This is a genomic window from Amycolatopsis mongoliensis (genome assembly GCF_030285665.1).
Lineage (GTDB): Bacteria > Actinomycetota > Actinomycetes > Mycobacteriales > Pseudonocardiaceae > Amycolatopsis > Amycolatopsis mongoliensis.
The window spans coordinates 8,665,663-8,720,826 of sequence record NZ_CP127295.1; the positions used below are offsets into that span (position 1 = coordinate 8,665,663).

55 protein-coding genes, 2 tRNA genes and 1 pseudogene (2 of these 58 cut by a window edge) are annotated in these 55,164 nt (G+C 73.3%); 36 read left to right on the top strand and 22 right to left on the bottom strand.

Annotated features, from left to right (window positions below):
* The 3 genes in view from argF to QRX60_RS41615 are tightly spaced (at most 54 nt apart) and all read left to right on the top strand, a layout consistent with a single transcriptional unit that may run on beyond the window.
* Nucleotides 1–789 carry the 3' portion of an ornithine carbamoyltransferase gene (argF, locus tag QRX60_RS41605; protein ID WP_285996956.1) on the top strand. 213 nt of this gene lie to the left of the window's left edge, so 789 of the gene's 1,002 nt are visible here — the last part of the coding sequence; its start codon lies off the left edge, out of view; the stop codon is at nucleotides 787–789.
* A gap of 3 nt (nucleotides 790–792) precedes the next feature.
* Complete coding sequence (locus QRX60_RS41610) at nucleotides 793–1,749, top strand: carbamate kinase (RefSeq protein ID WP_285996957.1); 957 nt, start codon at nucleotides 793–795, stop codon at nucleotides 1,747–1,749.
* 54 nt (nucleotides 1,750–1,803) lie between these two features.
* Nucleotides 1,804–2,523, top strand: a complete 720-nt coding sequence (locus QRX60_RS41615; protein ID WP_285996958.1) for a hypothetical protein — start codon at nucleotides 1,804–1,806, stop codon at nucleotides 2,521–2,523.
* Nucleotides 2,524–2,546: 23 nt separating this feature from the next.
* On the opposite strand, the gene QRX60_RS41620 is transcribed toward QRX60_RS41615, so the two are convergent.
* Genes QRX60_RS41620 through QRX60_RS41640 form a run of 5 tightly spaced genes read right to left on the bottom strand, consistent with a single transcriptional unit; the run spans nucleotide 2,547 to nucleotide 7,384 of the window.
* The gene (locus QRX60_RS41620) at nucleotides 2,547–3,221 is read right to left on the bottom strand and encodes a hypothetical protein (RefSeq protein ID WP_285996959.1); all 675 of its coding nucleotides are present in this window, start codon (nucleotides 3,219–3,221) and stop codon (nucleotides 2,547–2,549) included.
* A 1-nt stretch (nucleotide 3,222) separates the two neighbouring features.
* Complete coding sequence (locus tag QRX60_RS41625) at nucleotides 3,223–3,771, bottom strand: hydrogenase maturation protease (RefSeq protein ID WP_285996960.1); 549 nt, start codon at nucleotides 3,769–3,771, stop codon at nucleotides 3,223–3,225.
* On the bottom strand, nucleotides 3,768–4,451 hold the full coding sequence (gene cybH, locus QRX60_RS41630) for a Ni/Fe-hydrogenase, b-type cytochrome subunit (protein WP_285996961.1): 684 nt from the start codon (nucleotides 4,449–4,451) through the stop codon (nucleotides 3,768–3,770). The genes QRX60_RS41625 and cybH overlap by 4 nt, the downstream gene beginning before the upstream one ends.
* The gene (locus tag QRX60_RS41635) at nucleotides 4,448–6,157 is read right to left on the bottom strand and encodes a nickel-dependent hydrogenase large subunit (RefSeq protein ID WP_285996962.1); all 1,710 of its coding nucleotides are present in this window, start codon (nucleotides 6,155–6,157) and stop codon (nucleotides 4,448–4,450) included. The genes cybH and QRX60_RS41635 overlap by 4 nt, the downstream gene beginning before the upstream one ends.
* Before the next feature lie 3 nt (nucleotides 6,158–6,160).
* Nucleotides 6,161–7,384 (bottom strand): hydrogenase small subunit, encoded by a 1,224-nt coding sequence (locus tag QRX60_RS41640; protein WP_285996963.1) that lies wholly within the window; start codon nucleotides 7,382–7,384, stop codon nucleotides 6,161–6,163.
* 68 nt (nucleotides 7,385–7,452) lie between these two features.
* Between QRX60_RS41640 and hybE the strand changes: the two genes are divergently transcribed.
* From hybE to QRX60_RS41655, 3 genes are all read left to right on the top strand, one after another.
* On the top strand, nucleotides 7,453–7,845 hold the full coding sequence (hybE, locus tag QRX60_RS41645; RefSeq protein WP_285996964.1) for a [NiFe]-hydrogenase assembly chaperone HybE: 393 nt from the start codon (nucleotides 7,453–7,455) through the stop codon (nucleotides 7,843–7,845).
* 100 nt (nucleotides 7,846–7,945) lie between these two features.
* Entirely contained in the window at nucleotides 7,946–8,377 is a 432-nt protein-coding gene (locus QRX60_RS41650) for a nitroreductase family deazaflavin-dependent oxidoreductase (protein ID WP_285996965.1), read from the top strand.
* Between the two features lies 1 nt (nucleotide 8,378).
* Nucleotides 8,379–9,803, top strand: a complete 1,425-nt coding sequence (locus tag QRX60_RS41655) for a Gmad2 immunoglobulin-like domain-containing protein (protein ID WP_285996966.1) — start codon at nucleotides 8,379–8,381, stop codon at nucleotides 9,801–9,803.
* 75 nt (nucleotides 9,804–9,878) lie between these two features.
* Here the strand turns inward: QRX60_RS41655 and QRX60_RS41660 are convergent, their stop codons facing one another.
* The gene (locus tag QRX60_RS41660) at nucleotides 9,879–10,697 is read right to left on the bottom strand and encodes an alpha/beta fold hydrolase (RefSeq protein ID WP_285996967.1); all 819 of its coding nucleotides are present in this window, start codon (nucleotides 10,695–10,697) and stop codon (nucleotides 9,879–9,881) included.
* Nucleotides 10,698–10,976: 279 nt separating this feature from the next.
* Between QRX60_RS41660 and QRX60_RS41665 the strand changes: the two genes are divergently transcribed.
* The 6 genes from QRX60_RS41665 to QRX60_RS41690 are packed head-to-tail and all read left to right on the top strand — an operon-like array spanning nucleotide 10,977 to nucleotide 16,925.
* A complete protein-coding gene (locus tag QRX60_RS41665) occupies nucleotides 10,977–11,633 on the top strand; it encodes a phosphoribosyltransferase (RefSeq protein ID WP_285996968.1) in 657 nt (218 codons plus the stop codon).
* Nucleotides 11,630–13,396 carry an acetate--CoA ligase gene (gene acsA, locus QRX60_RS41670; RefSeq protein WP_285996969.1) on the top strand — a complete coding sequence of 589 codons (1,767 nt, stop codon included), beginning with the start codon at nucleotides 11,630–11,632 and terminating at the stop codon, nucleotides 13,394–13,396. The genes QRX60_RS41665 and acsA overlap by 4 nt, the downstream gene beginning before the upstream one ends.
* Complete coding sequence (gene pdhA / locus QRX60_RS41675; protein ID WP_285996970.1) at nucleotides 13,393–14,382, top strand: pyruvate dehydrogenase (acetyl-transferring) E1 component subunit alpha; 990 nt, start codon at nucleotides 13,393–13,395, stop codon at nucleotides 14,380–14,382. The genes acsA and pdhA overlap by 4 nt, the downstream gene beginning before the upstream one ends.
* On the top strand, nucleotides 14,379–15,350 hold the full coding sequence (locus QRX60_RS41680) for an alpha-ketoacid dehydrogenase subunit beta (protein WP_285996971.1): 972 nt from the start codon (nucleotides 14,379–14,381) through the stop codon (nucleotides 15,348–15,350). The genes pdhA and QRX60_RS41680 overlap by 4 nt, the downstream gene beginning before the upstream one ends.
* Nucleotide 15,351: 1 nt before the next feature.
* Nucleotides 15,352–16,674: a dihydrolipoamide acetyltransferase family protein gene (locus QRX60_RS41685; RefSeq protein ID WP_285996972.1), complete on the top strand. Its 1,323-nt coding sequence runs from the start codon at nucleotides 15,352–15,354 to the stop codon at nucleotides 16,672–16,674.
* Nucleotides 16,671–16,925 (top strand): acyl carrier protein, encoded by a 255-nt coding sequence (locus tag QRX60_RS41690; RefSeq protein WP_285996973.1) that lies wholly within the window; start codon nucleotides 16,671–16,673, stop codon nucleotides 16,923–16,925. Before QRX60_RS41685 ends, QRX60_RS41690 begins: the two co-directional genes overlap by 4 nt.
* 13 nt (nucleotides 16,926–16,938) lie before the next feature.
* On the opposite strand, the gene QRX60_RS41695 is transcribed toward QRX60_RS41690, so the two are convergent.
* The 3 genes from QRX60_RS41695 to QRX60_RS41705 are packed head-to-tail and all read right to left on the bottom strand — an operon-like array spanning nucleotide 16,939 to nucleotide 19,948.
* On the bottom strand, nucleotides 16,939–18,351 hold the full coding sequence (locus tag QRX60_RS41695) for an MFS transporter (protein ID WP_285996974.1): 1,413 nt from the start codon (nucleotides 18,349–18,351) through the stop codon (nucleotides 16,939–16,941).
* Nucleotides 18,351–19,694, bottom strand: a complete 1,344-nt coding sequence (locus QRX60_RS41700) for a nicotinate phosphoribosyltransferase (protein WP_285996975.1) — start codon at nucleotides 19,692–19,694, stop codon at nucleotides 18,351–18,353. The genes QRX60_RS41695 and QRX60_RS41700 overlap by 1 nt, the downstream gene beginning before the upstream one ends.
* On the bottom strand, nucleotides 19,691–19,948 hold the full coding sequence (locus tag QRX60_RS41705; protein WP_285996976.1) for a hypothetical protein: 258 nt from the start codon (nucleotides 19,946–19,948) through the stop codon (nucleotides 19,691–19,693). Before QRX60_RS41705 ends, QRX60_RS41700 begins: the two co-directional genes overlap by 4 nt.
* Before the next feature lie 146 nt (nucleotides 19,949–20,094).
* On the opposite strand from QRX60_RS41705, the gene QRX60_RS41710 reads away from it, so the two are divergent.
* Nucleotides 20,095–20,427 carry a hypothetical protein gene (locus QRX60_RS41710; protein ID WP_285996977.1) on the top strand — a complete coding sequence of 111 codons (333 nt, stop codon included), beginning with the start codon at nucleotides 20,095–20,097 and terminating at the stop codon, nucleotides 20,425–20,427.
* Between the two features lie 251 nt (nucleotides 20,428–20,678).
* Here the strand turns inward: QRX60_RS41710 and QRX60_RS41715 are convergent, their stop codons facing one another.
* On the bottom strand, nucleotides 20,679–23,249 hold the full coding sequence (locus QRX60_RS41715; RefSeq protein WP_285996978.1) for a cation-translocating P-type ATPase: 2,571 nt from the start codon (nucleotides 23,247–23,249) through the stop codon (nucleotides 20,679–20,681).
* 264 nt (nucleotides 23,250–23,513) lie between these two features.
* Between QRX60_RS41715 and QRX60_RS41720 the strand changes: the two genes are divergently transcribed.
* The 18 genes from QRX60_RS41720 to QRX60_RS41805 all read left to right on the top strand — a co-directional run bounded on the left by QRX60_RS41720 (nucleotide 23,514) and on the right by QRX60_RS41805 (nucleotide 40,283).
* Nucleotides 23,514–23,987 carry a hypothetical protein gene (locus QRX60_RS41720; RefSeq protein ID WP_285996979.1) on the top strand — a complete coding sequence of 158 codons (474 nt, stop codon included), beginning with the start codon at nucleotides 23,514–23,516 and terminating at the stop codon, nucleotides 23,985–23,987.
* Nucleotides 23,988–24,085: 98 nt separating this feature from the next.
* Nucleotides 24,086–24,538 (top strand): hypothetical protein, encoded by a 453-nt coding sequence (locus QRX60_RS41725; RefSeq protein WP_285996980.1) that lies wholly within the window; start codon nucleotides 24,086–24,088, stop codon nucleotides 24,536–24,538.
* Nucleotides 24,535–25,458, top strand: a complete 924-nt coding sequence (locus tag QRX60_RS41730) for a hypothetical protein (protein WP_285996981.1) — start codon at nucleotides 24,535–24,537, stop codon at nucleotides 25,456–25,458. Before QRX60_RS41725 ends, QRX60_RS41730 begins: the two co-directional genes overlap by 4 nt.
* On the top strand, nucleotides 25,445–26,833 hold the full coding sequence (locus QRX60_RS41735; RefSeq protein WP_285996982.1) for a V-type ATPase 116kDa subunit family protein: 1,389 nt from the start codon (nucleotides 25,445–25,447) through the stop codon (nucleotides 26,831–26,833). The genes QRX60_RS41730 and QRX60_RS41735 overlap by 14 nt, the downstream gene beginning before the upstream one ends.
* Nucleotides 26,830–27,255, top strand: a complete 426-nt coding sequence (locus QRX60_RS41740; RefSeq protein WP_285996983.1) for an ATP synthase subunit C — start codon at nucleotides 26,830–26,832, stop codon at nucleotides 27,253–27,255. Before QRX60_RS41735 ends, QRX60_RS41740 begins: the two co-directional genes overlap by 4 nt.
* 4 nt (nucleotides 27,256–27,259) lie before the next feature.
* A complete protein-coding gene (locus tag QRX60_RS41745; RefSeq protein ID WP_285996984.1) occupies nucleotides 27,260–27,481 on the top strand; it encodes a hypothetical protein in 222 nt (73 codons plus the stop codon).
* The gene (locus QRX60_RS41750) at nucleotides 27,478–27,996 is read left to right on the top strand and encodes a hypothetical protein (RefSeq protein ID WP_285996985.1); all 519 of its coding nucleotides are present in this window, start codon (nucleotides 27,478–27,480) and stop codon (nucleotides 27,994–27,996) included. Before QRX60_RS41745 ends, QRX60_RS41750 begins: the two co-directional genes overlap by 4 nt.
* A complete protein-coding gene (locus tag QRX60_RS41755; protein ID WP_285996986.1) occupies nucleotides 27,984–29,708 on the top strand; it encodes a V-type ATP synthase subunit A in 1,725 nt (574 codons plus the stop codon). The genes QRX60_RS41750 and QRX60_RS41755 overlap by 13 nt, the downstream gene beginning before the upstream one ends.
* Nucleotides 29,705–31,072 (top strand): V-type ATP synthase subunit B, encoded by a 1,368-nt coding sequence (locus QRX60_RS41760; RefSeq protein ID WP_285996987.1) that lies wholly within the window; start codon nucleotides 29,705–29,707, stop codon nucleotides 31,070–31,072. The genes QRX60_RS41755 and QRX60_RS41760 overlap by 4 nt, the downstream gene beginning before the upstream one ends.
* Nucleotides 31,069–31,698 (top strand): V-type ATP synthase subunit D, encoded by a 630-nt coding sequence (locus QRX60_RS41765; protein WP_285996988.1) that lies wholly within the window; start codon nucleotides 31,069–31,071, stop codon nucleotides 31,696–31,698. Before QRX60_RS41760 ends, QRX60_RS41765 begins: the two co-directional genes overlap by 4 nt.
* A gap of 159 nt (nucleotides 31,699–31,857) precedes the next feature.
* Nucleotides 31,858–32,502, top strand: a complete 645-nt coding sequence (locus QRX60_RS41770; protein ID WP_285996989.1) for a DUF4232 domain-containing protein — start codon at nucleotides 31,858–31,860, stop codon at nucleotides 32,500–32,502.
* A gap of 69 nt (nucleotides 32,503–32,571) precedes the next feature.
* On the top strand, nucleotides 32,572–33,054 hold the full coding sequence (locus QRX60_RS41775; RefSeq protein WP_285996990.1) for an adenosine-specific kinase: 483 nt from the start codon (nucleotides 32,572–32,574) through the stop codon (nucleotides 33,052–33,054).
* A gap of 234 nt (nucleotides 33,055–33,288) precedes the next feature.
* Complete coding sequence (locus QRX60_RS41780) at nucleotides 33,289–33,543, top strand: DUF2180 family protein (RefSeq protein WP_285996991.1); 255 nt, start codon at nucleotides 33,289–33,291, stop codon at nucleotides 33,541–33,543.
* A 70-nt stretch (nucleotides 33,544–33,613) separates the two neighbouring features.
* The gene (locus tag QRX60_RS41785) at nucleotides 33,614–34,978 is read left to right on the top strand and encodes a phosphoribosyltransferase (RefSeq protein WP_285996992.1); all 1,365 of its coding nucleotides are present in this window, start codon (nucleotides 33,614–33,616) and stop codon (nucleotides 34,976–34,978) included.
* Nucleotides 34,979–35,127: 149 nt separating this feature from the next.
* A complete protein-coding gene (locus QRX60_RS41790) occupies nucleotides 35,128–37,896 on the top strand; it encodes a cation-translocating P-type ATPase (RefSeq protein ID WP_285996993.1) in 2,769 nt (922 codons plus the stop codon).
* Nucleotides 37,893–38,552 (top strand): potassium channel family protein, encoded by a 660-nt coding sequence (locus tag QRX60_RS41795; RefSeq protein ID WP_285996994.1) that lies wholly within the window; start codon nucleotides 37,893–37,895, stop codon nucleotides 38,550–38,552. The genes QRX60_RS41790 and QRX60_RS41795 overlap by 4 nt, the downstream gene beginning before the upstream one ends.
* Entirely contained in the window at nucleotides 38,549–39,199 is a 651-nt protein-coding gene (locus QRX60_RS41800; RefSeq protein ID WP_285996995.1) for a potassium channel family protein, read from the top strand. Before QRX60_RS41795 ends, QRX60_RS41800 begins: the two co-directional genes overlap by 4 nt.
* 106 nt (nucleotides 39,200–39,305) lie before the next feature.
* Nucleotides 39,306–40,283, top strand: coding sequence for an Acg family FMN-binding oxidoreductase (locus QRX60_RS41805; protein WP_285996996.1), 978 nt, complete (start codon nucleotides 39,306–39,308; stop codon nucleotides 40,281–40,283).
* A 27-nt stretch (nucleotides 40,284–40,310) separates the two neighbouring features.
* Here the strand turns inward: QRX60_RS41805 and QRX60_RS41810 are convergent, their stop codons facing one another.
* From QRX60_RS41810 to QRX60_RS41830, 5 genes are all read right to left on the bottom strand, one after another.
* A complete protein-coding gene (locus QRX60_RS41810) occupies nucleotides 40,311–41,957 on the bottom strand; it encodes a PAS domain-containing protein (protein ID WP_285996997.1) in 1,647 nt (548 codons plus the stop codon).
* Nucleotides 41,958–42,059: 102 nt separating this feature from the next.
* Nucleotides 42,060–42,293 carry a hypothetical protein gene (locus QRX60_RS41815; RefSeq protein ID WP_285996998.1) on the bottom strand — a complete coding sequence of 78 codons (234 nt, stop codon included), beginning with the start codon at nucleotides 42,291–42,293 and terminating at the stop codon, nucleotides 42,060–42,062.
* Between the two features lie 124 nt (nucleotides 42,294–42,417).
* Nucleotides 42,418–42,645 carry a hypothetical protein gene (locus QRX60_RS41820; RefSeq protein WP_285996999.1) on the bottom strand — a complete coding sequence of 76 codons (228 nt, stop codon included), beginning with the start codon at nucleotides 42,643–42,645 and terminating at the stop codon, nucleotides 42,418–42,420.
* A gap of 335 nt (nucleotides 42,646–42,980) precedes the next feature.
* On the bottom strand, nucleotides 42,981–43,442 hold the full coding sequence (locus tag QRX60_RS41825) for a DUF2267 domain-containing protein (protein ID WP_285997000.1): 462 nt from the start codon (nucleotides 43,440–43,442) through the stop codon (nucleotides 42,981–42,983).
* A 326-nt stretch (nucleotides 43,443–43,768) separates the two neighbouring features.
* Nucleotides 43,769–44,281 (bottom strand): lytic polysaccharide monooxygenase auxiliary activity family 9 protein, encoded by a 513-nt coding sequence (locus QRX60_RS41830; protein WP_285997001.1) that lies wholly within the window; start codon nucleotides 44,279–44,281, stop codon nucleotides 43,769–43,771.
* A 263-nt stretch (nucleotides 44,282–44,544) separates the two neighbouring features.
* Here QRX60_RS41830 and lexA point away from each other — a divergent pair, with 263 nt between their 5' ends.
* A complete protein-coding gene (gene lexA / locus QRX60_RS41835) occupies nucleotides 44,545–45,198 on the top strand; it encodes a transcriptional repressor LexA (protein WP_285997002.1) in 654 nt (217 codons plus the stop codon).
* Between the two features lie 6 nt (nucleotides 45,199–45,204).
* Here the strand turns inward: lexA and QRX60_RS41840 are convergent.
* Nucleotides 45,205–45,943 (bottom strand): annotated as a pseudogene (locus tag QRX60_RS41840) (cytochrome P450); the annotation flags it as partial.
* Between QRX60_RS41840 and QRX60_RS41845 the strand changes: the two are divergent.
* Nucleotides 45,825–46,547: an SDR family NAD(P)-dependent oxidoreductase gene (locus QRX60_RS41845; protein WP_285997003.1), complete on the top strand. Its 723-nt coding sequence runs from the start codon at nucleotides 45,825–45,827 to the stop codon at nucleotides 46,545–46,547. The pseudogene QRX60_RS41840 and the gene QRX60_RS41845 overlap by 119 nt on opposite strands.
* Nucleotides 46,548–46,568: 21 nt before the next feature.
* Here QRX60_RS41845 and QRX60_RS41850 read toward each other — a convergent pair whose 3' ends face one another.
* Nucleotides 46,569–46,820: a DUF4287 domain-containing protein gene (locus QRX60_RS41850; protein ID WP_285997004.1), complete on the bottom strand. Its 252-nt coding sequence runs from the start codon at nucleotides 46,818–46,820 to the stop codon at nucleotides 46,569–46,571.
* 76 nt (nucleotides 46,821–46,896) lie between these two features.
* The gene (locus QRX60_RS41855; protein WP_285997005.1) at nucleotides 46,897–47,679 is read right to left on the bottom strand and encodes a class I SAM-dependent methyltransferase; all 783 of its coding nucleotides are present in this window, start codon (nucleotides 47,677–47,679) and stop codon (nucleotides 46,897–46,899) included.
* A gap of 78 nt (nucleotides 47,680–47,757) precedes the next feature.
* On the opposite strand from QRX60_RS41855, the gene QRX60_RS41860 reads away from it, so the two are divergent.
* Nucleotides 47,758–48,357, top strand: a complete 600-nt coding sequence (locus QRX60_RS41860) for a TetR/AcrR family transcriptional regulator (protein WP_285997006.1) — start codon at nucleotides 47,758–47,760, stop codon at nucleotides 48,355–48,357.
* 160 nt (nucleotides 48,358–48,517) lie between these two features.
* Here QRX60_RS41860 and QRX60_RS41865 read toward each other — a convergent pair.
* Both QRX60_RS41865 and QRX60_RS41870 read right to left on the bottom strand, forming a co-directional pair.
* Nucleotides 48,518–48,589, bottom strand: a tRNA-Val gene (locus tag QRX60_RS41865).
* Between the two features lie 39 nt (nucleotides 48,590–48,628).
* A tRNA-Val gene (locus QRX60_RS41870) sits at nucleotides 48,629–48,703 on the bottom strand.
* Between the two features lie 179 nt (nucleotides 48,704–48,882).
* On the opposite strand from QRX60_RS41870, the gene QRX60_RS41875 reads away from it, so the two are divergent.
* Complete coding sequence (locus QRX60_RS41875; protein ID WP_285997007.1) at nucleotides 48,883–50,328, top strand: DHA2 family efflux MFS transporter permease subunit; 1,446 nt, start codon at nucleotides 48,883–48,885, stop codon at nucleotides 50,326–50,328.
* A gap of 376 nt (nucleotides 50,329–50,704) precedes the next feature.
* Here QRX60_RS41875 and QRX60_RS41880 read toward each other — a convergent pair whose 3' ends face one another.
* Nucleotides 50,705–51,112 carry a MarR family winged helix-turn-helix transcriptional regulator gene (locus tag QRX60_RS41880; protein WP_285997008.1) on the bottom strand — a complete coding sequence of 136 codons (408 nt, stop codon included), beginning with the start codon at nucleotides 51,110–51,112 and terminating at the stop codon, nucleotides 50,705–50,707.
* A 74-nt stretch (nucleotides 51,113–51,186) separates the two neighbouring features.
* On the opposite strand from QRX60_RS41880, the gene QRX60_RS41885 reads away from it, so the two are divergent.
* Nucleotides 51,187–52,101: a quinone oxidoreductase family protein gene (locus QRX60_RS41885; protein ID WP_285997009.1), complete on the top strand. Its 915-nt coding sequence runs from the start codon at nucleotides 51,187–51,189 to the stop codon at nucleotides 52,099–52,101.
* Here QRX60_RS41885 and QRX60_RS41890 read toward each other — a convergent pair.
* A protein-coding gene (locus QRX60_RS41890; RefSeq protein ID WP_285997010.1) for a serine hydrolase crosses the window boundary here: on the bottom strand, nucleotides 52,091–55,164 show its 3' portion. Its footprint extends 274 nt past the window's final position; the window shows 3,074 of its 3,348 coding nt (coding positions 275–3,348); its start codon lies beyond the right edge, outside the window — the gene reads right to left on this strand; the stop codon is at nucleotides 52,091–52,093. The two genes, QRX60_RS41885 and QRX60_RS41890, sit on opposite strands and share 11 nt — an antisense overlap.

The following is a 55,164-nucleotide window of genomic DNA, read 5'->3' on the forward strand; positions in this document are numbered from 1 at the left end:
GGCGCCACCACGACCTACCTCGGCCCCCAGGACACCCACCTGGGGCACAAGGAATCCGCCCGCGACACCGCCCGCGTGCTCGGCCGGATGTACGACGGGATCGAGTACCGCGGCCACGCCCAGCGCACCGTCGAACAGCTCGCGCAGTTCGCCGGCGTGCCCGTCTACAACGGACTCACCGACACCTGTCACCCGACCCAGTCGCTGTGCGACGTCTTCACCATGCGCGAGCACAGCACCAAACCCCTGCCGGACATCGCGTTCTGCTATCTCGGCGACACGCGCAACAATGTCGCGAGCTCCCTGCTCGCGATGGGCGCCAAGCTGGGCATGGACGTCCGGCTGGCCGGCCCGCGCGCGCTCTGGCCGGCCGAGGAGCACCTGGCGGCCTGCCTGCGCGAGGGTGCGGCCAGTGGCGCCCGGATCACCGTCACCGACAACGTCGACGAGGCCGTCGCGGGCGCGGACTTCCTCTACACCGACGTCTGGGTGTCCATGGGCGAGGCCGCCGGGACCTGGCACGAGCGGGTCGAACTGCTCGCGCCCTACCAGGTCACGGCGAAGACGATGAAGGCCACCGGCAATCCCGGCGTCCGGTTCCTGCACTGCCTGCCCGCCCTGCACGACCGCGACACCGAGGTCGGCGCCGAAGCCTTCCGCGAATTCGGTCTCGACGGCGTCGAGGTCACCGACGAGGTCTTCGAATCCCCGGCTTCGCTGGTGTTCGAGCAGGCGGAGAACCGGATGCACACCATCAAGGCGATCCTCGTCGCGACCCTGGGCAGCTGAGCCGTGCGGATCCTGGTCGCCCTGGGCGGCAACGCCCTGCTGCGCCGCGGCGAACGCCCGGACGCGGACCTGCAGCAGGTGAACGTGGTCGCCGCCGCCGAGGCGATCGCCGAGCTCACCACCGAACACGAAGTCGTGCTCACCCACGGCAACGGCCCCCAGGTCGGCATGCTCGCCCTCGAAAGCGCCGCAGACCCCGCCCTGACCCGCCCGTACCCCCTCGACGTCCTCGGCGCGCAGACCCAGGGCATGATCGGCTACCTGCTCGGCCAAGCCCTGCAGAACGTCGTGCCCGGCCGGCCGGTCGCCACCCTGATGACGCAGACGCTCGTCTCCGTCGCCGATCCCGCGTTCGCCGCCCCCACCAAGTTCGTCGGCCCCGTCTACCCGCAAGAACGAGCCGCCGCACTCGCCGCCGAACGCGGCTGGGCCGTGCGCCGGGACGGCCCCAACTGGCGCCGGGTGGTCCCGTCACCCCGCCCGCAGCGCGTCGTGGAAACCCGGGTGATCCGCACCCTCGTCGAGTCCGGGGCGATCGTGGTCTGCGCCGGCGGCGGCGGTGTCCCGGTCGTGCGCGACGAACACACCGGCCGGCTGCGCGGCGTCGAAGCCGTCGTCGACAAGGACCAGACGGCGGCCCTGCTCGCCGAAGCCCTCGACGCCGATGCCCTGCTGCTGCTCACCGACGTGCCGGCGGTCGTCGACCACTACGGCACCCCGCAAGCCGCCGCCATCCGCGAAACCACCCCCGCGCAACTACGAGCCCGGCAGTTCCCGGCCGGCTCGATGGGCCCCAAGGTCGACGCGGCGTGCCGCTTCGTCGAACTCACCGGCAACGTCGCCGCCATCGGCTCGCTCGGCTCCCCCGCCGCGATGCTGCGCGGCACCGAGGGCACGGTCATCCGGCCCGGCGCGAAGGCCGCCCATCCCCGCCCCGAAGTTACCTTGTCCCCTAGCTGACCGGCCGCGCCCCGAGGCAGCCTGAAACCCACGGACAGGGGGTGGGAGGGCGACATGGCGGGCAGCGGTTCCCCTTCGGGCGGCATCCGGAACACGCGGCCGGCACCGGCGAAGACCGGGTCGTTGCCGGCTGGCTGGTGGTACCTCCCGCTGACGATCCTCACCGCCGGGCTGGCCGCGTGGGTGCCGTTCTTCCACGCGGCCGTGGTGCTCGGCAGCGCCCGCCTGAGGTGGGCCTCCGCCGCCTACGCCGCGGCGATCGTGGCGATCTTCGGGTGCTTCGTCGTCGCACCGTCCGACGCGCAGGGCAATCCGGTCGGGACCGCCGGCACCGTCCTGCCGACCGTGGCCTTCCTGGGCTGGCTGACGCTGATCCCGGTCGCTTGCGTGCACCAGTGGCTGGTGCGGCGCCGGGTCGCCCGGACCGACGTCGTCGTGCCGGAACCGGTGATCGCGCAGGCTCTCGCCGCACGGGAACGGCGGAACACCGCGCGCAAGCTGGCCGAGTCCGATCCCCTGCTGGCCCGGGAACTGCGGATCGGCCGCCCCGACCTCGCCCGCAGCTATGACGACGGCGGCCTCGTCGACCTCAACAGCGCACCGGCCGCGACCATCGCGCAGGTGTGCGAGATCCCCCTCCCGGCGGCCGAGGACATCGACCTCGCCCGGCAGGAGGCCGGCTTCTCCAGCATCGACGAACTGCTGGTCATGGTCACCGTTCCGGTGTCGGCCTGGGACCGGATCCGGGACCGGGGGCTGACGCTGTCCGCCTGATCCCGGAGCGCGGGCCGGCCGCCTCAGCCCGCGTCATCGGCTCCCGGGTCGACGAGACCGCGACCGTCCCGGATGAACCGGCTGGGGTCGCTGCCCGCCCGCGCGCCACTGGCCAGCCAGCGGCGGAAGCCCGCCGGGTCCCGTCTTTCCAGCTCGTCCAGGCAGGCCCGCCGGACCAGCACCAGCTGTTCGCGGGTGCCGCTGTCCCGGACGACCTGCAGCTGGGAATAGCTGCGCCGCCACGCCCAGCAGAGCTCCTCGACGTCCAGGTCCGGGAGGGCCGCCGGGGACTGCACGGCCGGTCTCGGGTCGCCGCGGTCCCCGGCGGTGGCGGGCGGGTCGCCCGCACGCCGGGGCCGGCGTGCTCGCGGCGCGCAGCGGTAGCCGGCCAGGGCCAGTACTCCCAGGATCCCGGCACCGCTCACGAACCCGAACACCGACACGGTTTCGGCGACCAGCACCCCCACGAGGAACAACGCCAGGGAGGCGGCCACAGCCACCTGCGACGCCGTCCGGCCCAGCGTCCGGATCCGGGCCGTCTCGGGGGCCTCGTCGACCTGCTGCCAGACGACCAGGCCGATCATCGTGCTCATGATCGCCCAGATGACGAGCGCGTAGAACGGGAAGGACGCGAGACCGGAGAACACGAGCAGGATCGAGGTGGCATAGGTGAGAAAACCGGTCGCTCTGGTCAGCACGTCACACCTCGAACGCGTTTCCGGAAGGCGCGAGGGCCCCCGGTCGAGAGCCTTTCGCCCCGGGCCGGTGCCGGATTCCCGGCACGCCCCAGCCACGGAGCACCTCGCACGCGGTGCCGAGCACGTCCGGCAGGCGGTCGCGGGCCACCGGGCCGAGCCCGAACCGGCACACGGGCGCCTCGGTCACCAGCCCGGCGAGCGCGAGGTGCCGTGGTGCGCGGCCCATCAGCTCCACCGCGGACAACGCGTCCACGAGCCCCACGTCGTGGGCGGTGGCGCGCATTCCGTGGCCCCGGCGGATCTCGGCGTCCCGCAGGAGCACGATCGAGCCCGGCGGGCCGTGGCGCTCCGACACGGCGTCGAGCACGAGCACCGCGGCGCGGTCCGCCAGCAGCGGGGTCAGCAGGAGTCCCAGCGTGCTGCCGTCCAGCACCTCCACGCCGGGCGGGAGCAGCGGCGCCAGCCTGCGGGCGGCGACCACGCCCACGCCGTCGTCGCCGAGCAGTTCGTTGCCGATGCCCAGCACGAGCACCGGGGCGGGGGCCGTCATCTGCGGTCACCGGGCAGGAACTTGTAGCCGGAGAAGATCGACGTCATCAGGCCGGAGCCCTCGACGCGGTCGACCAGCAGCCCGCTGTAGAGGTGGTGGACCATGAAGCCCCAGGTGAGCCACATGATCAGGTGGTGGGTGAACCGGATCGTCGACAGCGCGAACAGCGGGGTGAGCCAGCCGGTGAGGAACGCGGCCCAGCCGTTGCCCTCCACGCCCCACAGCACGACCCCGGTCACGATCTCCACGCCGAACATCAGGTACAGCACCGTGTACGTCATCCCGGCGAGCGGGTTGTGCCCGACCACCGGCGGGGCGTCGCGTTCGAGGAAGGTGTAGAAGCGCACCGACGGGATGATCTGGCGGAAGCGCTCGCGGGTGGTCGGGATCCACTCCGTCCAGCGCGACCACCGGTTGGGGGACAGGAACATCCACGCCACCCGGGCGAGGATCAGGGCGATGAAGCCGTACGCCGCGAACTTGTGGACGATCTTCACCCAGGCGACCCACCCCGCACTCGCGGGCAGGGCCAGGATCGGGTTTCCGATGAGGTAGCCGGTCACGCTCAGCACGGCCAGCGCGAGCACCAGCAGCCAGTGGATGACCCGGACCGGCAGGTCCCAGACCCGGACCCGGACCAGCGCCGGTTCCGGGGCGGTTTCCCGCGCCGAGGCCGTCATTGCACGAGCACCTTCGCCACGGCTTCGCCGTCGGCGTCGTAGACGTGCGCCGCGCACGCCATGCACGGGTCGAACGAGTGCAGCGTGCGCAGGATCTCCAGCGGCCGGGCCGGATCGGCCACCGGGGTGCCGACCAGGGACGCCTCGTACGGACCCGGGTTGCCCCGGTCGTCGCGCGGGCTCGCGTTCCAGGTGCTGGGCACGACGGCCTGGTAGTTGCGGATGCGCCCGTCCTCGATGACCACCCAGTGCGAGAGCGAACCCCTTGGTGCCTCGTGGAAGCCGACACCGAAGGACTTTCCGTCGGGCCAGGAAGCCGGGTCCCACTTGGTGTTGTCGGCGATCGTCAGGTCGCCGCCGGCGATGTTGTCGCGCAGCCGGTTCACCAGCTCCAGCGAATACCGGGCCATCAGCTGGGTCTCCAGACCGCGGGCCAGCACCCGCCCGAGCGTCGACATCAGCGCCGACGCGGGCAGCTTCAGCCGGTCCAGGGCGCCTTGGACGAGCGGCTTGATGCGGGCGTCACCGGCGGTGTAGCCGACGAGCATGCGCGCGAGCGGGCCGACCTCCATCGCCCGCCCGTCGTAGCGCGGGGCCTTGAGCCACGAGTACTTGCCTGCGACGTCGAGCTGGTCGAACGGGGGCTGCGGGCCGGTGTAGTCCGGCGTGGTGCTGCCCTGCCACGGCGGGAGGGAGGCCTTCGCGTCGTCGTAGCGGTACCAGGAGTGGAACGCGGACTCGGAGACCTTGTCCCGGACGAACGGCTCGGGTTTCCCGTCCACCAGCACGCCGCCGGGGAACAGGCCGCCCTGCGGTGGCTGTCCCTTGGCCGGCGCCGACGGCGTGTAGTCGCCGAAGACGAGGTACGAACCGATCCCCCGCCCGTAGGTGGTCCACTCGGGGTAGGCCTGGGCGATCGCGTAGAGGTCGGGCAGGTAGACCTGCTCGATGAAGTCGACGCCCCGCTGCACGAGCTGGGCGAGCTGCTGCAGCGTGTTGTCGTTGATCGCGTCCTGGCTCGCCGGGTCGACCGGCGAGGCCATCCCGCCGACGAGGTAGGTCTGCGGGTGCGGGTTCTTGCCGCCGAGCAACGCGTGGATGCGGACGTAGTCGCGCTGGAACTCCAGCGCGTCGAGGTAGTGGCTGAAGGCGAGCAGGTCGACCTCCGGCGGGAGGCGGTAGGCCGGGTGCCCCCAGTAGCCGTTGGTGAAGGGCCCGATGTTCCCACTGGCGAGGAATCCCTTGAGCCGGTCGCGCACCGACGCGAACAGCGCGGTCGTCGCCCGCGGGTAGTCCGAAAGGGACTGCGCGACCGAAGCGGTCTTGGCGGGATCGGCCCGCAACGCTGCGGTGGGGTCGATCCAGTCCAGCGCGTGCAGGTGGTAGAAGTGCACGACGTGGTCGTGCAGGAACTGCGCCGCCGCGATGAGCTGGCGCAGCAGGCGCGCGTTCGGCGGGGGCACGGCCCCGACCGCGTCCTCGACCGCGCGCACCGAAGCCAGCGCGTGCACGGTGGTGCAGACCCCGCAGATGCGTTGCGCGAACAGCCACGCGTCGCGCGGGTCACGCCCGGCGAGGATGGTCTCGATGCCGCGCCACATGGTCGAAGACGAGTAGGCGTCCTTGACGACTCCGCCGTCCACCGTGACTTCGACGCGCAGATGTCCCTCGATCCGGGTGACGGGGTCGATGACCAGCCGGGCCATGGGTCACCCGTCCTCTCGGTCGGCGGGCTCGGGTTCCGGGGTCTTCCGCGCCTCCCGGATCGCGAGGAGCTTGTGCTGGACGACCTTGCCGACGCCGTGCAGCGCGAACCCGGCGGCGGTCGCACCGACGACGGTCAGGCCGATCTCGTCGACCGTGAAGTCGCCGCCGACCGCCTGGACGTCCGGGAGCCGCTCGTAGAACGGCGTCATCGCGTCCCAGAAGCCCGGCTCCGAACAGCCGACGCAGCCGTGGCCGGCGGCGATCGGCCACGACGTGCCGTCGTTGTAGCGCACGCTCGGGCAGTTGTGGAACGTGCTCGGGCCCTTGCAGCCCAGCTTGTAGAGGCACCAGCCCTTCCGGTGCCCTTCGTCGCCCCACTCCTCGGCGAACTGCCCGGCGTCGAAGTGCCCGCGGCGGGGACAGGTGTCGTGGATGCGCTCCCCGTAGGCGAACAGCGGCCGGCCCAGGTCGTCCGCGGCCGGGAACTCGCCGAACGTCAGGTAGTGCACGATCGTGGCGGTCAGGTTGTCGGCGTTCACCGGGCACCCCGACAGGTTGATCACCGGGACCCCGCTGACGACGTCTTCCACCCGCACCGCACCGGTCGGGTTCGGCCCGGCGGCCGGGATCCCGCCGAACGCCGAGCAGGTGCCCACGTTGATGACGCCCGCCGCGCCGCGCACGGCGCTGCGCAGCAGGTCCTCGGCCGAGCGGCCGCCGATCGTGCAGGCGCCGGGGATGCCGGTGGGCACCGACCCTTCGACGACGACCAGGTGCCCGCCCCGGGCGACCGCGTCGTCGCGCGCCTTCTCGGCCGCGGTGCCGGCCGCCGCCATCAGGGTCTCGTGGTAGTTCAGCGAGATCATCCCGAGGAGGAGATCCGCGGTCGAGGGGTTGCGCGAGCGCAGGAACGCCTCGGTGTCGCCCGCGCAGTCCTGGAACTCGAGCCACACCACCACCGGTCGTTCCACAGTGGACAACGCTTCGGCGACCCGGGGCGCGAACCGCTCCGGCAGCGCCAGCGTCGTCGCCATCGCCGCGCAGAACGTCAGGAACCGGCGCCGCCCGATCCCCGCTTCGGCCAGACGCGCCGGCAGCGGGCGGTGGTCGGCGGCGGCCGGCACGCCGGGCCCGGGTTGGGTGCTTTCGCTGCGGCCGGGAGTCATCGCCACCTCCGCCAAGCCGCCGGCGCCGGTGTCCTGGCGGCGCGCTCGATGGTGCTTCACGACCTCGGCGGCGGCTAGGGCCTAAAGTCACCTTGCCCCCGGCGCACCAGCGGGGTCACACTCGGGCCGTGGACCCCCTCGACGGTCTCACCGACCAGGTGCGCCGCGCGTTCGACCGGATCAGCCGGGAGAAGTTCCGCGGCGACCCCGTCGCCAACCCGCGGCTCACGGTCGACGTCCTCGGCGCCGCCGTCGTCGCGGGCGTGCCGACGATGGTCGTGCTCACCCCGTGGACGATCACCGGTCTCGCGTTCCCGCCGGACGACGTATTCCCCTCAGTGCTCGAGATCGCCGGGCGGCCGCGCCCGGTGTACCGGCTCGAGGTGGCCGGCCTGGGCACCGTCCGCTCGGTCACCCTCCCCACCGAAACGGCCGCCCTGCGCGGCATGGCCCAGGCCCGCGACCTGGCCCGGTCCTGGGTCGAGCCGTTCCGCCTGGCCGTCCGGGCGGCCCGGGCCTGATGGTCCTCCGGCCCGCTTCCCGAGACCTTGTGCCCTAGTGACCACCGCCGCGCGGGCGTGGAATCGACCCGCGGGGGAGAGTTCGCGGAGGAGGGCAGAAATGTCCACGAAGGAACCCGTGCGGCCGGCGCAGAAGCCCCGCTCGGTGAAGGATGTCGTCAGGCAGTTCAACAAGCACGTCCTCAACCCGGTGATGCTGGTCCTGGCCGGGCGCAAGCACTGGTACGCGTCGGCGATCGAGCACGTCGGGCGCCGCACGGGCCGCCGGTACACGACGCCCGTCGTCGCCGGCCGCGTCCCGGACGGCTTCATCGTGCCGCTCCCCTACGGCACCGGGGTCGACTGGCTGCGGAACGTTCTCAAGGCGGGAACGGCCACCCTGCGGTCCGCGGGGGTCACCTACGTGGTCACCGACCCCCACGTCGTCGACGCCGACGCCGCGTTCACCCAGGTTTCCCCGAGGTACGCCCAGGCCTGGTGCCGGTTCGGCATCACCGAATACCTGAAGCTGACGATCGACCGGGAGGCGTGACATGCTCCGCGACCGCCGGCGGATGTGGACCATGATCGGCGCGCTCGCCGGCGTGCTCGTGGTCGTCGGCGCGCTCGTGATCGGGGTGCTCCGGGACCGCCCGGCCACCCCGGCCGGGCCGCCGGGCGCCCCGGCCACCACCACGGCGCCCTCGGCCCCGGTGACGACCGTCGAGGTCTTCTTCCACCGCGGGCAGGCCGACGACCCGGCCCGGGTCGAACCGGTCCGGCGCACGGTGCCGAAGACGGACGCGGTCGCCACGGCGGCGGTCGCGCAGCTGCTCGGCGGCCCCACCGCCGCCGAACGCGGGCAGGGCTACTTCTCGATGTTCGGCCCGGCGACCGCGGGCAAGCTGAAGAGCGTCCGGGTGGCCAACGGCGTGGCGCACGCCGACTTCCGGGACTTCCGGCAGCTGATCCCGAACGCGACGTCGAGCTTCGGCAGCGCGGCGCTGCTGGCCGAGCTGGACGCGACGCTCGGGCAGTTCGCCACCGTCAAGTCCACTGTGTACTCGTTCGACGGGAACGTCACGGCGTTCTACGAGTGGCTGCAGCGCTTCCCGCCGATCGGCGACGAGAGCGACGTCAAGCCCGCGATGGCCGCGGCGCGGCAGTTCCTCACCGGGATCGCCGGCATGACGAACCCGGCCGACGGCCCGTTCGCCCGCACCGGTACCGGACGCGCCGAAGCCACGTTCTACGCCCGGTCGCCCGAAGGGAAGCCGGTGCCGCAGATCGCCACCGTGGTGTCCCTGCGGCGGAGCGGAACGGCCTGGTCGGTCACCGGCACGACGACCGGCACCATCCGCGTCGACGTGCCGGCCACGGCGGCCGCGATCGCGTCACCGCTGCACGTGAGCGGCCGGGCGCTCGCCTTCGAAGGCGTCGTCACCGTGCGAGTGGTCGAAGACCGCGCGAACGGACCGGCCGAGCTGGGCCGCGGCTCCGTGGTCGGCGGCGGCGACCAGCTGCGTCCCTTCGCCGGCGACGTCCCCTTCACCGCACCGGCGGGCAACCACGGCTGGGTGGTCTTCACCGAGCTGTCCGCGGCCGACGGCACGGTCATCCGCGCGACCTCGGTCCGCGTCGGCTTCGCGGGCCGGACCGCGACCCCGGCCGTCGAGCTGACCTCGTGGAACCCCGCGCTGCAGCTGGTGGACGGCTGGCTGCGGCTGCCCGACGGCGCCGGATCGATCACCTTCACGGCGAAGGCGACCGGGGCGGACCGGGTCGAGGTCACCCTGACCCCGGCCGGCACCGGGACCGCGCCGCTGAAGCGGGTCCTGGGCACGGCCACCCGGGCCGGGGACGTGTACACCTTCACCTGGGCCTACGCGGACGAGCCGCTCCTGGGCCACCTCGGTGTCCTGGCGACCGGCCCCGGCGGGGCGACCGAGGTGACGCCGTTCGGCCTCTACCACGGCTGAGCGCGACCCTCGAACGCAGTGAATGACTCATTCCTGGCGTAAGACGACAGGAATGAGTCATTCACTACACCGGGATCACGCCGCGCCGGGCGGGTCTTCGGCGAAGGTCAGGATGTTCGTGATGACCTCGCCGAACCGCGCCGGCTGGGCCAGCAGCCAGGTGTGGCCGCCGGGCACGGTCACCGTCCGCGGGTCGCCCAGGCTGGTGCGCAGCGAGCGCAGCGTGGCCTCCGGGATCACGTTGTCCTGCTTGCTCCACACGACGACCACCGGCAGCCGGCGCCGGTTCAGCTCCGCCAGCTCCGATGTCAGGTCGGCGGTCCGGGCCAGGTGCGCGACCCGCCAGATGGCGCCCGGGGCCCGCAGCACGTTCGGCACGAGGTCGCGCAGCACCACCGGCAGCACGCGGGTGGCCTGCCGGGTCGGCAGCAGATCGACCTGCAGGTGCAGGCCCCAGTCCCACAGCGGCCGCTCGGCGAGCGCCTTGAGCGCGCCGCGCCCGTCCGTCCACGCCGAACCGCCGATCGAGTTGACCAGGATCAGCCGGCGCACCAGTTCGGGCGAGTCGTGGGCGGTCCGGATGGCCACCCCGCCACCGAAGGAGTACCCGACCAGCGTCACCGGCTCGGTCAGTTCGAGGCCTGCCACGAACGCGGCGACCCAGCGCGCGTAACCGTGCAGGCTGTGTTCGGTACGGGGAAGTTCCGCGGTCCCGCCGAAGCCGGGCAACGCGGGTGCGTACACCCGCAGCCCGGCGGCCGTGAGCGCCTCGAGCGCCTTCCCGAACGCCCGGTCCGCGATGCCCCAGCCGTGCAGGAACAGCACCGGCGGTCCGTCACCGCCCACCCCGTAGTGCGCGGAGCGCCCGGCCACGAGAGTGGTGCGCCAGCGCATTCCCGAATTGCTCTTCCCCACGCTGACCAGCCCCGTTCCGCAGTCCCGGTGATCCACCCCCACCGTGCTCCCCCGCCCGGCCCGCACCGCAGGGGACAACCGCTTCCGGGGCCGGTCCGAAGGTCCTCGATCCGCCCGACGAAGGTCCCCCGCGCGAGGCCCCGCGGGGGACCGTCCGGCGCGAAGGACTTTGTGCCATCGGGGGCCGTGACCTCCAGCCCTCCCCCTGGCCCGCGCCACCCGGCAGGGTGGCGGGAGAGCCTACGGCGGGAGGCACACATGCGGTTCCGGAACCGGCGGGAAGCCGGCCGAATCCTGGCGGCGCGGCTGCGGTACCTGCGCGGGCACGAACCCGTCGTGCTGGGGCTGCCCCGCGGCGGCGTGGTCGTCGCCCGTGAGGTCGCCGACGCGCTGTACGCCCCGCTGGACGCGCTGCTGGTGCACAAGATCCGCGCCCCGGGCCGCCCCGAACTGGCCATCGGCGCGGTCGCCGAACCCGACGTCGTGGTGAGCAACCCGGCCATCATCCGGACGCTCAAGCTCACGCCCGCCGCGTTCAGCCGGGCAGCCCGGTCGGCGAAGGTCGAGCTCGCCCGGCGCGCGGCGCTCTACCACCCGGGCCACCCGCCGCTGCCCGTCGCCGGCCAGACCGTCGTGCTGGCCGACGACGGCATCGCGACCGGTGCCACCGTGCGGGCCGCGATCCGGGTGCTGCGGGCCCGGCAGGCGCGCCGGATCATCCTCGCCGTTCCGGTGGCCCCGTTCGAGGTGCTGCGTGCGCTCTCCCCGGCCGTCGACCAGATCGCCTGCGCGCTGCCCCTGAAGCGGATGAACTCCGTCGGCGCCTGGTACAGCGACTTCGACGAGGTCGAGGACTCCGAAGTGCTCCGGCTGCTGATGCCGGAGCCGGCCCCGGCCGGGACGGCCCGGCCATGAGGTGGGACCCGATCCGCAAGCCGCAGGCGGCGCGCGCCGCGGCCAACCTCACCGACTACGCCACTGCGTGCCGGGACTTCGACTGGACCGCGGCCGGTTCCGCGCTCTCCGGGCTCCCCGGCGGCCGCGGGCTCAACATCGCCCACGAAGCCGTCGACCGGCACGCCACCGGACCCCGCGCCACCGCGGTGGCACTGTCCTGTGTGGACAGGCACGAGACGGTCACCGAGATCACCTACGCCGAGCTGAAGGAGCAGACCGACCGGTTCGCCGTCCTGCTCGGGGAACTCGGCGTCCGCCCCGGCGAGCGGGTCTTCACGCTGATGGGCCGGGCACCGGAGCTGTACATCGCGGTTCTCGGCGCGCTGAAGGCCGGTTGCGTGGTCTCGCCGCTGTTCCCGGCGTTCGGGCCCGAGCCCATCCGCCAGCGCCTCACACTGGGCGAAGGCAGCGTGCTGGTCACGACACCGACGCTGTACCGGCGCCGGATCCGGGAAATCCGTGACCGGCTTCCCGCGCTGCGCCACGTCCTGGTGACCGGCGAAGCCGAAACACCGGACGTGACCGCGCTGCGCCCCGCGCTGGCCGCGGTGAACCCCGCTTTCACCATCCCCGCGACCTCGCCGGAGACGCCGGCGCTGCTGCACTTCACCAGTGGCACGACCGGGACGCCCAAGGGCGCGGTCCACGTGCACGGCGCGGTGCTCGCGCACCACGTGACCGCCGCGTTCGCCCTCGACCTGCACGCCGGCGACGTCTTCTGGTGCACCGCTGACCCCGGCTGGGTCACCGGCATGTCCTACGGCGTCATCGCCCCGCTCACCCACGGCGCCACCGTCGTCTGCGACGAGGGCGATTTCGACGCGAAACGCTGGTACCGCGTGCTTTCGGCCGAGCGGGTGAACGTCTGGTACACCGCGCCCACCGCCCTGCGCATGCTGATGCGCCACGGCCCGGGGCTCGCGAAGGAGCACGACCTCCCCGCGCTGCGGTTCATCGCCAGCGTCGGTGAGCCCCTGAACCCGGAGGTCGTCGTCTGGGGGCAGGAGGTGCTGGGCCTGCCGGTGCACGACAACTGGTGGCAGACCGAGACCGGCGCGATCATGATCGCCAACTTCGCGGCGGAGGAGGTGCGGCCGGGGTCGATGGGCCGGCCGCTGCCCGGGATCGAAGCCGGCTTGCTGGCGCGCGGCGAGGACGGGCGTGCGCAGGTCACCGGCGGTCACGTCCGCGAGATCACCGAACCGGACGTCGAGGGCGAACTCGCGCTGCGACCGGGCTGGCCGTCGATGTTCCGCGGCTACCTCGGCGAGCCGGCCCGCTACGAAAAGTGCTTCGCCGACGGCTGGTACCTGACCGGCGACATCGCCCGCCGCGACACCGACGGTTACTACTGGTTCGTCGGCCGCGCCGACGACGTGATCAAGTCGGCCGGGCACCTGGTCGGCCCGTTCGAGGTGGAGAGCGTGCTGATGGCCCACCCGGCGGTCGCCGAGGCCGGGGTGATCGGTACCCCCGACCCGGTCGCGGGCGAGCTCGTCAAGGCGTTCGTCTCCCTCGCCCCGGGCGCCGAGCCCACCGAAGACCTGCGGCGCGAGCTGATCGCGTTCGGCCGGCGGGAGCTGGGTGCCGTGGCACCGAAGGAGATCGTGTTCGACCAGCACCTGCCGCACACCCGCAGCGGCAAGGTGATGCGCCGCCTGCTCAAGGCCCGCGAGCTCGGCCTGCCCGAGGGTGACCTGTCCACAGTGGAGCAACCATGAGCGTACCGAACGCCGCCGCGAGCCCGCGGGCGAAGGAACGGACCGAACTGCTGCGCCAGATGGTGCGGATCCGGCGCTTCGAAGAACGCTGCGTGGAGCTCTACAGCGCCGCCGAGATCCGCGGGTTCATGCACCTCTACATCGGCGAAGAGGCCATCGCGGCCGGCGTGCTCCAGGCGCTGGACCCCGGCGACGCCGTCGTCTCGACCTACCGCGAGCACGGTCACGCCCTCGCGCGCGGGGTGCCGATGGACGCGGTCCTCGCCGAAATGTACGGCCGGACGTCCGGCTGCAGCCGGGGCCGGGGCGGGTCGATGCACCTGTTCGACGCGAGCCGCCGGTTCTACGGCGGCAACGCGATCGTCGGCGGTGGCCTGCCGATCGCGACCGGCCTCGCGCTGGCGGACAAGATGCGGCACCGGCCGACGGTGACCGCCTGCCTGTTCGGCGACGGCGCGGTCGCCGAGGGCGAGTTCCACGAGTGCCTGAACCTCGCGGCGCTGTGGCGGCTGCCGGTGCTGTTCTGCTGCGAGAACAACATGTACGCGATGGGGACCGCGCTCGCCCGGTCCCACGCCGCGACCGACCTCGCGCTGCGCGCGTCCTCCTACGGGATTCCCTCGTGGCCGGTGGACGCCATGGACGCGCTCGCGGTCGCCGACGCGGCGAACCGGGCGGTGGAGTCGATCCGCGGCGGTTCCGGGCCGTGCTTCCTGGAGCTGCGCACCTACCGGTTCCGCGCGCACTCGATGTACGACCCCGAGCGCTACCGGGCCGCGGCCGAGGTCGAGCACTGGAAGGAGCTCGACCCGATCCCCCGGCTGATCGCGCGGTTGCGCGCGGAGGACGGTTTCACCGACGACGATGTGGCGGCGATCGAAGCCGAAGCGGAGTCCGAAATCGCGGCCGCGATCACCGCCGCCGAAGCGGGGCCGCTCGAGCCCGTCGAGGACCTCACCCGGTTCGTCTACTCGGAGCAGCGATGAAGACCACCTACCGTGAAGCGTGCCGCGAGGCATTGCGCGACGCGCTCACCCGCGACGACCGCGTGTTCCTGATGGGCGAGGACGTCGGGGCCTACGGTGGCTGCTTCGCCGTGAGCCTCGGTCTGCTCGAGGAGTTCGGCCCGGAGCGCGTCCGGGACACCCCGCTGTCGGAGTCCGCGTTCGTCGGCGCCGGGATCGGCGCGGCGCTCGGCGGGCTGCGGCCCGTCGTCGAGATCATGACGGTGAACTTCAGCCTGCTCGCGCTCGACCAGATCCTCAACAACGCGGCGACGCTGCTGCACATGTCCGGCGGGCAGCTCAACGTCCCGCTGGTCATCCGGATGACCACCGGTGCCGGCCGCCAGCTCGCCGCGCAGCATTCGCACAGCCTCGAAGGCTGGTACGCCCACATCCCCGGGCTGCGCATCCTCGCGCCGGCGACCCTCGAAGACGCCCGCGGCATGTTGTGGACGGCGCTGCAGGACCCCGATCCGGTGCTGCTGTTCGAGCACGGCACCCTCTACGGCATGTCGGGCGAGCTCGACGACGACGCCGGGCCGGTCGACATCGACCGGGCCGCCGTCCGCCGGCCGGGCACCGACGTCACCGTCGTCGCCTACGGGGGCACGCTGGGCACCGCGCTCGACGCCGCGGACGACCTCGCGGGCACCGGGATCGACGCGGAGGTGATCGACCTGCGCACGCTGCGGCCGTTGGACATGCCGACGGTGCTGGGCTCGGTGGCCCGGACCCACCGGCTCGTCGTCGTGGACGAAGGCTGGCGCAGCGGGAGCCTGTCGGCCGAGATCGCCGCCCGGGTCGCCGAAGAAGCCCTCTACGAGCTCGACGCCCCGATCGAGCGGGTCTGCACGGCGGAGGTGCCGATCCCCTACGCGAAGCACCTCGAAGAGGCCGCGCTCCCCCGGCGGGACGACGTCGTCGCGGCCGCGCGGCGGGCGGTGGGCTGAGATGGGTGCGTTCCGGATGCCCTCCCTCGGCGCGGACATGGACGAAGGCACCGTCATCGAATGGCTCGTCAAGCCCGGCGACCAGGTCCACCGCGGCGACATCGTCGCGGTCGTCGACACGGCGAAGTCGGCTGTCGAAGTCGAGTGCTTCGAAACCGGCGCGGTCGGCGAGATCCTCGTTCCCGCCGGCGAGAAGGTCCCGGTCGGGACTCCGCTGGCCATGATCGGCGCCGGCCCGGCACCACCCCCCACTCCACCTACCCCACTGACCACGCCGCCCGGCGGCGTCACCGGCGTGGCCGCCGGGAAGTCCGCGAAGCCCCGGCGGCCCGCCACCCCGGCGCACCCACCGCCCGCGTCCCCGCCGGTCCGCACGTTCGCCGCCCAGGCCGGGGTCGACCTCGCCACCGTGCACGGCACGGGCCGCGGCGGCGCCATCACCCGTGCCGACGTCCAGCGTGCCGCGCAGTCCGCCGCCGCCGTCCCGGCCGAGCCGCAGCCCGGCCGTGCCCGCGTTTCGCCCTACGCCCGGCGCCTGGCCGCCGAACGCGGGATCGGCCTGCCCGCGACACCGGGCGAACTCGTCCGGGCACGGGACCTCCCCGGGGGCAACGGTGAAGCGAAAGCGCCTCCGCCCCCGGCCGCCCCGGCCGCGCGGCACGACGAGAGCATGCGCCAGGCGATCGCCGCCCTGATGGCCCGCTCGAAGCGCGAGATCCCGCACTACTACCTCACCGCCACCATCGATCTTCACACCGCGATCGAGTGGCTCACGGCGTACAACCGCACCGTGCCGGTGACCGCCCGGGTGCTTCCCGCGGCCCTGCTCCTGAAGGCGGCCGCCCGCGCGGCCGTCCGCGTCCCCGAGCTGAACGGCCACTGGATCGACGGTGCCTTCCGCCCGGCGGCCGAGGTCCGGCTCGGGGTCGCCGTCGCCCTGCGCGGCGGCGGGCTGCTCACGCCGGCCATCAGCGGTGCCGACACCCTGACGGTGCCGGACCTGATGACCCGGCTGCGCGAGCTGGTGGGCCGGGCCCGCGGCGCCCGGCTGCGCGCCTCGGACCTCGCCGAGCCCACCATCACCGTGACCAACCTCGGCGACCTCGGCGTGGAATCCGTGCACGGCGTCATCTACCCGCCGCAGGTCGCACTGCTGGGATTCGGCGCCGTCGCCGAGCGGCCCTGGGCCGTCGACGGCCTGCTCGGCGTCCGGCCCCTGGTGACCGCGACGCTGTCGGCCGACCACCGCGCCAGCGACGGCGCCGTCGGTGCCCGCTTCCTGCACACGATCGACACCCTGCTGCAAACCCCGGAGGAGCTATGACCACCGAAACGCCGACCCGCGAGGGCGCCGACCGGATCACCAGGACCGCGCTGCTCACCGTGGCACCGGAAGCCGAGCTCGACACGCTGAGCCCCGGCGAAAACCTGCGCGAGGCGCTGGAGCTGGACTCCATGGACTTCCTGGCGTTCGCCGAGCAGCTGTCCGAAGCGACCGGGCGGCGCATCGACGAATCCGACTACGACCGCCTGACCACGCTCGAATCCTGCATCGAGTTCCTGAGCGGCCGCTGACCGGCCGGCACGCTCACAGGACAGCGGGCTCTTCGTTGCCGGCCGCCCGGATCGCCCGGCGGACCGGCACGAGCGCCATCAGCACCAGGCCCGCAGCGAAGAACACCACCAGCGAGATGATCGCGTACCGGTAGGAGCCGGTCGCCTGGGCCATCCCGGCGAACAGGAACGGCCCCAGCCACGACGTCGCCCGCTCGCCGACTTCGTAGACCGAGAAGTACTGCGCTTCCCGGCCCGGCGGGACCATCTGGCTGAACAGCGACCGCGACAGCGCGTTCGTCCCGCCGAGCACGAGCCCGATGCCCGCCGCCAGCAGGAGGTACTGCACCAGCCGGCCGGGCTGGACGAAGAACGCCGACCCGACCACCAGCACCCAGACCGCCAGGCTGCCCATGATCGTCTTCTTCGCGCCGAACCGCCGCGCGACCAGCCCGTGTAGCATCCCGCCGGCGAACGCGACGAACTGCACCACGAGGATCGTGGCGATCAGCACCGTGTCGGAGAACCGCAGCTCCTCGCTGCCGTACTGGGCCGAGACGTTGGCCACGGTGGAGATCCCGTCGGTGTAGACCAGGTAGGTCCCCAGGAACGCCAGCGTGAGCGGGAACGCCTTCGCCGCACGCACCGTACGGCCGAGTTCCCGGAACCCGGCGACGAGCACCGACCCGTCGCGGCCGACCGCCGCCGCCGGGTGCCCGCGCAACGCCCGCAGCGGGATGAGGGTGAAGAGGGCCCACCACAGACCGGACGTCACGAACGCGATCTGGGCGGAATTCGCCACGCTGAGCCCCAGCGCGTCGTGGAACAGGTACACGCCCAGCTGGACCACCAGGGCCAGCCCGCCGCCCAGGTAGCCGAACGCCCAGCCGCGGGTGGACAGGCCGTCCCGTTCGTCGGCCGTGGCGATCTCCGGCAGGAACGAGTAGTAGATCACCACGGACGTCCCGTACCCGATGTTGCCGAGCACGAACAGCACCGCACCCAGCTGCCAGTTCGCCCCGGTGACCAAGGCCATCAGCGCCGTCGCCGCGGCGCCGCCGAAGGCGAAGACGGCCAGCATCCGCCGCTTGGCCCGGGTGCGGTCGGCGATCGCGCCCATGATCGGCAGCACCAGCACCTGGATCACCGTCGCCACCGAAAGCAGGTAGCCCCACAGCGAACCGGCCGGGAAGTGCGCACCGAGCACCCCGATGGCGCAGTCGCGCAGCTTGTCGCGGTTGCCGTCCGCGTCGACGGGGCACGGGTCCGGACCGTTGAGCGCGGTGTCGCGCCGCGCGGCTTCGGCGGCCACCGCGGTCAGGTACAACGCACCGAACACCGTGGTGACCGAGGTCGGGAACACCGAGTTCGCCCAGTCGTACCAGACCCAGCCCCGTTGCTCGCGCCGCCGGCCGGCGTCGCGGCCGGTCCCGTCCGGCGCGGCCATCAGGCCGGAGCCGCCGCTGCGCGGTACCGGCGGACGAGCTGCTCGGTCAGCTCGCGCACGGCCGCGGACGGCCGGACCTCGAGCTGCTCGGGATCGTGCAGCCGGGAAACCGCATCGGGCAGCCACCGGACGTCCGCGGCCAGCCGTGCCCGTGCCTCGCCCACCCCGTCACCGCCGACCCGGCGTCCCGCTCGCATCACCGGCACGAGCAGCGGCTCGCCGCCCGCCGGGCACGGCTCTCCGCGCAACCCGATCACGTCCGGAACCCCTGGCGCCCCGCGGAAAACCTGCTTCGCGCCCGGCGAGGACACCTTGCCCGTGGACAGCTTGAGGACCGGCGCGCCGTCGTACTCGACGAGCTTGTACGCACTGTCCAGGAACGGCGCGTCGGCGGAGACCCCGACCCTGGTGCCGATCCCGAACGCATCGATCGGCGCGCCCGCCGCGGTCAGCCGGGCCAGCGCGAACTCGTCGAGTCCGCCGCTGGCCATGATCCGCGCCCGAGGCAAGCCCGCCCGGTCCAGCAGGCCGCGCGCGGCGACCGCCAGCGCCCCGAGATCGCCGGAATCCAGCCGGATCCCTACCCTCGAGTCGGGCAGCCGCAACTCCCGGGCGACCTCGATGGCGGTCCGCACCCCGGAGACGGTGTCGTAGGTGTCGACGAGGAAGACCGGCGATTCGGGGAAATCTTCCGCGAAGGCCCGGAACGCCGCGTGCTCGGACGGGAAGGCCAGGACGTAGGAGTGCGCCATCGTCCCGACGGGCCGGAGCCCGAACCGCCGCGCGGAGGCCACGTGGCTGGTGCCCGCGAAGCCCGCCACGGCGGTCGCGCGCGCTGTCGCGAACGCGGCGTCCGGACCGTGCGTCCGGCGCGCCGCGAAGTCGACGAGGTCCGCGCCGGGCGCGGCGATCCGGCAGCGCACGGCCTTCGTGGCGATCGCGCACGCGTAGGTCGTGAAGTTCAGCAGCGCGGTCTCGACCAGTTGCGCCTGCGGCAGCGGCGCGGTGACCTCCAGCAGTGGCTCCCCCGGGCCGGCCACCCGCCCCTCCGGTATCGCGTGGACGTCACCGGTGAACCGGAGCCGGCCCAGCGCAGCGAGGTCCGGCGGGGTGAGACCCACCTCGTCCCGCAGGTACGCCAGGTCCGCTTCGCCGAAGCCGAATCCTTCGAGGAACTCCAGGCACTCCGCGAGCCCGGCGGTCACGAGGAAACCCCGGCCGGGCGGGAGGCGGCGCACGAAGAGACTGAACGTCGCGGGGCCCGTCATCCCCCGGCGGAGGTAGCTCGCGGCCATGCGGATCTCGTAGAGATCGGTGTGCAGGCCGCCGGCCGGCCCGGTCACCGGGGAACGGCCGGGCCGGCGTCCTCGTCCGGGAAGTCCGCCGGCGTCGGCTCGAGGATGTCGGTCTGCCGGTGGCGGAAGGCCAGGTCGTCGACCTCGCACGTCACGCCTTCGACCTCGCTCCAGTGGTCGACCACCGAGTTCGCTTCCTCGTCCGACTCGCAGAGCTGCCGCAGCAGCAGCCTGCCGTCCTGGTAGACCCTGACCTCGATCGTCCGGACGTCTTCCGGCGCGGTTCGCCACATTTCGGTCATACCGGCAGCGTGCTCCGGACGACACCTCCCCGCCAGCGACTTCGGGCCCCGGACCGGGAGCCGTAAGTCCCGAAGGGGAGCAAGGGGATCCCGGTCGAGGACCTTCGGCCCTTCTGCCGGGACATCGGGCCCTGGATGGTGGTGCCGTGGAATTCCGACAGCGCGCCGCCCTCCGGCGCCGGCTCACCGTCGCCGGGCTGGCCGCCGGCCTGGGAGTGCTCCTGGCCGGCTGCGCGCCGGCCGCGAACACCGTCGCCGACACCGCGCTGCAGCCCGGCTTCTGGCTCGGCCTGTGGCACGGCTTCATCTGCCCGATCACATTCCTGGTCTCGTTGTTCAACGACCACGTCGGCGTCTACGAGGTGCACAACAACGGGCACTGGTACGACTTCGGCTTCGTGTTCGGCATCCTGCTCGCCGCCAGCGTCTTCCACGGCCCGCAGTACGCGCGCCGCCGCCCCTCGCGGCGAGGCGACTAGTGTCGCGCGTCCGAGGTTCGTTGACAGGGCCCCGGCAGCGCGCGCTGCCGGGCGGAATCGTCCGGCTGGGGCATGGCCGCGAGGTGTCGATGGAGGATTTGGGACGCCGAGTGGCCAGAATCCTCCATCGACGGGCACCGAGGGCCCCTGCCGTGACGTGACCCTGACGGCGGAACCGTCGCCGGAGCTTCACTGGGCGAACCTGTTCTAGCGTCAAACAACTTGCGACGCGCGACACTAGCGCGGCTCCGTCACCGTGCCCGGCGGGCGAGCCGGGCGCGCAGTACTTTGTGGACGGTGTCCGCGAGCCACACCACCGGCACCGCGAGCAGCGCCCAGGCCCACCCGGACCACCCCGGCAGCGTGCCGCCGAGCAGCGACGGCAGCGGCGGCAGCAGCAGGAACACCGCCAGCATCGCCACTTCGAACAGGACCGCGTAGGCGAGCAGCGGGTTGCCGCGCCAGCCGATCCGCCCGACCCAGCGGGATTCGCTGCGGCACGCGAAGGCGTTGGCGAGCTGGCCGAGCACGATCGAGGAGAACGCCGTGCCGGAAGCGATCGCGAGCAACGGCCCGCCGGGCACGGTCCCGAACTGCCAGCCGCCCGCGAGCAGGACCGCCACGAAAGCCACCATCGAGGCCAGGGCCTCCGCCGGGCCCAGGACGCCGAACGCCCGGCGCACCACCCGGCCGTCGATCAGGTTGCCCCCGTGCGCGGGGCCCGACATCGTCCGGCGGTTGGGCGGCTCGGCACCCAGTGCCAGCGCGGGCAGCAGGTCCGTGCCGATGTCGAGGGCGAGCACCTGCAGGACGGTGATCGCCAGCGGGATCTGCCCGCCCGAGAGCGCCCACACCACGAACGGCGTGAGCTCGGCGACGTTGTCGGTCAGGTGGTAGGTGAGGAACCGGCGGATGTTGGCGAAGGTCGCGCGCCCGAGCTCGATCGCTCCCACGATCGTGCCGAAGTGGTCGTCCAGCAGCACCAGGTCGGCGGCCTCGCGGGCGACGTCGCTGCCCGAGGCCCCCATCGCGACCCCGATGTCGGCCGTCCGCAGCGCCGGGCCGTCGTTCACCCCGTCCCCGGTCATCGCCACGACGTGCCCGCGCTCCTGCAGCACCCGGGCGATCCGCAGCTTCTCCTCCGGGGCGACGCGGGCCACGACGACCCCGTCGTGGTCGAGGAGCTCACCCAGCTCGTCGTCGCCGGCCGGCAGGTTCCTGCCTTCGACGACGAGGCGGTGTTCGCCGAGCAGGCCGACCTCGGCGGCGATCGCGGCGGCCGTGCCCGGGTGGTCCCCGGTGACCATGGCCAGCTTGATGCCGGCCTGCCGGCAGGACGCGATGGCCGCGCCGACGTCCGGCCGCGGCGGATCCTGGAGCCCGACCAGGCCGAGCAGTTCCAGCTCCTGCTCCGCCACCTCGTCGCCGCTCGCCGCCCGCACGCCACGCCGGCGCGCCACCGCGAGGACCCGGAGGCCGCGTTCGCTCATCGTCGTGACGGCCGCGGCGGCTTCACCGTTCTGGCCGGGGCACAAGGGCAGGACCGTGTCCGGCGCGCCGGTGACGTGCAGGCCGTCGGCGTCGACCAGGGACGAGCGCCGGCGGTGCGGGTCGAACGGGTACCGGGCGACCGGCGCGGGCGGCGCCGGGACGTGCGCCCGCGCGGCGAGCACGTGCAGCGCGACCTCCATCGGGTCGCCGACCGGGTGCCACGTCCCGGCCCGCTCCATCGCGTGCGCGTCCGGCGAGCACCGTGCCGCGCTGTCGGCGAGCGCGGTGGCGGCCGCCACGGCTTCGGCGGGGCCGGTCAGCTCGCCGGCGGGCCGGTACCCCTCGCCGGCCACGTCGACGGAGCCGGCCGGGGTCCACACATGCACGACGGACATTTCGTTGCGGGTCAGCGTGCCGGTCTTGTCGGTGCAGATGAAGGTGGTCGCGCCCAGCGTTTCCACCGACTCCAGCCGGCGGACGAGCGCGTGCCGGCCCGCCATCTTCTGGGCGGCGCGGGCCAGGGACAACGTCACGGTCGGCAGCAGGCCCTCGGGGACCAGGGCCACGGTGACACCGATCGCGAACAGCAGGCTTTCGGTACTCGTCCGCCCGAGGCCGAGCGCGGCGAGGAAGAACACCACGCCGACGGCGACCGCGATCATCGCCACGACCCGCACGACGCGGTGCAGCTGCGCGGCGAGCGGGCTGCGCGGGCGGACCGCGCCGGCGGTGATCTCGGAGATCCCCGCGAGCCGGGTGCGGGCTCCGGTCGCCGTGATGACCGCGGCACCGTGGCCTTCGGTCACGTAGGTGCCCGCGTACACGGGCTTGCCCTCGCCCGGCCGGACCGGCTTGCTCTCCCCGGTGAGCATCGACTCGTCGACCGACAGGCGCCCGCTTTCCACGAGGGTGGCGTCGGCGCACACCCGGTCGCCCGCCTCGAGCAGCACCAGGTCACCGGCCACCAGCTCGACGGCGTCGACGACGAGGGCCTTGCCGTCGCGGCGCACGGTGGCCCGGACGGGCAGCAGGTCCCGCAACCGCTCGGCGGCCCGGTCGGCGCGGTACTCCTGGGCGAAGGAAAACGCGCCGTTCAGGACCACGACGACGGCGATCGCGATCGCCAGCGCGGGCATGCCCGCGAGCAGCGCCAGGCCGGCCGCGACCCACAGCATGAGGGCGAAGAAGTGCAGCATCTGCCCCGCCAGCACCAGCAGCGGGTTCCGCCGGTGCGGAGCGGGCAACGTGTTCGGCCCGTCGCGGCGCAACCTCAGCGCGGCTTCCCCCGCCGTCAGGCCGGTCGCCCGGCCCGTCGTCTGTGCGTGCGCCACGCCGTACCCCCGTCGCCGATCCGGAAACACCGGGCCCGCCCCGGGTTCCGGCTTCGATCGTCGCCGTCCGGCTGTGGTGGGCGGGAGGGCGAAAGGCATCCGCGGTCAGGGACCAAGGGCCCGGATCGGGACCGGCGGGGAACAGGAGCCGCCGATCGGCGGCACTCTCGTGGACCTTGGACCCTCCCCATCCGCCGCTGCGCCTGCCAGCATCGAAACCGCACCGGCGCCGGCCGGGCACCCTCGTGACAGGAGGACCAGACCATGACCATCGTGCTGCTGCTCGGTCTCGTGGTGGTCGTCGCGGTGCTGGAGCTGGTGCCGGCCCGGAAGCTGCGGCGGCGCTCCGCACCGGCCGGTTTCCCCGGCGCCGCCCGGCGCCGCCGGCCCGCGGACGACGATCGCGAGGCCCGGGAACGGGCGCTGGCTTCCGGCGTGCTCGCCGGGAAGACCGACCCCGCGGACTACCGCGAGGCCATGGCCGCGCTCGCTGCCGACGACTCCCCCGGCAGCGGCGACGTCGCCATGCTGGTCTGGCTCGAGCGGACGCCACCGGAAGGCGATCCGCGGGACCTGCTGCGCCGGCTCGGCACGGCCCTGCCCGGAATCCCGTCCACCACAGTGTGTTCCGCGGTCGCCCTCGCCCGTTCGGGGGCCAAGACCGACGAGCTGATCCGCACGTTGCACCTGACCCGGGTGCAGGCCCGCACGATCATCAGCGCGGTGAACGCGGGCTGACCGGAGCCGGTGCGAGAGCCGCTTCAGGGAAAAAGGACCCTAGGAGTGGAGCCCGAGGACCTCTGGGCCGGGGGAAGATCCCCCGCCACGATGAGCCCATGGCGAACCTGCGCGATCTGCTGCAGCGGTTCCGCCCGGCCGGAACACCGGGCGCCGCCTCCCGGCCCGGCGTTCCCGCCGACCGCGCGGCGGAGCTGAGCCGTGAGCTGGAACCGCTTCTCGCCCTGCTCACCGGGATCGAGGCGGAAGCCGGCCGGATCCGGGAGGACGGCCGGACCCGGTCCACCGCGGTGCTGGACCGGGGACGAGCACAGGCGGTCGAGATCGTCGCCGACGCCGAAGCGCGCGCGGCCGGCATCCGCGCCGAAGCCGCGGCCCACGCGCGGGCGGAGGCCGAGCGGGAGTCCGAGGAGATCGCCCGGACCGCCGCCGCGGACGCCGGCCGGCTCCGGGCGCTGGCCGCGGAGCGCATGCCGGAGTTCGCCGACCGCGCCGTCCGGCTCGCGCTCGCGGAACTCGGCGAAGCCGTCGAGCGGCGCGTGCCCCGATGAGCGTGGCGTGGACGGCGAGCGGCGTCCGGGCCAGGGCGCTGCTGAACCGCCGCGTCGGCGCCGTGGGCGCGCGCGCCCTGAGCACCCGGGCGACGCTGGCGGACGCGCTCGCCACGCTCGAAGCGGGGCCGTACCAGCGAGAAGTGCGCGCGGGGCAAAGCCTCGAAGAGGCCGAGCACGGTGTGAGCGCGACGGTCCTGTGGCACCTGCGGGTGCTGGCCGGGTGGCTGCCCCGCGCGGGCGCCGAAGCGATGCGCCTGCTGGCCGGCTGGTTCGAAGTCGCCAACGTGCTGGAGCTCCTGCGCTCGCTGCACGGCGCCGAAGCCGGGCCGGCGTACCGGCTGGGCACCCTGGCCACCGCGTGGCCCCGGCTGTCCACCGCGGCCTCGGCCGAGCAGCTCCGCTCCCTGCTGGCCGCGTCCCCCTGGGGCGACCCCGGTACCGACACGCCGTGGGGAACGGCGACCGCCATCCGGCTCGGCTGGGCCACCCGGCTGGCCGCGGGCATTCCCCAAACCCGGCCGTGGGCCGCCGGCGGTGTCGCGCTCGTCGTCGCCCGGGACCGGTACGTCCTTTCCCGGCCCGTTCCCGAACCGGCGGCGCGCCGGGCCCGCGCGGCCTTCGGCGTGGACGCCGACACCCGGATACCGTTCACCGCGTTCGCCCACGCGCTGCCGAACGACGCGCGGTGGGCGTTGGAGGACGTCGAACGCCCCGAAGACCTTTGGCGGGCGGAGGAACGCTGGTGGGCGCGGGTCGAGCGGGACGCGCTCGCGGCGTTGCGCCGCCCGCGCTACGGGCTCGCGCCGGCCGTGGGGTGCGTCGTCCTGCTCGCGATCGACGCGAGGCGGGTGCGGGCGGCCCTCGAGCTCGCCGCCCGGGGCGGTCGTCCGGAGGAGGCCTTCGATGCCCTTGCCTGAAAGCGTCCAGCCGACGCGGATGCAGCGGATCGCCCTCGTCGCCCCGGCCGACGCGCTGCGCGAAACCCTGGTCTCCGTCGCCGCGGCCGGCGTCGTCGATCTCGACCGGCCCGACCGGCCCGAGGTGGCCGCCGGCGGCCCGGTGTGCGTCCCGGTGCTGGCGGCGACCCGGCCCGACCCGGCCGAGCTCGACCGGGCCGGGCGCGCCGATCTGCTGGCCGGTGAGGCGGAACTCGACGAGGTGGCCTCGTCGGCGATCCGGCGCGGCTCGGCGGCGGCACTCGCCGGCTGGTGCCCGGTCCCGGCCGTCCCGGCGCTGGCCGCCCGCCTGGCCGAAGCCGGGACAGCGGTCGTGCCCATGCCCCCGCCGCGCGGCATCGACCCGCCCACCGTCCTGCGCCCGGGTGGCACGGTCCGGCGCTCGTTCCGGCCGCTGATCAGCACCTACGGCACGGTCCCCTATCCCGACGTGGACCCGACCCTGCTCGCCGGCGTCGCCTACGTGCTGATGTTCGGGATGATGTTCGGCGACGCCGGGCACGGCCTCCTGCTGATCGTGGTGGGGGCCCTCCTGTGGGCCGGCCGGCCCCGGATGCTCGCCCGCTGGCGCGCGGCGTGGCCGTTCGTGGCCGGCGCGGGCGCGGCCAGCGCCGGGTTCGGCCTGCTGTACGGCGAGTTCTTCGGCCCCACCGGGGTGGTGCCGGTGCTCTGGCTGGCGCCCCTGGACGATCCGGTCCGGCTGCTGGTGGCCGGGGTCGGCGTGGGCGCGGTGCTGCTCGCCGCGGCCTACGCGGTGGCGATCGTCAACCGGTGGCGCGAAGGCGGTCCGCAGCTGGCGCTGTACGCGTCCTCCGGCATCGCGGGCGCGGCCGTGTTCCTGGGCCTCGGCGGGGTGTCCGCCGGGATCTTCCTCGGCTCGCTCACGGTGCTCGTCGCCGGCTGCGTGATCGGCGCGGCCGGCCTGGTCCTGGCCGGGATCGGCTTCAAGGTCGGCGCGGGTGGCGGCGGTGCGGGCGTGGCCCAGTCCGCGGTCGAGCTGTTCGACGTGATCGTCCGCATCGGCACCAACCTGATCTCCTTCGCCCGGCTCGCGGCCTTCGGTCTCGTGCACGCCGCGCTGGGTTCGCTGGTGTGGGACGGCACCGCCGGGCTGTGGCGGCCCGGCGGCTTCCTCGCCGTCCTGGCGGTCGTGGTCTTCCTGCTCGGCAACGCGCTGTCGTTCGCGCTGGAGTCGCTCATCGCGGCCATCCAAGCCCTCCGGCTGGCCTTCTACGAGCTGTTCTCGCGGATCTTCGAAACCCAGGGCCGTCCTTATCGCCCGTGGAGCTTCCGCGTCGAAGCCACCGACCCGCCCACTCCCCTGGAGTCGCCATGACCGCCTGGATCGCCGGACTTCCCGTCTTCGCCGCCGTCTGCGCGGGCGCGCTCCTGCTGATGCGGCGCAAGGGCCGCGCCGCGCTCGGGGTCTTCCTCGGCGTCAACGCGGCGCTGCTGATCGGCGCCGTGGTCGTCCTGCTGATCGCGTGGGGCGGCGCCCCCGCCGGCGCCGACACCGTCGACGTCGCCCAGGCCGCGGTGCCGGCGGCGAACTGGGCGGCACTGCTCGGGGCCGCCATCTCGGTCGCGGGTTCCTCCATCGGCGCGGCCATCGCCGTCGCCTACACCGGCGCGGCGGCACTGGCGGCGCTCAGCGAACGTCCCGAGCTGTTCGGCCGCGCGATGGTCATCGTCGGGCTCGCCGAGGGCATTGCGATCTACGGGCTGATCGTCGCGGTGATCCTGATCGGGAAGGCCTGAGCCCATGGGTACCGTCGTGGTGATCGGCGACCGGACCGAGGTGCAGGGCTGGGCGCTGGCCGGGGTGCGGCGGTCCGAGACCCCGGACGCGGCGGCCGTCCGCCGGGCGTGGGACCGGCTCGGCGACGACGTCACCCTCGTCCTGCTGGGCCGGTCCGCGGCCGAGTGCCTCGGTCCGGACGTCCTCGGGCGCGCCCGGGCGCTGGTGGCGGTGCTGCCGTCGTGACCGGCCTGGACACCGCGGCGGCCGGGACCGCACTCGCCCCGTTGCGGGCCGCGCTGCTCGCCCGGGCCGTCGCCGGCGCCGCCCGCGAAGCCGCCGACGCCGATCACGAAGCCGCGGAGCTGATCTCCCGGGCCAGGGCGCGCGCGACGGAGATCGAAGAGACCGCGCGCGCAGCGGGGCTCGCCGACGCGCGGAGCCTCACCCGCAACCAGCACAACCGGGCCCGGCGCCGGGCCCGCGCGCTGGAACTGGCCACGCAGCGGGAGATCTACGACGAGCTTCGCCGCACGGTGGCCGGGGAACTGGCCCGGCTCATGGCCGAACCGGGCCGGCGGGACCGGCTCGCCGAGCGGGTCCGGGCGATCCTGGGACCGGGTGCGACCGTCGTGGACGCACCCGGCGGCGGGCCGGCCGGGCTGGCCGGTGACCGCCGGATCGATCTGAGCGCGCGCACGGTCGCGGGCCAGGCCGTCGACGAACTCGGGGACGAGGTGCGGCAGCTGTGGACCCCGTGAAACCAGGACGCGTCACCCGGGTCGCGGGACCGCTCGTCGAGGTCGAGGACGTCGGGCCCGTGGCGGTCCACGAGCTCGTGGCACTCGGCCCGGCGGGCACGCCGGGCGAGGTGATGGCGATCCGCGACGGCCTGGTCAGCCTGCAGGCCTACGAGTACACCGGCGGCCTCGGCGTCGGTGCCGCGGCCGTGGCGTCGGGGAAACCGCTCTCCGTTCGGCTCGGCCCGGGCCTGCTCGGCCGGGTCCACGACGGCCTGCTGCGCCCGCTTTCGGACGCCCCCACGTTCCTCGTCCCGGGCGTCACGGGCGAGCACCCCGGCGAGCGGTGGCACTTCCAACCCGCGGTGCGCGCCGGGGACCACGCCGGGGAAGGCACGACGCTCGGCGTGGTCCGGGATGCCGGGGCACTGGAGCACCGGGTGCTCGTGCCGCCGGGCGGCGGCGGTGTGGTGACCGCCGTGGCGGACGGCGAATGCGGGCCGGCCACGGTGGTCGCCGTGGTCGGCGGCACCGAGATCGGCCTCTTCACGGACTGGCCCGTGCGCGAGCCACGGCCGCACCGGGCCCGGCTCGAGGACGTGACGGCCCTCGACACCGGGCAGCGGGTGCTGGACCTGCTGTACCCGGTCGCCAAGGGCAGCACCGCGGCGGTGCCCGGCGGGTTCGGCACGGGCAAGACGATGCTGCTGCAGCAGCTCGCGAAGTGGTGCGACGCGGACGTGATCGTCTACACCGGCTGCGGCGAGCGCGGCAACGAAATGGCCGAAATCGTCGCGGAGCTCTTCGAGCTGGCCGATCCGCGGACCGGCGGCCGGCTCGCCGACCGCACCGTCGTCATCGCGAACACCTCGAACATGCCGATGATGGCCCGCGAAGCCAGCGTCTACACGGCCGTCGCGGTCGCCGAGTACTACCGCGACATGGGTTACCACGCGGTCGTCATCGCCGATTCCACTTCGCGCTGGGCGGAAGCGCTGCGCGAGTTCGCTTCGCGCACGGGGACCCTGCCCGCCGAGGAGGGGTACCCGGCCGATCTCGCCTCGGCGCTGGCCGCGTTCTACGAACGGGCGTGCGCCGTGGAGACGCTCGGCGGCGCCGAGGGCTCGGTGACCATCATCGGTGCGGTCTCCCCGCCCGGCGGGGACCTGACCGAACCCGTCACCGCCCAGACCGAGCGCTTCGTCCGGTGCCGCTGGACCCTCGACCGCGACCTGGCCTACGCCCGGCACTACCCGGCCGTGTCCTGGTCGGGATCGTTCTCGCGGGACGTCGCCGCCGTCGGCGTCCAGCACGTGCGCGACGGCGACCCGGACTGGCCGTCGCGACGGGCCAGGGTCGAAGGCCTGCTCGCCGAAGCGGACCGCCTGTCCGCGCTCGCGGAACTGGTCGGCGCCGCCGCCATGTCCGGGCCCGAACGGGCGACGCTGCTCGCCGGAAGGCTGCTGCGGGAAGCCCTCCTGCAGCAGAACGCCTTCTCCGGTGCCGACGCCTCGTCGCCGCCGGGGAAGACCCGCGCGCTCGCCGAAGCCGTTCTGGCGGTGATCGACCGGTGCCGCGAGCTGGTCGGCGCGGGCGCGGACGTCGCCGCGGTGGAGGAGTTCGACTTCTCCGCGCTCGTCCGGGTGCGGGAGGAAGCCGGGCCGGACGACCACGACACCGTCACCCGGTGCCGGGACGCCGTGCTGGCCGGTCTGGAAGGACTGCGGCCGTGAACCACGACGTGCGAGTGGAGTTCACCGGCATCCGCGAACTGCGCGGGCCGCTGATCGTCGTCGGCGGCGTCAGCGGCGTCGGCTGGGACGAGTTCGTCACGATCCGGCTGGCGACCGGCGAACGACGCCACGGGCTCGTCCTCGAGGTGGACCGCGACCTCGCCGTCGTGGAGGTGCTGGAGGGCACCGCGGGCATGACCGCCGAGGGCACCGGCGTCGAATTCCTGGGCGAGCCGCTGAGCATCCCGGTCGGCCCCGGGTGGCTCGGCCGGGTCTGCAGCGGCCGGGGCGTCCCGCTGGACGGCGGGCCGCCGGTGCTGGGCGCGGTGACCGCACCGGTGGCGGGCGCCCCGCTGAACCCCGTCCGGCGTGAGCCGCCCGCCGAGCCGGTGCTGACCGGGGTGTCGGTGATCGACGCGCTCAGCACGCTGGTGCGGGGCCAGAAGCTGCCGTTGTTCGCCCTGCCGGGACTGCCGCAGCTGGAGCTGGCCACCCAGATCGCCGCGCAGTCGACCGCGGGCGGGGACCCCTTCTCCGTCGTGTTCGCCGGGATCGGCCTCACCCACACCGACGCCGCTTTCGCCGCCGACGCCCTCGAGGAGCGCTCCGCGGCGGGCGAGCTGGTGCTGCTGCTCAACACGGCGGACGACCCGGTGATCGAGCGCATCCTCACCCCGCGCCTCGCGCTGACCATCGCCGAAGCGCTGGCGTTCACCGAGGGCAGGCACGTGCTCGTCGTCATGACCGACATGACCAGCTACGCCGAAGCGTTGCGTGAGGTTTCCGCCGCGCGGGGCGAGATCCCGGCCCGCCGGTCGTACCCGGGCTACCTCTACAGCGACCTGGCGTCGCTGTACGAACGCTGCGGGCGGATCAAGGGGCGCCCCGGTTCCGTGACCGTGCTGCCGGTGCTCACCATGCCGGGCGGCGACATCACCCACCCCGTCCCCGACCTCACCGGCTACATCACCGAGGGGCAGATGGTGTTCTCGGCCGAGCTGCACGCGCGCGGGCTCTACCCGCCGATCGATCCGCTGCAGTCGCTGTCGCGCCTCATGCGCACCGGTGCGGGGCCCGGCCGCACCCGTGCCGACCACCTCGACGTCGCCGCGCAGCTGCTGGCCGCGCTGGCCAGGGCGCGGCAGATCCGCGAGCTGTCCGAGCTGATCGGCGTGACGGCGCTCAGCGACACCGATCGCAGCTACCTCCGGTTCGAGCAGGCGTTCCGGGCGGACCTGCTGAACCAGCGGCCCGACGAGTCCAGGGAACTCAAGGACACCCTGGAACGCGCGTGGCAGGTCCTGCTCCACCTGCCGCGCCGTGAGCTGGTCATGCTCCCGGCCGCCCTGCTGGAGGACCGGTGACGAACCTGAGGGTGCCGCCCGGCCGGGCCGGGCGGCTCTGGCTCCGCCACCGCCTCGCCACCGCCGAGCGCGGCGCCGAACTGCTGGAGCAGAAGTCACGCGCGCTGCGCGAGCACCAGGCCCGGCTGGCCGAGCGGGCCCGGGCGGCCCGCGAAGAATGGGAAGAACGCGCCGGCGAGGCTCGGGAGTGGCTCCTGCGCGAGGCCCTGGCGGGCGGGCAGCGCGAACTCCGGCTCGCCGAACCGGCCGAACCCGTCGAAGTGACTTTCACCTGGACCACGGTGATGGGGGTGCGCTACCCCGCGGACGCCGCCGTCACCGGCACGCCGATGGGGCCGCCGAGCACGGCGGGCAGCACCGCGGTCGTCCGGACCGGCCGGGCGTTCCGCGCCGCCCTCGAAGCGGGCGCGCGGCACGCCGCCGCGGTCCGGGCCCAGCGCACGGTCGACGCCGAGATCGCGGCGACCACCCAGCGCATCCGCTCCCTGCGCCGCCACTGGATCCCGCGGCTGACGGCCGCCCTCCGGCACGCCGAACTGGAACTCGAAGAACAGGAACGGGCCGAGGGAATCCGGCACCGGTGGGCCGCCGCGCACCAAACCCGCCCGAGCGCCGAGCGATCGTGACACCGGCCGAAGCAGCGCGAAGCCTTTCAGCACCGGCAAAGGAGGTCCGAGGGCCCATCGCCCGCACACCTTGTCCCCTCCCCGTCACCGAGCGCAGCGGCCACCATCGACACCGACGATCAGCCCGGCCCGGACGAACCGACGGACGAGGAGCCCACAGTGCGCAAGCCCGGATCCGACACGCTCCCGGCGGTCTTGGCCGCCGGTGTCCTCTTGCTGGTGGCGGCCTGCGGCTCGGGCGGCGACACCGCCGCCCCGAGTCCCACCCCGGTGTCCACCCCGACGTCGGCACCCGCGTCGACAACACCCTCGGCGCCCGCGTCGACGCCACCGTCGCGCACCACCACGTCGGCGACCGCGGTACCGGTCAAGCTGTGCACGACGACGGCCTTGAAGATCTCGCTGGGGCAGGGAGACAGCGCGGCCGGCCACTTCTACGTCCCCGTCGTCTTCACCAACACCGGCGGCCCCTGCCGGATCACCGGGTACCCGGGGGTTTCGTACTACGCCGGCGGCGACCACCACCAGGTGGGCGACGCCGCGGCCCGGGACGCGGGCCCCACCCCGGTCCTGGTGCTGCAGCGGGGACAGGCGGCCTCGGCGTGGGTCAACCAGGTGAACGTCGACGTCTACGACGCCGCCGAGTGCGCGCCGGCACCGGTGACCGGCCTGCGGGTGTACCCGCCGGGCAACACCGTTCCGGTGCTGCTGCCCGAGCCCGGCGCCCGTGCGTGCACCAAGCACATGCCGGACCAGCGGCCGCTGAGCGTCCGCGCGGTGCAGGGCGGCACCGACAACCCGTGACCCCCGCGTCCCCACCGGCAGGGCACTTCGACTCTTCCGCGCCCCGCGCGCCCGGTTCAGGATCGGCGTGTGGAACTGACAGCGGTGACCATCGACAAGCCCGAGGACCTCAACGTCGTGCTCGGGCAGGCACATTTCATCAAGACCGTGGAGGACCTCCACGAGGCGCTCGCCGGGACCGGCCCGCACCTGCGCTTCGGGCTGGCGTTCTGCGAAGCCTCGGGTCCGCGGCTCGTCCGGTGCTCCGGCAACGACCCCGAACTGGTGGAGCTCGCCACGAAGAACGCCGCGGCCATCGGCGCGGGGCATGCGTTCGTCGTGTTCCTCCGCGAAGGTTATCCGGTCAACGTGCTGAACGCGATCAAGCAGGTCCCCGAGGTCTGCGGGATCTTCTGCGCCACGGCCAACCCCGTCGACGTGCTCGTGGCCACCACCGCACTCGGCCGCGGGATCGTGGGCGTCGTCGACGGTCCCGTCCCCCTCGGCACGGAGAACGAGGACGACCGGGCCGAGCGCCGGGCGCTCCTCCGCCGGATCGGCTACAAACTCTGACGCCGGTGACGGACTGCCCCGGGAACCGGGACTTTGGACTCCTCACGACGGGACCCGGACGCGGCACGCTGGACGGTGCCGGGGAAACCCGGTGACCCGCCCGAGGTACTGGATCAGAGGACAGGCTTGCGAGCCTGGATTGACCCATCGTCGCAAGACGGGGCATCCGCCCCCGGGCGGGCCTTCACGCGTCGCCGGTGCGTTCCGGCGACGGTCGAGGGAAGCGGTGTCGAGATGCGATGTCTGGATTGTGCGGTGACCGGTCTCGTCGCGGAGGCCTCCGCGACGTGCGTCGACTGCGGCGCCGGGTTGTGCCGCAACCACCTGGTTCTCGGGCACCGCGAGCGTGAGGTGCGCGCGTCCGAGGGCTTCGAAACCGGCATGGACGAGCGGTGGAGCCGGGCGGCGCGGTGTCGCGAATGCGCACGGACCTGCTCCGGGCAGGAAGCCGTGCCCTGGCCGGCGCCCCAGGAAACCGGTTCACAGTAAGGGTTCGCGGCTTCGAGCTGCCGAACCCACCGAAGACCCGTGCCGGTGACCGTGTCCCACGGAGGTCCTGATGCGATTTGCCGACCGCGCCGACGCCGGGCGTCGCCTGGCCCGGCGCCTGGACGACTTCCCCGCCGGGAACGCGGTGGTCGTCGGGCTGCCCCGGGGCGGCGTGCCCGTCGCGTTCGTCGTGGCACGGGCGCTGCACGCACCGCTCGACGTCATCGTGGTCCGCAAGCTCGGGTTGCCGTGGCAACCGGAACTCGCGCTGGGCGCCCTCGGCGAGGACGACGTCCGGGTGGTCGACGAGGACCTGGTCCGCCGCACCGGCGTGACGGCGGCGGAGCTCGAGGCGGTCACCCGCGCCGAAAGCGCGGAACTGCGCCGCCGCGTCGCGCGCTTCCGGGCCGGACGCGAGCGGGTCCCGCTCGCGGGACGGACGGTCGTCGTCGTCGACGACGGAGTGGCCACCGGAGCCACGGCGCGCGCGGCCTGCCGGGTCGCCCGCGCCCAGGGCGCGGCCCGGGTCGTCCTGGCGGTCCCGGTGTGCGCGCCGTCCGCGCTCCACGCCCTCGCCGCCGTCGCCGACGAGGTCGTCTGCCTGTGGGCGCCGGCCGGCTTCCGCGCCGTCGGCCAGTGGTACCGGGACTTCCGCCAGACCTCCGACGAGGAGGTCACGGACCTGCTCCGCCGAGCGGCCGAAGACCTTCCGCTCCCGAGGACTCCCGAAGCGGCCGCGGACCCGCCGCCGCGCGACGAGGAGGTCGACGTGGCCCTGACCCGGGTCTCGCTCCCCGGTCACCTCACCGTCCCCGGGAACCCGGCCGGGATCGTCGTCTTCGCCCACGGCAGCGGCAGCAGCCGGCACAGCCCCCGCAACCGGCACGTCGCCGCGGTCCTCAACCAGGCCGGCCTGGGCACCCTGCTGTTCGACCTGCTGACCCACGACGAGGAGCACGACCGCGACCGGGTCTTCGACATCCCCCTGCTGGCGGGCCGGCTCGCTGAAGCGACGTCCTGGCTGCGCACCCGGCCCGAGGCCGCCCGGGTGCCGGTCGGGTACTTCGGGGCGAGCACCGGGGCCGCGGCCGCGCTGCTGGCCGCGACGGACCCGGCCGTCGACGTCCGCGCGATCGTCTCCCGCGGCGGCCGGCCCGACCTCGCCCGCGGCTGCCTGCACCGCGTGCGCACCCCGACCCTGCTGATCGTGGGCGGAGCCGACGCCGTCGTCCTCGACCTCAACCGCCGCGCCCGCGCCGCCATCCCCGGCGAGACGAGCCTGGCCGTCGTCCCCGGTGCCACCCACCTCTTCGAGGAACCCGGTGCCCTCGACCGGGTCGCGCTCCTCGCCCGCGACTGGTTCACGCGCCACTTCGCGCCCGAGCCGAGGCGGTCCGCCCGCGCGGCGGGCACGGCAGGCGCGTCCGCGGAGTGAGGTCCTCCGATCACTCCCGAAGGGTCTTTCGCCCCTGAGCCGGCCCCACGGCGGCCCATACCGTAAGCGTCGGCTTCCACCAAGATCCGGGCGCCGGCCCACGGCCGCCCGGTCCATGCGTCCGGTGTCCACCGTCGGGGGGTTTTCGAGTGCACCAGCTCGCTCAAGCTGTCACCGCCGGCGAAGGCGAGGCGGCACAGACGCGTTCGGTCGACGAGGCGCTCACCGCGCTGAGTTCGTCGCCGCGCGGCCTGTCCGCCGCCGCCGCGGCGGCCCGGCTCGCACGGCACGGCCGCAACGAACTCGTGCACGGCCGGCGCACGTCCTTGGCCCGGCGTCTCCTGAAGCAGTTCACGGACCTCTTCGCCGTGGTGCTGATCGTCGCCTCGGGCGTCACCTTCCTCGCCTACTTCCTCGGCGATCCGCGGGATCCGGGCAACGTCCAGCTGGCGATCGCCATCCTGGCGGTGGTGGTGCTCAACGCCTTGATCGGGTTCATGCAGGAGTACGCGGCCGAGCGGACCGCCGAGGCGTTGCAGGCCATGGTGCCGCACCGGGCGCGGGTGATCCGCGACGGCGAGCGCGTCGAAGTGCCCGCCGCGGAACTGGTGCCGGGAGACCTGGTCGTGCTCGAGGCCGGGGACGCGGTGTCGGCCGACTGCCGGGTCGTCGAGGCGCACGAGCTGACGGTCAACAACATGGCGCTGACCGGGGAAAGCGCACCGGTGTGGCGGAACACCGAACCGGTGCCGCCCGAGGTGAGCCCGCCGGACGCGCGAAACCTGGTGTGGATGGGCACGACGGTCGCCGCCGGGGCCGGCAAGGCCGTGGTGGTCGCGACCGGCGCGGCGACGGAGTTCGGGCGCATCTTCCGGCTCACCAGCCAGACCACGGCGGACACCAGCCCGCTGCGGCGGCAGGTGGCGATCATGGCGCGGCGGGTGGCGTCGGCGGCGTTCGCGCTGGGGCTGCTGCTGTTCGTGGCCCGGCTGTCGGCCGGCGGCTCCCTCGTGGCGACGTTCGTGTTCGCCCTCGGCGTGATGGTCGCGCTGGTGCCCGAGGGGCTGCCCGCGACGCTGTCGGTGGCGCTGGCGATCGGCGTGCGGCGGATGGCCAAGCGGCACGCGCTGATCAAGCAGCTGGTGGCGGTCGAGACGCTCGGCTCGACCACCGTGATCTGCACCGACAAGACCGGAACGCTGACGACCGCCGAGATGACGGTGCAGACGGTGTGGGCGGCGGGCCGGGCCCACCGGGTGACCGGCGTGGGCTATGCGCCCGAAGGCGAGGTGGCGGATCCCGGACCGGTCCGGGAGCTGCTGAGGGTCGCCGCGATGTGCTGCGACGCCCGGCTGCTGCCGCCTTCCGGACGGCAGGGCTGGCGAGTGCTCGGGGACACCACCGAGGGCGCGTTGCTCGTCGCCGCGGCGAAGGCGGGCCTCGATCTCGACGCCGAACTGCAGTCCGCCCCGAGGGACGGCGAACTGCCGTTCGACTCGGTGCGCAAGCTGATGACCACCCTGCACACCCGGGACGGGCGCACGTGGGCCCACGTCAAGGGCGCCCCGCAGGAACTGCTCGCCCGCTGCACGCACATCCGCGGCGAAGGTGGCGTGCGGGCGCTGGACGACGACGCGCGCCGGGAAGTGCTCGCCGCCAACGACGGGATGGCGGGATCGGCCCTGCGGGTCCTCGCGGTCGCGACCCGCGAGGTCAGCGGTCCCGGCGCCGGCCACGGGGAGGCGGAGAACGGCCTGACCCTGCTCGGACTGGTCGGCATGCTCGACCCGCCCCGGCCCGAGGTCGTCGCCTCGGTCACCGCCTGCCGGGACGCGGGGATCCGCGTGGTGATGGTGACCGGGGACTACGCGCTGACCGCCGAGGCCATCGCCCGGCGGGTCGGCATCCTGCGCCCCGGCGTCGTGCCGCGCACCGTCACGGGCGCCGAGCTGGACGGAACCGACGACGCCGCGCTGCAGGCGTTGCTCACCGAGAACCCGGACGTGCTGTTCGCCCGGGTGAAGCCCGAACACAAGATGCGGGTCGTCGCGGCGTTCAAGGACCTCGGCGAAGTCGTCGCGGTGACCGGGGACGGCGCCAACGACGCGCCCGCCCTGAAACGGGCCGACATCGGGGTCGCGATGGGCGAGTCCGGCACCGACGTGGCCCGCGAAGCCGCCGTGATGGTGCTGCTGGACGACTCCTTCGCCTCCATCGCGACCGCGGTCGAACTCGGCCGGTCGGTCTACCAGAACATCCGCAAGTTCCTGGTCTACCTGTTCAGCCACAACATCGGCGAACTGGTCCCGATCCTGGCCGCCACCGCCGTCGGGTTCCCGCTGGTGCCGTTGAGCGCGGTCCAGGTGCTCGCGATCGACCTCGGCTCCGACGTGCTCCCGGCACTGGCGCTCGGCACCGAGCCACCCGAACCGGGCATCATGAACCGGCCGCCCCGCAGCCCGAAACAGCCGTTGTTCTCCGCCGCGCTCGTGCGCCGGTTCCTGTTCCTCGGCTGCATCCAGGCGGTCGTCGTGACCACGGCGTTCTTCTGGCGCATCCACACCGCCGGCATCCCGTTCGCCGAGTTCACCCTCGACCACCCCGTGTACCGGGAGGCCCTCACCATGACCCAGGCCGGGATCGTGATCTGCCAGTTCTTCAACGGGTTCGCCGTGCGCAGCGACCGGCTGAGCATCCTCCGGATCGGCCTCCTGTCCAACCCGCACTACCTGGCGGCGCAGGGCATCGCCCTCGCGATCATGTGCGCGATCAGCTACGCCCCGCCGCTGCAGTCGGTCTTCCACACGGCGCCGTTGTCGCTCGCCGACTGGGGACTGCTCATCGTGCTCGGCTCGCTGGTGCTCGTCGCCGACGAAATCCGCAAAGCCCTGCTGCGCCGCAAGGAGGCTGCCACGTGAAAGTGATCATCATGGGCTGCGGCCGGGTCGGCTCGACCCTCGCCCAGCAGCTGTCGATCGACGGGCACGCCGTGTGCGTGCTGGACCGGGACCCGGACACCCGGGAGCTGCTGCCCACCGGGTACACGGGCGGTTTCGTGGTCGGCAACGGCTACAACCGGGAGGTCCTGGAGCGCGCCGGCATCCACGACGCGGACGCCTTCGTGGCGGTCACCGCCGGCGACAACACCAACATCGTCGGCGCCCGGATCGCCAAGGAGGACTACCGCGTCCCCCACGTCGTGGCCCGCATCTACGACCCGCGCCGCGCGGACATCTACCGCGACCTCGGCATCCCCACCGTCGCCAGCGTCCGGTGGACCACGAACCGGATCCACCAGATGCTGTCCCAGCGCTACCTCGACCCGGTCACCACGTTCGGCAACGGGGAGACGCTGCTGGTCCGGGAGACGCTGCCGGCGTGGTTCGCCGGGCGGCCACTCGGCGAACTGGAAGTCGACGGGGAGATCCGCGTCATCGCCGTCACCCGCGCCGGGACGTCGTTCCTGCCCACCGCGGCGAGCGCCGCCGAGACCGGCGACACCGTCAGCTTCGCCGTAGCCGCTTCGGCGCTGCCCAGACTGTCTTCCTTCCTCGACAAGGAGCTCGGCACATGAGGGTCCTCATCGCCGGCGCCGGGCGCCTGGGCGAGCAGGCCGCGCACCTGCTCGCCGCCACCGGCCACGAAATCACCGTCGTCGACCAGGACCAGCACCGGCTGGACCAGCTGGGCGAGCGGTACCACGCCGTGCGCGGGGACGCGTGCGAACCGGCCGTGCTGGAAACGGCCGGTGCCCTGCGCACCGACCTGATGCTGGCGGCCACCGGGGAGGACGAGGACAACCTCGTGATCGCCCTGCTGGCCAAACGGCAGTTCGCCGTCCGCCGGGTCCTCGCCCGCACCAACGACCCGGACAACGCCTGGCTCTTCGACCGGCGGTGGGGCGTGGACGTCGCCCTTCCCTCCGCCGCCCCGCTGGTGTCCCTGCTCGAGGAGGCCGCGGACGTCACCGACACCGTCGCCCTCATGCGGCTCAGCGCGGCAGGCGTCGAGCTGATCGAAACCCGCATCGCGGAGACGTCGGCGGCGGCCGGCCGGCGGCTGGCCGACCTCGCCGTGCCACCGGGCACGGTCGTCGCCGCGGTCGTCCGCGAGGGACAGCCGTCGGTCCCCGGCCCCGACCACCGGTTCCGCCCCGGGGACACCGTGCTCGTCGTCTCCGTCCGCGCGACCGAGAGCGATGTCCACGACCTCTTCCAATAGCCCGGCCGTCCCACCGAAGTCCCACGGAGGAAGGCCTTCCGGCCCTTCCGGCGCCCCGGCGCACGGTGTCGACTGGGACAACGAATGTCATGGGACGAGGTGGACGATGCTCGACCGGCGGATTCCGGACATGGTCACCGTGCAGTCCGCGGTGACCATGGCGTTGCGCGCTCCCTCGGCGCACAACGCGCAACCGTGGAGCTGGCGGACCGGGCACAGCCGCCTGCACCTGTTCGCCGAGCCGGACCGGTGGCTGCCCCAGGTCGACCCGGACGGGCGGGACCTGGTGCTCGGCTGCGGAGCGACCCTGCACCACCTGCGGCTCGGCTTCGCGACGTTCGGCTGGGCCGCCGAGGTGCACCGCGTCCCCGACGCCGGGAGTCCCGATCACCTCGCGATCGTGAGCCTGCGCCGGGCCGAGCCGTCCGACGACGAAATCGTCCTCGCGGCGGCGATCCCCCACCGCCGCACCGACCGGCGGCGCCACGGCGCGTGGCCGGTACCCGGCGGATACCTCGACGAGCTGGGGAAAGCGGCCGCCGGGGAGGGCGCGCAGCTGCACGTGGTGGCCGACCCGGCTCGCCGCCGGCTCGCGTCGGCGATCGCCAAGACCGCCTGGCGGCACGCCGGCGCGAGCGTTCCCGGCCCCGTGCCGGCCCAGCGGACCGCGAGCGGGCTCCCGGCCGCCGGCGGATCCACCCGGGCCGGGAGCTCGGTCCGGACCCGCCCGGCGACCGCCGGCGCTTCGCCCGACGGCGACGCAACGGTGCTGCTCGTGCTGAGCACCGCCGGCGACGACCTGCAGTCGCGCCTGCGGGCGGGCGAGGCGATGAGCGCGGTACTGCTGAGGGCGACCTCGTTGGGGCTGTCCTCGTGCCCGCTCACCGAACCACTGCTGCTCGACGGTGTCCGGAAAACCGTCGAGGACCTCGTCGCGGACGGGGGTGCGCCCCACCTCGTGCTGCGCGTCGGGTGGGCGCCCGCCAACGCCGAGCCCCTGCCCGCTTCACCGCGCCGCAGCCTGGCCGATGTCCTGCAACCGCTCGAGGCGCCGTCGAAGTACCACCACCCGGTCTCCGGCTGACGTTCTTCCGCTGTCGCCGCCGGCGCCTCACCGCACGCTGCCCGGGACCGCGCCTTCGGCGAGGGGGACCTGCCACGTCACGACGGTGCCACCCGCCGGGCGGCCGGCGAGGGTGAGCGACCCGCCCTGTTCGACGGCGCGAGCGGCCAGCTCGTGCAGGCCGGCGTCCGTCGTGCCCGGTGGCGCCGGCTCCCCGTCGTCTTCGACCCTGGCGAAGAGCTGCCCCGGCCCGGGTTCGGGCCGCAGTTCGACGGTGACCGTGACGTGGCCGGCACCGGAGCGCCGCGCCACCGCGGACAGGGCTTCGTCGAGCACCGCCATCAGCTGTTCCCTGGCCGGCCCGCCGAGTGCGGTGTCGAGCCGGCTGTCGAGCTGCGAAGTCGTGGCGACGCCCAGCGTTTCGGCGGCCGCGTCGACGAGGTCCTGGATACGCCGGTGCAGCGCCCGCTCGCGCGTGGGTTCGGCGTGGATGGCGAAGACGGCCGACGTCAGCTGCCGGACGACCTGGTCCACTGCCTTCACGGCCTCGCGGACCCGCCGTGCGAAGTCTTCCCGCTGGCTGACGTTGAGCGCCGCGGTCAGGCCGGTGCCGATCGCGGACAGCCGCCCGATCACCGCGGTGTTCAGCTCGCGGGCGATCCGCTCCCGGTCGTCCAGTACCGAGAGCAGCACGGCGTCCCGTCGTCGCTCGGCCAGTTCCAGGACGATCGCCGCCTGCGCCGCGAACAGCTCCAGCGACCGGACCACACTGGTCGCCGTGATGGCACGCCCCGGGGCGTTGACCACGGCCAGCACCCCGCGCACGGCACCGGCCGGCCCCAGCGGCACGCCGAGCGCGGCCCCCACCGTGACTTCGGCCCCCAGCCCCGCCTGCCGCGCGGCCGGTGCCGCGTCCTCGCTGATCACGGACCGGCCGGTCCGGAAGACCTGCACGCTCACCGGTTCCGGCCCGGATCCCGTCGTCCCCCGCAACGGCAGCCGCAGCGACCGGTAGGCGTCCGCCTGAGCCCCCGCCGACGCGGCGGTGACCAGGTACTCGCCACTCTCGTCGGGGACCAGGACCAGGGTCTGGTCGACGCCGGCGATGTCCCGCGCCCGGACGGCGATCAGTTCCAGCACCGCCTCGGCCGGTGCGTCGGCCAGCACCGCGGTGGCGACGTCGGCGGCCGCGGCCAGCTGCTGGTTCGCCTGCTGAAGCTCCCAGCTGCGGGCGAAGACCTCGGCCTGCATCGCCGAGCGCTCCTCCACCGTGGGCGCCTCCGCCGGCGGCAGCTGCTGCAGGAAGCCGGTGACCTCCTCGACGCGGTGCAGGATCCACCGCACCGAGCCGGCCTCGTCGAGGACGGGGGCGTTGACCGTGCTCCAGTAGCGTTGTTCCACCACACCGGGACGGTCCGCCACGGCCACGTCGTACCGCTGCAACGCCATGGCGTGCCGTTGCCGCGTCTCCAGGACCCGCTCCAGCGAAGCCCGCAGAGCCCGTGCCCCGCTCGGGTTCTCGGGGTTGTCCGGGAAGGCCGCGAAGACGTACTGCCCGATCAGGTCGTCGCGATCACGGCCGGCGACCGCCAGGTAGGCGTCGTTGACCGCGAGGAACACGAACTCCGGGGACAGGACGGCGGTCGGTGAGGGGCCGGCGAGGAACACGGCCCCGAAGTCGACCTGCTGCGCCATGTCGCTCGTCTCCTCCGCCGGACACGGCCGCACACCGGGCCGACCGCCTGTATGTGTAGCACCGCGGGTGCGGCTCACGCATTCTTCCGCACCCGCGCCCACTCAGACGGCGGCCGACTCGCGCTCCGCCGCGAACGGGGCCAGCAGCTCCTGCAGTTCGGCGGTGGACAGTGCGCCGTGCGGCCGCCGCACCGGCGGGCGCGGTACCCGGTCCAGCCCCAGCATCGCCAGGAGGTCGGCTTCGTCCCGGCTGTCGTGGGCGTGGTGCTTCACGACCCGGATCGCGCGGGAACGCTCCTCCGCGGTCGGGCCATCGGCGAGCCGTGTCTCGGACATGTGAGGTCCTCTGCGCGTAGGGAACTAGCTGTCCTGAACTGACCATGCCCCAGCCGATCGGGTGAAGATCAGGGCACTTGGTCCTCCGTCCGCGGCCGGAGGACCCCTCCGGCCGCGGACGGACTCAGCTGCCCGCCATCTCCGCCAGGTCGAGCCGGTACCCGGGCACGAGCCGCGGCGGCCCGCCGGTGAACTCGACCCACACCGAGCCGGGGCGCAGGTCGGGAGCGCGGTCCACCACCACGCCGCCGCGCCCGTCGAACCGGCCACCGCGCACCCGTACCCGTGCCCCGGCGGGAAAGCCGCCTGCCCTCGCCGGGCCCGGCTCACGGCTGCGATGAGGAAAAGTCATGGCAGGCCTCCTACCTGAAGGACATCGTGTGGCTGGTGCCACGCTTCGATGCTGCCAGTCCGGCAGGTGACCCCCCAGAGGCGAAGGCCCGGCGACGGGTGGTCCATCCTCCTCAGCCATTCAGGCAGTTGTGCCCCTCGATCGGTGACCCGGTCCGGCGTGGCGGCCGACCCGCGCGATCCGGTCGGCGAGCCGCCGTGCCGACGACTGCCGGCGGCGCTCCCGGTCGGCCAGGTTCCGCCGTTCGGCGACAGCACGTGCGCCCGTATCGGCGATTTGCTGCTGCCGCCGGCGTGCGAGGGCCTCGAGACCGTTCGTGGCCTGCCTTTTCGGTTTCACCGGCCGTTCCCTTCGCCGGTCCGGACGGGTTCGCCCGCCACCGGGGTGAGCAGCGTCCTGAGCGGGTGGGGCAGCGCGGCCAGCACGTGGCCGAGGTTCCCGGCGGAGCACGAGGTGTCCAGCGCGGCGCCGACCGCGGTGACCGCGTCGGCGACCTGGCTCTGGTGGATTCCCGCCTCGGCGGCGAACTGCTCGCAGAACTCCGCGACGTCACCGGGCACCGGGACCCGGGCCGGATTCCACCCGTCGAAGAACTCGCCGCGCAGCAGGACCGGCAGCTGGGCCGCGAACCGCACCGCGGGTCCCACGGGCAGCCGGTCGCGGACCCCGTGCAGCCATGCGCGCAGCACCCGGTGGGCCAGGACCCGGTCGTCGGTACCCAGCTCCCGGCCGACCAGGGCGAGCCAGGCACGGGCGGTGGACTCGGCCCTCGCGAACGGATCGGTATGGACGGACATCGCACTCCCTCACACCGGACGGCCGGATTCCGAAGGCCCGGCAGACCGTCCGGCTCGCCGTCGCCGTCCTCGTCCTCGTCGCACCGATTCCGTGACGGCGGCTCCTCCGATGTGGACGGCCACTCACCCACGAGCGCGATGTCGGTGCGTCCATGGTCGCCGTGGCCCGTCCAGGGACGGAATGGTCGTTGGTCTTCTGAACGAAGGACCTTCGGCGCGGCTTCGGCCGCGCGACCTCCCGGTCGGGGTGGGGAGAAGCGAACCGGTCGCGGGGTCCGCAAGAGACCGCCCGCCCGGGAGCCGCGCGCTCCCGGGCGGGCGGGGGCTCAGCCCACCTGCAGGTCGATGCAGGAGTAGAACGCGTTCGTCGTGTCGGCGATGTTCCACACCGCCAGGACCGTCTGGCGGCCGGTGTGGCCGCTCAGGTTCACCTGGTGCGAAACGGTTTCCGGCGGCTGCTCGTTGTTGCCGCTGATGTCGGCGACCTTCTCGTTGCCGATCCAGTACTCGTAGTTGGTCGTGCGGTGGCGGGCCGTGAAGGTCCACGTGAACGTCGCCGTCGTGCCGACCGGGGAAGCCTGCCAGCCCTTGCCGTTGTCGTTGAGCTCGGCGAACTTCGCGTTGCCGCCGTCGCAGGACTTCAGGCCCTTCGGTCCCTCGACGCTCTGGGGTTCGTACTTGATGTCGCCGCACGACACCGTGCCCTGCGCGCACTGCGCCTGGCGGCTCGCCGGCGAGTTGACGTAGCCGTGCGCGCTCGCGATGCCGGCGGGGCTCACCACCACCAGGATCGGGGCCAGGAGAGCACCCGCCGCGGCCGCGGCCAGTTTGCGGTTCATACCGACTCCTTCGGGGACAGGCTCGCTTCCCGGTGCCGGGGTACGACGAAGTCGCGGCGGGAGGCCCACCGCGCCGGGAAGTTCTTTCGAGCGAAGGAAATTGTGGTCTAGACCATACGTCGGTTCGTTACGCAGGTCAACAGATGGCAAAGTCGCGGTTCATGTTGGTAAGACGCCAACCGTCACTCGATGTTCCGGTCAGCGGGACTCGCCGGGGAGACCAGGCGGCGCGCCGCACGCCGCCTGCCTCTAGGATTCCGCTGGTGACCACCTACGACGACACGTTCGAGCACCTCGACGCCGCGGCCCTGCCGGAACGGCAGCAGAAAATCCTGGTGGCCATCCGGGACTGGGTGGTCCACCACGGCTACTCCCCCAGCACCCGCGAGATCGGCGAGGCCGTCGGCCTGCAGTCGACGTCGTCGGTGTCGAAGCACCTGGCGAGCCTGGAGGACAAGGGGTTCCTGCGCCGCGGCTCGGGCGTGTCGCGCCCGATGGACGTGCGCGCGTTCCTGCACGGTGGCGGGGCACGGGAAGACGGCGACTCGGTCCCGGTCCCGGTCGTCGGCGACATCGCCGCCGGAACGCCGATCTCGGCCGTGGAGCACGTCGACGACGTCCTCAAGCTGCCGCGCGACCTCACCGGCCGGGGCACGGTCTTCGGCCTGCGCGTGCGCGGCGACTCGATGATCGACGCCGCGATCTGCGACGGCGACATCGTCGTGGTCAAGCAGCAGAGCGAGGCCCACTCGGGCCAGATCGTCGCGGCGATGATCGACGAGGAGGCGACGGTCAAGGTGTACCGCCGCCGCGACGGCCACGTCTACCTGGAGCCCCGCAACCCGGCCTACGACGTCATCGACGGCGACCGGGCGGCGATCCTGGGCGTGGTCGTGTCGGTGCTGCGGAGCGTCTGACGCGCTTCACCAGGTGACCGGCAGCTCGGACACGCCGTACACCGACCCGTCGTGCTTGAACGGGATCTTCTCGACGTCGGTGGCCAGCGCCGGCGTCGGGATCCGCCGGTACAGCGTGCTGTAGACGACCTGCAGCTCGAGCCGGGCCAGCGGCTGGCCGAGGCACTGGTGGGCACCGAAGCCGAAGGCGACGTGCCGGTGCGAGTGGCGGGTGAGGTCGAGCCGGTCGCCGTCCGGGAACACCGCCGGGTCGCGGTTGGCGACGTCGTTGGCCATGATCATGCCTTCGCCCGCGCGGATGAGCTCGCCGCCGATCTCGATGTCCTCCAGCGCGAGACGGCGGCGGCCGTTGTGCGTGATGTTCAGGTACCGCAGCAGTTCCTCGACCGCCGACGCGACCAGGGCCGGATCGTCGGACTCCCGCAGCAGCGCCAGCTGGTCCGGGTGCTCCAGCAGGGCCAGGGTGCCGAGCGCGATCATGTTCGCCGTCGTCTCGTGGCGAGCCCGGAGAGCAGGTCGTCGGCGGGCGCCGCCAGCTTCTCCCCCATCAGCCGGTCGAGGTAGCCGACGAGCGCCTGTGCCCGGCCGCGCGCTCCTCGGGCTTCGCATCGCGCCGGATGATGAGCTTGCTGTTCTCCTGGAAGAAGTCGTGGTCGGCGTACGGGACGCCGAGCAGCTCGCAAATCACCAGTGACGGCACCGGCAGCGCGAACGCTTCGACGAGGTCGACCGGCTTCGGGCCGGCCGGCGGGCGCGCTTTCGCCGTGTCCGCCCGGTTCGGCGAGGCCGGTGCCGTGGACCGGCTGGCCGACGCGGTCACCGAGGCGTTCGGCGACGCCGGGCTGGACGTCCTGGTGAACAACGCGGGCATCGGGTCGCACAGCACCATCGGCCAGGTGACCGAGGAGGAGCTGGACCGGCTGCTGGCCGTCAACGTCAAGACGCCGATACTGCTGGTCCAGTGGCTCCTGCCGCTGCTGAACGACGGCGGGCGGGTCGTCACCGTCGGCTCGATGGCCTCGCGGATCGCCGTGCAGAGCCAGATCGCCTACACCGTCGGCAAAGCCGCCGTCGAGGCGCTCGCGCCGACGCTGGCGAACGAGCTCGGGCGCCGCGGGAGCACGGTCAACACGGTCGCGCCCGGGCCGATCCGGACCGACCTGACCGAGCCGTTGCCGGCCGTTCCCGAGGCGGCGGCCGGCCTCACCGCGATGACCGCGCGGGGCCGGATCGGCGGGCCCGAGGACGTCGCCGACGTCGTCGGGTTCCTGACCGGGCCGGGCGGGCGCTGGATCACCGGCCGCACCCTCGACGTCTCCGGCGGCACGTACCTCGGTCCGATCGCCTGAGCCGGGCACCGGCCGCCCGGATCAGGCCCGGGCGGCCACGCCCTCGAGGTGGAGCACGCCGTCGGCGTGGTGCGCGGCGACGAACTCCGGCCCCTTGGTGACGAGCCGCGCGATCGCCGTCGCGTGGCCGTGACCGAGGCCGTGCTCGGTCTTCAGCCACGTGACGAGCTCGCCGTGCTTCGTGAGCTTCTTCTCCGCCGCGAGGTCGAGGAAGCCGCGCGGGGTGATGCCGGTCTGCTTCTCGGCGTTGTCGAGGTAGGCCTGGAAAGACATGGTGACTCCCGGTTCGGGCCGAAGGTTCTTCGGTCTGTCTTGCTTGCCACCAAGGTCTCACCGACAACTTTTCTTGTCAAGCTTTCTTCGCGACCACCGCCAGCGTCGTGTACGCCAGGGTGAAGCCGCCGCCGAGAGCGTCGATGGCCGCGCCCACGCCGGCCAGCACGTCCGCCAGCGCGTCCGGAGCGAGCCGGGTCAGGCCGCCGGTCGTGGGCAGCAGATCCAGCCATTCGTCGCGGGTGCAGGCCTGCTCCCAGGCGAACGACCACCGTTCGGGTTCGCCGAAGCGACCCGAGTCCCGGATCCCGTCGGCGAACTTGGTGAACATGACTTCGTAGAGTTCGGCGGGACTTCTCGACTCCCCCGCGAACGGCGAGTCCGGCAGCACCCGGCGGATGCCTTCCGCGTGGGCCTCGGCCACCGCGGCCGGCGGCTGGAAAACGTGGGCGAAGAGGGCGAGCAACCCACCGGGCCGCAGGACGTCCGCGGCCTTGACCGCACCCACGACGGGGTCGACCCAGTGCCAGGCCTGCCCGGCGACGACCGCGTCGAAGGCGCGGCCGGCGGGCTCCCAGTCCTCGAACTTCGCGACTTCGACGTCGATGCCGGTGCCGCGCGCGAAGGCGGCCATCCGCGGATCGGGGTCGACGCCGAGGACGCGGCAACCCGCGTCGCGGAACTGCCGGGCCTCGATCCCGGTGCCACAGCCGACATCGAGGAAGTCGGGGCCGGAACCGGCAGCGACGACGCGGGCGACGAGTTCGGCGGGATACTCGGGCCGGGCCCGGTCATAGCGTTCGGCGTCGACCCCGAAGGATTCCGCGAAGGCACGAGCTTGATGAGGCTGAGTGGGCATGCGCCCACTTTAATGGGCACGTGCCCACTAGGACAACCGCCCGAGCGTTCGCGGCGGGCGTAACGGAGAATGAAGGTCATGCCGACCGGAGTCCACCTGCGCGACGTGCGCCAGCAGCTGTTCCACGCGGCGGAGCGGGTCCTCCTCCGTGACGGCCCGAACGCGCTGACGAGCCGGGCGGTGACAGCGGAGGCCGACGTGGCCAAGGGTGTGCTCCACCGCCACTTCACGGATTTCGACGCGTTCCTGGCCGAGCTGGTCCAGGACCGCATCGCCCGTCTGAGGGACCAGTCGGCGATCCTGGAGGCATCGGCGGGCACGCGTACGGTGACCCAGAACCTGGTGGACGCACTGACGGAGCTGTTCGACCCGGTCTCGGTGGCGTTGACGAGCCTGGTGTTCTTCCGCGACGAGCTCCGCACCCGCTTACGCCCCCCGGGCGACGGCCTCCCGTTCCTGGCAGAGGCAAGGGAGATGCTGTCGGCCTACCTGACAGCAGAGCGAGCCCAAGGCCGCATAGCGGCAGACGCAAAGGTGGATTCCCTGGCCCTCTCGTTGATCGGAGCAAGCCACCTGCACTTCGCTGGCCGCCCCCGCCACACACTCCCAGACCCAGCAGAGCTGGAAAAACTGATCGACACGATCATCGCGGACGTAGTGCAGCGCAGGCTGCTGTAAAAGTCCAAAGTAGACAAGGTCTGGCCAACTACGAGACGCAACCAGACGGGGGGTCCGGGGGCGTGCCCCCGGCGGGGGCGTGGGGGTTCGACCCCCACAGGACACAACGAGAAGAGCCCTGTTCGCGCTTTCCGCGAACAGGGCTCTCCAGCGAATCTCGTGGGCGATACTGGGATCGAACCAGTGACCTCTTCGGTGTGAACGAAGCGCTCTCCCCCTGAGCTAATCGCCCGTCGTACGAACTTCCACGAGATCCCGGGGGGTGGGCTCGTGGTGCGCGATACTGGGATTGAACCAGTGACCTCTTCCGTGTCAGGGAAGCGCTCTCCCGCTGAGCTAATCGCGCGCTGCGGAACTCCGTACTCGCTGAAGCATATCGGACGGTTTCGGAGCGTCAGCGGGGGGTCCCCTGTGACCGGCCGCACTGCGGAAGCCGCCGTGACACGAAGGCGCCGAAACGGGCAGACTGCAGGAAGACAGTGCACCGGAGGCCCGGCGCGCCAGACCCAGGAGAGCTCGCACCCCGTGACCGACACCGTGTCCACCCCGCCCGCCGACGTCGACCGCGCTCCGGCGCGCCCGGGGCTCCTCATCGGGGTCTTGGTGCTGTCGGCGTTCGTGATGATCCTCAACGAGACGATCCTGAGCGTCGCGCTGCGCGACCTGACCCTCGACCTACGGGTGCCGACCACGACCGTGCAGTGGCTGACCAGCGGGTTCCTGCTGACGATGGCCGTGGTCATCCCCACGACCGGGTTCCTGCTCGAGCGGTTCACGCCGCGGCAGGTCTTCCTGTTCTCGCTGTCGGCGTTCAGCCTCGGCACGCTGCTGTGCGCGCTCGCGCCCGGCTTCGGGATGCTGATGGCCGGGCGCGTGGTGCAGGCGTGCGGCACGGCGGTGATGCTGCCGTTGCTGATGACGACGGTGATGCGGCTGGTGCCGCCGGCGCGGCGCGGCGCAACGATGGGCACGATCACGATCGTCATCGCGGTGGCGCCCGCGATCGGGCCGACGATCGGCGGCGCGGTGCTTTCATCGCTGGGCTGGCGCTGGATGTTCTGGATCGTGCTGCCGCTGTCGGTCGCGGCGCTGGTGACCGGCGCGCTGCAGCTGCGCCTGGACAGCGAGACGCGGCGGGTGCCGCTGGACGTGCCGTCGGTGCTGCTGTCGGCGATCGGGTTCGGCGGCGTGCTGTACGGGCTGTCGGCGACCGGCGAGCAGGGCGGGGCGGAGCCGCTGGTGCCGGCGTGGGTGCCGATCGCCGTCGGCGTCGTGGCACTGGTGGTGTTCACGTGGCGCCAGCTGCGGCTGCAGCGCCGCGACCGGGCGCTGCTGGACCTGCGGCCGTTCACGCACCGGAGTTTCGTGGTGGCACTGGTGCTGACGTCGCTGCTGTTCGTGTGCCTGATCGGCGCGGCGGCGATCCTGCTGCCCCTGTACCTGCAGACGGTGCTGCACACGAGCACGTTCGTGAGCGGCCTGGCGGTGCTGCCCGGCGGCCTGGTGCTCGGCCTGCTGGGCCGCCCGGTGGGCGCGCTGTTCGACAAGGTCGGCGCGCGGCCACTGGTGATCCCGGGCGCGGCGGCGATGGCGGTGTCGCTGTGGCTGTTCACCACGCTGGGGGCCGGTTCCCCGCTGGTCGCGGTGATCGGGATCCACGTGCTGCTGATGGCCGGGCTCGGGCTGATGATGACGCCGCTGTTCACCGAGTCGCTGGGCGTGCTGCCGGAGCACCTGTACTCGCACGGGAGCGCGATCCTGTCGACGCTGCAGCAGGTGTCGGGGGCGTTGGGGACGGCGCTGTTCGTGAGCGTGGCGACGCTGTGGAGCGCGGACGGCGCCGCGGGCCCGGACGCTTCCGGATTGCGGGCAGCGTTCATCGTGGCCGGGGTGATCGGGGTGGTGGCGTTCGCGGCGACCTGGCTGATCCGGAAGTCCACGCCCGGAGCCGCGCCCGTGCCGAAGCACTGACGACCGGGCTCGCTTCCGGCAGACCGGCCTCCGGGAGCGCACTCGGGCGGCCGCAGCGTCGTGAATGACTCATTCACCTCGTCCGAGGACAGGAATGAGTCATTCACTACATCCGGCCGCCATCGCTTCCCGGTGGCCAGACCGTCCACTTCGGACGAAGAAAGTCCCGCTTCCGCTCAGCGAAGGCTTGGGGGGAGACCTGCGAGCGAAAGCGGGAGTTCGAGGCCGGTACGGGGGTCGCCTCGCGGCGGGGGGCGCTACACGGCTCCAGCCGGACTGGTTTTCCGTGAAGGCAGTGGGTGAGGCCCGGGGACTCCTCCGTACCGACACCCCTTACAACGCCCCACGCCCGCCGGTGTTCCCGACGTGACCGGGCTCATGCCAGCATGCGTCCGAGGAGGACGCCCAGCCGAGTGCGGTCCGTCGCACTCAACCCGGCCGTCATCGGCGCCATCACCCGGGCCACCTCCGCCGTCAGTTCCGCGGCCAGCTTCCGCCCCTCCGGGGTCAGGCCGACGCGGACCGAACGCCCGTCGTCGCGACTGGCCTCGCGCGCGACCAGGCCGCGGCGGGCCGCCCGGTCCACCAGCCCGCTCACCGAGGACCGGTCCAGCCCGAGGTGCGTGGCGAGCTCGGCCATCTTCGGGGTGCGGTCGCGCAGGATCCCGAGAACCCGCAGCTGCGTCAGGGAAAGCTCGTGCGCGGCCGCTACCTGGCTGAGCTGCGCCATCACGGCGAAGGACACCTGGGCCAGGTTGTCCAGCACCTCGTCCGGTTCGGTCATACTCCCGAGGCTACCTTGAACTAGTTGGCAATGCCATCTAAAGTAGTGGGCATTACCAACTAAAAGGAGCTGTCATGCGCGCTGCTGTCGTCACCGAGTTCGGGACTCCCCCCACCTGCCAGGATTTCGCCGAGCCGAAGCCGGCCGGCGCCGACGAGGTCCTCGTCGACGTCGTCGCCGCGGGCCTGCACCCGCGCGTCCGCTCCCAGGCCGAGGGTTCGCACTACACCGAACGGGGTGAACTTCCGTTCGTCCCGGGCATCGACGGCGTCGGCCGGACCCCCGACGGCACCCTCCGGTACTTCGTCCTGCCCGACACCCCCGTGGGCGCCATGGCCGAACGCACCGTCGTGGACACGAGACGCAGCGTCGTCCTGCCCGAGGGCGCCGACCCGGTGCTCGTCGCCGCGGGCATGAACCCCGCGATGTCGGCCTGGGTCGCCCTGCGCCGGCGCATCGAGTTCGCCGCCGGGCAGGACGTCCTCGTCCTGGGCGCCACCGGGAACGCGGGCCGGCTCGCCGTCCAGGTCGCGAAGCACCTCGGCGCGGGCCGGGTGATCGCCGCCGGGCGCGACGCCGGGCGGCTCGCCGAGGTGCCGGCCGACGAAGCCCTCACCTTCGGCGAACTCGGCAAGGCCGCCGACGTCGACGTCGTCCTCGACTACGTCTGGGGCCCGCCGACCGCCGAGGCGCTGCGCACGATCGTCACCGACCGCTCCGACCGCGGCCGCCCGCTGACCTGGGTCGAGGTCGGCTCGGTGGCGGGGCGGACGATCGAGCTCCCCTCGGCCGCGCTGCGGGCGGCGCGCCTGCAGCTCGTCGGCAGCGGCCAGGGTTCGGTACCGACCAAGGACATCGTCGCCGAGCTGCACGCCCTGGTGAACGAGATCGGCACCTTCCGGATCGACGCTCGCGCGGTGCCCCTCCAGGACGTCGAAACCGCCTGGAGGGACACCGGCAGCACTCAGCGCCTCGTCCTCACTCCTTGACCTTCGGCGTCGCCCGCACGCCCGAGTGCAGGTACCGCTCCCCCGTCGGGAGCGTGTAGAAGGTCACCGAAATCCAGCCCCGCATGCCCGCGGGACTGAAGGCGAACTGCGCCGGGCCGATCGGCACCAGCTCGTCCTCGGTCGTCGTCTCCGGCACCAGCTCGGCGAGCGGGCCGGTGACGGTCTGGCGCATCCACAGCTTCTCGTCGCGGGTGAGGACGTCGATCCGGACCGACTCCCGCTCGTAGACGCCGAGGAACTCGGACGCGTCGACCGCGGGCGGGGGCACGGCCGGTTCGAGCGGGCGCGGCATCGCCACCGCCGCCAGCTCGGCGAAGATCTCGCGGTAGAGCTCCTCGTAGAGGTCGTGGGTGCTGCCGCCGTTGGTGAGCAGCGTGACCGCCAGCCCCTGCTCGGGCAGCACCCGCAGGAACGCCGCCTGCCCGATCGTGTTGCCGTCGTGGCCGTACACGCGGTGGCCGTCCCAGTCGAAGCGGATCCAGCCGAGGCCCCACGAGTCGCCGAGCGTGTCCTGGTCCGGCATTTCCGCCTGCTGCTCGGTCATCGCCTTCGCCGACTCCGCCGAGAGCACCCGCGAGCCGTCCGGGCCGAGACCGCCGGTCAGGTGCAGGCGGGCGAACGCCAGGACGTCGTCGGCCGACGCCGAGATGAGCCCGGCCGGGCCCGCCGAACGCTGCAGCCCCCACACCGGCGCCGGCTGCGGCTCGGCGTCCCCCGCCGCGACGTGCCCCACCGCGGCGCGCTGCAGGAGGGCTTCCTCCGGCAGGGTGCTCGTGCGCTTCAGGCCCAGCGGGGTGAACAGCCGCTCGCGCAGGGCCGCGTCCCACGTCTTGCCGGTCAGCTTCTCGATCACCCGGCCGAGGAGGACGAACCCCGAGTTGCAGTAGGACAGGGTCGCGCCGAGCGGGTGGGTCTGCGCGGCCTGGTCCAGCAGCCCCACGTACTTCTCGAGGCAGTCGTCGCCGCGGCCGGTGTCGGTGAAGACGTCGCCGTCGATGCCGCTGGTGTGGGTCAGCAGGTGCCGCAGCGTCACCTTCTTCGTGACGTCGGGGTCGGCGAGCCGCAGCTCGGGCAGGACGTCGGCGATCGGCGCGTCGAGCTTCAGCAGCCCTTCGTCGACCAGCTGCATGGCGACGGTCGCCGTCCACACCTTGGTGATCGACCCGATCTGGAACACCGACTCGTCGGTGACCTCGACACCGGTCGCCTTGTTCAGCACGCCGCAGCTCGCCTGGACGACCTCGTCGCCGTCGAGCCGCAGGATGCCCAGCGCGGCGCCGGGGACGCGGTGCCGGCGCGCGAGCTCGGCGAGGCGGCGGCGCCAGTGCGCGGCGTCGATCGGCACCCGCGCCGGCTTGCCCGGCTCGCCCGCGTGCTGCTCGACCCAGTCCACGATGCGGCGGTTGAAGTCGGCGCGGTGCGAGGGGCGGCCCTCGAGGATGAACAGGTGCGACGCGCCCGGGTAGAGCACCAGCCGGGTGGGCACGCCCTGCTCGCGCAGGGCGGTGAACCACTGTTCGGCCTGGCCCGCCGGGCACCGGTCGTCGGCGGCGCCGTGCAGGACCAGTGTCGGCGTGCGCACCTTTTCCACCTGCGCCAGCGGGGAAAGCGCCGCGTAGTGCGCGCGGTTCTCCGCCGGGACGGCCCCGAACTCGGCGACGCCCAGGTAGTGGCCGCCGTCGGACGTGCCGGCCATGCTGACCACGTCGCTGACGACCCCGCCCGCGACCGCCGCCGCGAACCGGTCGTCGCGGCTGGTCAGGTAGCAGGTCATGAAGCCGCCGTAGCTGTAGCCGGACACCGCGAGCCGCCGCGAGTCCGCCACCCCTTCGGCCACGAGCTGGTCCAGTGGCTCGAGGAAGTCCTGGGCGTCGGCCACGCCCCAGCCGCCGACCGCGGCGGTGTAGAACGCTTCGCCGTAGCCGTCGCTGCCGCGCGGGTTGAGCAGCAGCACCGCCCAGCCGCGGGCGGCAAGCTGCTGGTGGTAGAGGTGCACGCCGTCGGCGGTGCCGCTCCACGCGTTGTGCGGGCCGCCGTGGATGTCCAGCAGCAGCGGCCGCGGGCCGGTGCGGGCGGGGTCGCGCAGCAGCCAGCCGTGCACGACCGTGCCGTCGGAGACGGTGAACTCCCGCTCCTCGTGGGCGAACAGCTCGATGTCGCCGGGGCCGTGCGCGGTGCGCACCCGCGCCGCTCCCCCGGTGAGGTCGACCGTCGCGATCTCGCCGTACGACGTCGGCGTGACCAGCAGGACCGCCGCGGTGTTCCCGGCGACGCTCAGCCCGGCGACGGTGGTCCCGGCCTCGCCGAGGACGCGCCGCGGCTCGCCACCGGCGACGTCGACGGCGTAGAGGTGGGTGCAGCCGCGGTCGCGGACGCAGAACAGGACCGTGGAACCGTCGCCGGCGAGCTGCGGGAGCGCGCCGGGATACCCGGGGCCGCCCGGCATCACGGTGCGGTCCAGCGGCGCGGCGAGGTCGACGATCGCACCGCCGTCCAGCGGCACGCGCAGCAGTCCGGCGTGGCCCGTGGCGGTGTCCCGGCGGCCGACGACGAGCAGGGCCTCGCCGTCCGCGGTCCAGGTGACCGTCCCGCTCATGCCTTCGCCCGAGCCGGCCAGGCGAGGCTCGGCCGTGCGGTCGCCGGTGTCGAGAACGTAGGTACCCGAACGGAAAGTCAGGTCGGCGTCGGCGTCGCGCGCCGCCGGGAAGGCCAACCGCCCGCCCTCCGGCGCCCAGGCCGGGTCGCCCGCGTGCCAGTCCCCCGACGTCACCCGCCGGACCTCCCCGGTGGCGACGTCGAGGACGTGGACGTGCTTGCGCAGGGTCCGCAGCAACCCGGCGCCGTCGGCCTTGAAGTCCAGCCGGTCGGCGACCACCGGGGCGCTCGCGCGGCGGCCTTGCGCGCCGTCGTCTTCGCCCTCCTCGGCGGCGAGGTCGACCGGGGCGCTGAAGGCGATTTCGGTGCCGTCCGGGCGCCACACCGGGGTGCCCGCGCCCAGCGGAAGCGTGGTGACCTGCTCGGGTTCGCCGCCGTCGGCGGGGA

Bases quoted from the DNA above. Each gene is read 5' to 3' on its own strand.
- QRX60_RS41855 (WP_285997005.1), bottom strand. From the start codon at position 47,679: ATGCCCACTCAGCCTCATCAAGCTCGTGCCTTCGCGGAATCCTTCGGG.
- QRX60_RS41735 (WP_285996982.1), top strand. From the start codon at position 25,445: ATGCCCTTGCCTGAAAGCGTCCAGCCGACGCGGATGCAGCGGATCGCC.
- QRX60_RS41690 (WP_285996973.1), top strand. From the start codon at position 16,671: ATGACCACCGAAACGCCGACCCGCGAGGGCGCCGACCGGATCACCAGG.
- QRX60_RS41685 (WP_285996972.1), top strand. From the start codon at position 15,352: ATGGGTGCGTTCCGGATGCCCTCCCTCGGCGCGGACATGGACGAAGGC.
- QRX60_RS41680 (WP_285996971.1), top strand. From the start codon at position 14,379: ATGAAGACCACCTACCGTGAAGCGTGCCGCGAGGCATTGCGCGACGCG.
- QRX60_RS41740 (WP_285996983.1), top strand. From the start codon at position 26,830: ATGACCGCCTGGATCGCCGGACTTCCCGTCTTCGCCGCCGTCTGCGCG.
- QRX60_RS41820 (WP_285996999.1), bottom strand. From the start codon at position 42,645: ATGACTTTTCCTCATCGCAGCCGTGAGCCGGGCCCGGCGAGGGCAGGC.
- QRX60_RS41625 (WP_285996960.1), bottom strand. From the start codon at position 3,771: ATGACGGCCCCCGCCCCGGTGCTCGTGCTGGGCATCGGCAACGAACTG.
- cybH (WP_285996961.1), bottom strand. From the start codon at position 4,451: ATGACGGCCTCGGCGCGGGAAACCGCCCCGGAACCGGCGCTGGTCCGG.
- QRX60_RS41810 (WP_285996997.1), bottom strand. From the start codon at position 41,957: ATGGCGCAGCAGGTCGACTTCGGGGCCGTGTTCCTCGCCGGCCCCTCA.
- QRX60_RS41695 (WP_285996974.1), bottom strand. From the start codon at position 18,351: ATGGCCGCGCCGGACGGGACCGGCCGCGACGCCGGCCGGCGGCGCGAG.
- acsA (WP_285996969.1), top strand. From the start codon at position 11,630: ATGAGGTGGGACCCGATCCGCAAGCCGCAGGCGGCGCGCGCCGCGGCC.
- QRX60_RS41825 (WP_285997000.1), bottom strand. From the start codon at position 43,442: ATGTCCGTCCATACCGATCCGTTCGCGAGGGCCGAGTCCACCGCCCGT.
- QRX60_RS41805 (WP_285996996.1), top strand. From the start codon at position 39,306: ATGCTCGACCGGCGGATTCCGGACATGGTCACCGTGCAGTCCGCGGTG.
- QRX60_RS41660 (WP_285996967.1), bottom strand. From the start codon at position 10,697: ATGCGCTGGCGCACCACTCTCGTGGCCGGGCGCTCCGCGCACTACGGG.
- QRX60_RS41785 (WP_285996992.1), top strand. From the start codon at position 33,614: ATGCGATTTGCCGACCGCGCCGACGCCGGGCGTCGCCTGGCCCGGCGC.
- QRX60_RS41815 (WP_285996998.1), bottom strand. From the start codon at position 42,293: ATGTCCGAGACACGGCTCGCCGATGGCCCGACCGCGGAGGAGCGTTCC.
- QRX60_RS41860 (WP_285997006.1), top strand. From the start codon at position 47,758: ATGCCGACCGGAGTCCACCTGCGCGACGTGCGCCAGCAGCTGTTCCAC.
- QRX60_RS41635 (WP_285996962.1), bottom strand. From the start codon at position 6,157: ATGGCCCGGCTGGTCATCGACCCCGTCACCCGGATCGAGGGACATCTG.
- QRX60_RS41880 (WP_285997008.1), bottom strand. From the start codon at position 51,112: ATGACCGAACCGGACGAGGTGCTGGACAACCTGGCCCAGGTGTCCTTC.
- QRX60_RS41745 (WP_285996984.1), top strand. From the start codon at position 27,260: ATGGGTACCGTCGTGGTGATCGGCGACCGGACCGAGGTGCAGGGCTGG.
- QRX60_RS41885 (WP_285997009.1), top strand. From the start codon at position 51,187: ATGCGCGCTGCTGTCGTCACCGAGTTCGGGACTCCCCCCACCTGCCAG.
- QRX60_RS41780 (WP_285996991.1), top strand. From the start codon at position 33,289: ATGCGATGTCTGGATTGTGCGGTGACCGGTCTCGTCGCGGAGGCCTCC.
- QRX60_RS41730 (WP_285996981.1), top strand. From the start codon at position 24,535: ATGAGCGTGGCGTGGACGGCGAGCGGCGTCCGGGCCAGGGCGCTGCTG.
- QRX60_RS41830 (WP_285997001.1), bottom strand. From the start codon at position 44,281: ATGAACCGCAAACTGGCCGCGGCCGCGGCGGGTGCTCTCCTGGCCCCG.
- QRX60_RS41705 (WP_285996976.1), bottom strand. From the start codon at position 19,948: ATGACCGAAATGTGGCGAACCGCGCCGGAAGACGTCCGGACGATCGAG.
- pdhA (WP_285996970.1), top strand. From the start codon at position 13,393: ATGAGCGTACCGAACGCCGCCGCGAGCCCGCGGGCGAAGGAACGGACC.
- QRX60_RS41850 (WP_285997004.1), bottom strand. From the start codon at position 46,820: ATGTCTTTCCAGGCCTACCTCGACAACGCCGAGAAGCAGACCGGCATC.
- QRX60_RS41725 (WP_285996980.1), top strand. From the start codon at position 24,086: ATGGCGAACCTGCGCGATCTGCTGCAGCGGTTCCGCCCGGCCGGAACA.
- QRX60_RS41665 (WP_285996968.1), top strand. From the start codon at position 10,977: ATGCGGTTCCGGAACCGGCGGGAAGCCGGCCGAATCCTGGCGGCGCGG.
- QRX60_RS41720 (WP_285996979.1), top strand. From the start codon at position 23,514: ATGACCATCGTGCTGCTGCTCGGTCTCGTGGTGGTCGTCGCGGTGCTG.
- QRX60_RS41650 (WP_285996965.1), top strand. From the start codon at position 7,946: ATGTCCACGAAGGAACCCGTGCGGCCGGCGCAGAAGCCCCGCTCGGTG.
- QRX60_RS41615 (WP_285996958.1), top strand. From the start codon at position 1,804: ATGGCGGGCAGCGGTTCCCCTTCGGGCGGCATCCGGAACACGCGGCCG.
- QRX60_RS41800 (WP_285996995.1), top strand. From the start codon at position 38,549: ATGAGGGTCCTCATCGCCGGCGCCGGGCGCCTGGGCGAGCAGGCCGCG.
- QRX60_RS41655 (WP_285996966.1), top strand. From the start codon at position 8,379: ATGCTCCGCGACCGCCGGCGGATGTGGACCATGATCGGCGCGCTCGCC.